The organism is Lentzea sp. CC55, assembly GCF_021056325.1.
GTDB lineage: Bacteria > Actinomycetota > Actinomycetes > Mycobacteriales > Pseudonocardiaceae > Lentzea > Lentzea jiangxiensis.
In genome coordinates, this window is the sequence record NZ_JAJCXE010000023.1 from 126,342 (window position 1) to 183,040 (window position 56,699).

General features: G+C 71.2%; 52 protein-coding genes and 1 riboswitch (2 of these 53 cut by a window edge). Of the genes, 31 read left to right on the forward strand and 21 right to left on the reverse strand.

All coding sequences use genetic code 11. The annotated features are described in order from the left end of the window. The 5 genes in view from L6E10_RS21175 to L6E10_RS21195 are tightly spaced (at most 6 nt apart) and all read left to right on the forward strand, a layout consistent with a single transcriptional unit that may run on beyond the window. Window positions 1-819 carry the 3' portion of an extracellular solute-binding protein gene (locus tag L6E10_RS21175; protein ID WP_236221255.1) on the forward strand. The gene continues 561 nt to the left of window position 1, outside the view, so 819 of the gene's 1,380 nt are visible here — the last part of the coding sequence; its start codon lies off the left edge, out of view; the stop codon is at window positions 817-819. Then, complete coding sequence (locus tag L6E10_RS21180; protein WP_236221256.1) at window positions 812-1,678, forward strand: carbohydrate ABC transporter permease; 867 nt, start codon at window positions 812-814, stop codon at window positions 1,676-1,678. Before L6E10_RS21175 ends, L6E10_RS21180 begins: the two co-directional genes overlap by 8 nt. Then, complete coding sequence (locus L6E10_RS21185) at window positions 1,675-2,496, forward strand: carbohydrate ABC transporter permease (protein ID WP_236221257.1); 822 nt, start codon at window positions 1,675-1,677, stop codon at window positions 2,494-2,496. The genes L6E10_RS21180 and L6E10_RS21185 overlap by 4 nt, the downstream gene beginning before the upstream one ends. After that, window positions 2,496-3,479, forward strand: coding sequence for an ABC transporter ATP-binding protein (locus L6E10_RS21190; protein WP_236221258.1), 984 nt, complete (start codon window positions 2,496-2,498; stop codon window positions 3,477-3,479). Before L6E10_RS21185 ends, L6E10_RS21190 begins: the two co-directional genes overlap by 1 nt. 6 nt (window positions 3,480-3,485) lie before the next feature. Further along, on the forward strand, window positions 3,486-4,178 hold the full coding sequence (locus tag L6E10_RS21195) for a phytanoyl-CoA dioxygenase family protein (protein WP_236221259.1): 693 nt from the start codon (window positions 3,486-3,488) through the stop codon (window positions 4,176-4,178). Window positions 4,179-4,237: 59 nt separating this feature from the next. Here L6E10_RS21195 and L6E10_RS21200 read toward each other — a convergent pair whose 3' ends face one another. Next, a complete protein-coding gene (locus L6E10_RS21200; RefSeq protein ID WP_236221260.1) occupies window positions 4,238-4,792 on the reverse strand; it encodes a DUF4232 domain-containing protein in 555 nt (184 codons plus the stop codon). 92 nt (window positions 4,793-4,884) lie between these two features. Then, on the reverse strand, window positions 4,885-6,060 hold the full coding sequence (locus L6E10_RS21205) for an SGNH/GDSL hydrolase family protein (protein WP_236221261.1): 1,176 nt from the start codon (window positions 6,058-6,060) through the stop codon (window positions 4,885-4,887). Window positions 6,061-6,127: 67 nt separating this feature from the next. Between L6E10_RS21205 and L6E10_RS21210 the strand changes: the two genes are divergently transcribed. Further along, a complete protein-coding gene (locus L6E10_RS21210; protein WP_236221262.1) occupies window positions 6,128-6,673 on the forward strand; it encodes a class I SAM-dependent methyltransferase in 546 nt (181 codons plus the stop codon). Window positions 6,674-6,743: 70 nt separating this feature from the next. On the opposite strand, the gene L6E10_RS40885 is transcribed toward L6E10_RS21210, so the two are convergent. After that, entirely contained in the window at window positions 6,744-7,070 is a 327-nt protein-coding gene (locus L6E10_RS40885) for a hypothetical protein (protein ID WP_308102839.1), read from the reverse strand. A 77-nt stretch (window positions 7,071-7,147) separates the two neighbouring features. Continuing rightward, the gene (locus L6E10_RS21220; protein ID WP_236221263.1) at window positions 7,148-7,675 is read right to left on the reverse strand and encodes a hypothetical protein; all 528 of its coding nucleotides are present in this window, start codon (window positions 7,673-7,675) and stop codon (window positions 7,148-7,150) included. A gap of 172 nt (window positions 7,676-7,847) precedes the next feature. On the opposite strand from L6E10_RS21220, the gene L6E10_RS21225 reads away from it, so the two are divergent. Both L6E10_RS21225 and L6E10_RS21230 read left to right on the forward strand, forming a co-directional pair. Beyond that, window positions 7,848-8,582 carry a carbonic anhydrase family protein gene (locus L6E10_RS21225; protein WP_236221264.1) on the forward strand — a complete coding sequence of 245 codons (735 nt, stop codon included), beginning with the start codon at window positions 7,848-7,850 and terminating at the stop codon, window positions 8,580-8,582. A gap of 456 nt (window positions 8,583-9,038) precedes the next feature. Continuing rightward, on the forward strand, window positions 9,039-10,247 hold the full coding sequence (locus L6E10_RS21230) for an MFS transporter (protein ID WP_236221265.1): 1,209 nt from the start codon (window positions 9,039-9,041) through the stop codon (window positions 10,245-10,247). Here L6E10_RS21230 and L6E10_RS21235 read toward each other — a convergent pair. After that, on the reverse strand, window positions 10,154-10,747 hold the full coding sequence (locus L6E10_RS21235) for a DedA family protein (protein WP_236221266.1): 594 nt from the start codon (window positions 10,745-10,747) through the stop codon (window positions 10,154-10,156). The genes L6E10_RS21230 and L6E10_RS21235 overlap by 94 nt on opposite strands. Before the next feature lie 130 nt (window positions 10,748-10,877). Between L6E10_RS21235 and L6E10_RS21240 the strand changes: the two genes are divergently transcribed. Then, a complete protein-coding gene (locus L6E10_RS21240) occupies window positions 10,878-12,230 on the forward strand; it encodes a gamma-glutamyltransferase (protein WP_236221267.1) in 1,353 nt (450 codons plus the stop codon). A 64-nt stretch (window positions 12,231-12,294) separates the two neighbouring features. Continuing rightward, the gene (locus L6E10_RS21245; RefSeq protein ID WP_236221268.1) at window positions 12,295-13,476 is read left to right on the forward strand and encodes an MFS transporter; all 1,182 of its coding nucleotides are present in this window, start codon (window positions 12,295-12,297) and stop codon (window positions 13,474-13,476) included. Here the strand turns inward: L6E10_RS21245 and L6E10_RS21250 are convergent. After that, window positions 13,454-14,566 (reverse strand): hypothetical protein, encoded by a 1,113-nt coding sequence (locus L6E10_RS21250; protein WP_236221269.1) that lies wholly within the window; start codon window positions 14,564-14,566, stop codon window positions 13,454-13,456. The genes L6E10_RS21245 and L6E10_RS21250 overlap by 23 nt on opposite strands. Window positions 14,567-14,816: 250 nt before the next feature. Between L6E10_RS21250 and L6E10_RS21255 the strand changes: the two genes are divergently transcribed. Beyond that, window positions 14,817-15,692: a hypothetical protein gene (locus tag L6E10_RS21255; RefSeq protein ID WP_236221270.1), complete on the forward strand. Its 876-nt coding sequence runs from the start codon at window positions 14,817-14,819 to the stop codon at window positions 15,690-15,692. Next, the gene (locus L6E10_RS21260) at window positions 15,689-16,219 is read left to right on the forward strand and encodes a histidine phosphatase family protein (protein WP_236221271.1); all 531 of its coding nucleotides are present in this window, start codon (window positions 15,689-15,691) and stop codon (window positions 16,217-16,219) included. Before L6E10_RS21255 ends, L6E10_RS21260 begins: the two co-directional genes overlap by 4 nt. Here the strand turns inward: L6E10_RS21260 and L6E10_RS21265 are convergent. After that, window positions 16,206-17,360 (reverse strand): metallophosphoesterase, encoded by a 1,155-nt coding sequence (locus L6E10_RS21265; RefSeq protein ID WP_236221272.1) that lies wholly within the window; start codon window positions 17,358-17,360, stop codon window positions 16,206-16,208. The genes L6E10_RS21260 and L6E10_RS21265 overlap by 14 nt on opposite strands. A gap of 175 nt (window positions 17,361-17,535) precedes the next feature. On the opposite strand from L6E10_RS21265, the gene L6E10_RS21270 reads away from it, so the two are divergent. The 3 genes from L6E10_RS21270 (at window position 17,536) to L6E10_RS21280 (ending at window position 22,141) form a co-directional block, all read left to right on the forward strand. After that, window positions 17,536-17,925, forward strand: a complete 390-nt coding sequence (locus tag L6E10_RS21270) for a hypothetical protein (RefSeq protein WP_236221273.1) — start codon at window positions 17,536-17,538, stop codon at window positions 17,923-17,925. Between the two features lie 140 nt (window positions 17,926-18,065). Continuing rightward, on the forward strand, window positions 18,066-21,071 hold the full coding sequence (locus tag L6E10_RS21275) for an amidohydrolase family protein (protein WP_236221274.1): 3,006 nt from the start codon (window positions 18,066-18,068) through the stop codon (window positions 21,069-21,071). Window positions 21,072-21,205: 134 nt separating this feature from the next. Further along, window positions 21,206-22,141 carry an aminoglycoside phosphotransferase family protein gene (locus L6E10_RS21280; protein ID WP_236221275.1) on the forward strand — a complete coding sequence of 312 codons (936 nt, stop codon included), beginning with the start codon at window positions 21,206-21,208 and terminating at the stop codon, window positions 22,139-22,141. Here L6E10_RS21280 and L6E10_RS21285 read toward each other — a convergent pair. The 3 genes from L6E10_RS21285 to metH form a co-directional block, all read right to left on the reverse strand. After that, window positions 22,132-24,054 (reverse strand): EAL domain-containing protein, encoded by a 1,923-nt coding sequence (locus tag L6E10_RS21285; protein WP_236221276.1) that lies wholly within the window; start codon window positions 24,052-24,054, stop codon window positions 22,132-22,134. The two genes, L6E10_RS21280 and L6E10_RS21285, sit on opposite strands and share 10 nt — an antisense overlap. Continuing rightward, the gene (locus L6E10_RS21290; RefSeq protein WP_236221277.1) at window positions 24,051-25,085 is read right to left on the reverse strand and encodes a sugar ABC transporter substrate-binding protein; all 1,035 of its coding nucleotides are present in this window, start codon (window positions 25,083-25,085) and stop codon (window positions 24,051-24,053) included. The genes L6E10_RS21285 and L6E10_RS21290 overlap by 4 nt, the downstream gene beginning before the upstream one ends. 123 nt (window positions 25,086-25,208) lie before the next feature. Then, the gene (gene metH / locus L6E10_RS21295) at window positions 25,209-28,781 is read right to left on the reverse strand and encodes a methionine synthase (RefSeq protein ID WP_236221278.1); all 3,573 of its coding nucleotides are present in this window, start codon (window positions 28,779-28,781) and stop codon (window positions 25,209-25,211) included. Between the two features lie 13 nt (window positions 28,782-28,794). Further along, window positions 28,795-28,876: riboswitch (S-adenosyl-L-homocysteine riboswitch) on the reverse strand. 64 nt (window positions 28,877-28,940) lie between these two features. Between metH and L6E10_RS21300 the strand changes: the two genes are divergently transcribed. From L6E10_RS21300 to L6E10_RS21310, 3 genes are all read left to right on the forward strand, one after another. Next, entirely contained in the window at window positions 28,941-29,774 is an 834-nt protein-coding gene (locus L6E10_RS21300; RefSeq protein WP_236221279.1) for a patatin-like phospholipase family protein, read from the forward strand. Between the two features lie 92 nt (window positions 29,775-29,866). After that, window positions 29,867-31,504, forward strand: coding sequence for a glycosyl hydrolase family 8 (locus L6E10_RS21305; protein WP_236221280.1), 1,638 nt, complete (start codon window positions 29,867-29,869; stop codon window positions 31,502-31,504). Window positions 31,505-31,938: 434 nt separating this feature from the next. After that, window positions 31,939-32,823 carry a DUF5829 family protein gene (locus L6E10_RS21310; RefSeq protein ID WP_236221281.1) on the forward strand — a complete coding sequence of 295 codons (885 nt, stop codon included), beginning with the start codon at window positions 31,939-31,941 and terminating at the stop codon, window positions 32,821-32,823. A 49-nt stretch (window positions 32,824-32,872) separates the two neighbouring features. On the opposite strand, the gene L6E10_RS21315 is transcribed toward L6E10_RS21310, so the two are convergent. Next, window positions 32,873-34,297, reverse strand: coding sequence for an amidohydrolase family protein (locus L6E10_RS21315; protein ID WP_236221282.1), 1,425 nt, complete (start codon window positions 34,295-34,297; stop codon window positions 32,873-32,875). An 87-nt stretch (window positions 34,298-34,384) separates the two neighbouring features. Further along, entirely contained in the window at window positions 34,385-35,440 is a 1,056-nt protein-coding gene (locus L6E10_RS21320; protein ID WP_236221283.1) for a sugar ABC transporter substrate-binding protein, read from the reverse strand. Between the two features lie 141 nt (window positions 35,441-35,581). Between L6E10_RS21320 and L6E10_RS21325 the strand changes: the two genes are divergently transcribed. Continuing rightward, on the forward strand, window positions 35,582-37,546 hold the full coding sequence (locus L6E10_RS21325) for a bifunctional diguanylate cyclase/phosphodiesterase (protein WP_236221284.1): 1,965 nt from the start codon (window positions 35,582-35,584) through the stop codon (window positions 37,544-37,546). Between the two features lie 38 nt (window positions 37,547-37,584). Here the strand turns inward: L6E10_RS21325 and L6E10_RS21330 are convergent, their stop codons facing one another. The 4 genes from L6E10_RS21330 to L6E10_RS21345 all read right to left on the reverse strand — a co-directional run bounded on the left by L6E10_RS21330 (window position 37,585) and on the right by L6E10_RS21345 (window position 42,019). Continuing rightward, window positions 37,585-38,904 carry a M28 family peptidase gene (locus L6E10_RS21330; RefSeq protein WP_236221285.1) on the reverse strand — a complete coding sequence of 440 codons (1,320 nt, stop codon included), beginning with the start codon at window positions 38,902-38,904 and terminating at the stop codon, window positions 37,585-37,587. A 64-nt stretch (window positions 38,905-38,968) separates the two neighbouring features. Next, window positions 38,969-39,985, reverse strand: coding sequence for a YbaB/EbfC family nucleoid-associated protein (locus tag L6E10_RS21335; protein WP_236221286.1), 1,017 nt, complete (start codon window positions 39,983-39,985; stop codon window positions 38,969-38,971). Between the two features lie 167 nt (window positions 39,986-40,152). After that, a complete protein-coding gene (locus L6E10_RS21340; RefSeq protein WP_236221287.1) occupies window positions 40,153-41,442 on the reverse strand; it encodes a PepSY domain-containing protein in 1,290 nt (429 codons plus the stop codon). Window positions 41,443-41,506: 64 nt separating this feature from the next. Next, on the reverse strand, window positions 41,507-42,019 hold the full coding sequence (locus tag L6E10_RS21345; protein WP_236221288.1) for a hypothetical protein: 513 nt from the start codon (window positions 42,017-42,019) through the stop codon (window positions 41,507-41,509). A gap of 72 nt (window positions 42,020-42,091) precedes the next feature. Here L6E10_RS21345 and L6E10_RS21350 point away from each other — a divergent pair, with 72 nt between their 5' ends. Then, a complete protein-coding gene (locus L6E10_RS21350) occupies window positions 42,092-42,490 on the forward strand; it encodes a GNAT family N-acetyltransferase (protein ID WP_236221289.1) in 399 nt (132 codons plus the stop codon). On the opposite strand, the gene L6E10_RS21355 is transcribed toward L6E10_RS21350, so the two are convergent. Together L6E10_RS21355 and L6E10_RS21360 are read right to left on the reverse strand one after the other, a co-directional pair. Continuing rightward, window positions 42,487-42,795 carry a hypothetical protein gene (locus L6E10_RS21355; RefSeq protein ID WP_236221290.1) on the reverse strand — a complete coding sequence of 103 codons (309 nt, stop codon included), beginning with the start codon at window positions 42,793-42,795 and terminating at the stop codon, window positions 42,487-42,489. The genes L6E10_RS21350 and L6E10_RS21355 overlap by 4 nt on opposite strands. 15 nt (window positions 42,796-42,810) lie before the next feature. Further along, window positions 42,811-43,383, reverse strand: coding sequence for a PadR family transcriptional regulator (locus L6E10_RS21360; RefSeq protein WP_236221291.1), 573 nt, complete (start codon window positions 43,381-43,383; stop codon window positions 42,811-42,813). Window positions 43,384-43,441: 58 nt separating this feature from the next. Here L6E10_RS21360 and L6E10_RS21365 point away from each other — a divergent pair, with 58 nt between their 5' ends. Beyond that, window positions 43,442-43,837, forward strand: coding sequence for a nuclear transport factor 2 family protein (locus L6E10_RS21365; RefSeq protein WP_236221292.1), 396 nt, complete (start codon window positions 43,442-43,444; stop codon window positions 43,835-43,837). Window positions 43,838-43,915: 78 nt separating this feature from the next. Here L6E10_RS21365 and L6E10_RS21370 read toward each other — a convergent pair whose 3' ends face one another. Next, window positions 43,916-44,638 carry a class I SAM-dependent methyltransferase gene (locus tag L6E10_RS21370; RefSeq protein WP_236221293.1) on the reverse strand — a complete coding sequence of 241 codons (723 nt, stop codon included), beginning with the start codon at window positions 44,636-44,638 and terminating at the stop codon, window positions 43,916-43,918. Continuing rightward, a complete protein-coding gene (locus L6E10_RS21375) occupies window positions 44,635-45,141 on the reverse strand; it encodes a nucleotidyltransferase domain-containing protein (RefSeq protein ID WP_236221294.1) in 507 nt (168 codons plus the stop codon). Before L6E10_RS21375 ends, L6E10_RS21370 begins: the two co-directional genes overlap by 4 nt. A 182-nt stretch (window positions 45,142-45,323) precedes the next feature. Here L6E10_RS21375 and add point away from each other — a divergent pair, with 182 nt between their 5' ends. The 5 genes from add (at window position 45,324) to L6E10_RS21400 (ending at window position 49,646) form a co-directional block, all read left to right on the forward strand. Continuing rightward, window positions 45,324-46,331, forward strand: a complete 1,008-nt coding sequence (gene add, locus L6E10_RS21380; RefSeq protein WP_236221295.1) for an adenosine deaminase — start codon at window positions 45,324-45,326, stop codon at window positions 46,329-46,331. A gap of 126 nt (window positions 46,332-46,457) precedes the next feature. Further along, complete coding sequence (locus L6E10_RS21385; RefSeq protein ID WP_236221296.1) at window positions 46,458-47,390, forward strand: helix-turn-helix transcriptional regulator; 933 nt, start codon at window positions 46,458-46,460, stop codon at window positions 47,388-47,390. A gap of 99 nt (window positions 47,391-47,489) precedes the next feature. Continuing rightward, complete coding sequence (locus L6E10_RS21390; protein WP_236221297.1) at window positions 47,490-47,858, forward strand: STAS domain-containing protein; 369 nt, start codon at window positions 47,490-47,492, stop codon at window positions 47,856-47,858. Between the two features lie 11 nt (window positions 47,859-47,869). After that, complete coding sequence (locus L6E10_RS21395) at window positions 47,870-49,135, forward strand: tannase/feruloyl esterase family alpha/beta hydrolase (RefSeq protein ID WP_236221298.1); 1,266 nt, start codon at window positions 47,870-47,872, stop codon at window positions 49,133-49,135. Between the two features lie 4 nt (window positions 49,136-49,139). Further along, entirely contained in the window at window positions 49,140-49,646 is a 507-nt protein-coding gene (locus tag L6E10_RS21400) for an O-acetyl-ADP-ribose deacetylase (RefSeq protein ID WP_236221317.1), read from the forward strand. A gap of 19 nt (window positions 49,647-49,665) precedes the next feature. Here L6E10_RS21400 and L6E10_RS21405 read toward each other — a convergent pair whose 3' ends face one another. Beyond that, on the reverse strand, window positions 49,666-50,658 hold the full coding sequence (locus L6E10_RS21405; RefSeq protein ID WP_236221299.1) for a LacI family DNA-binding transcriptional regulator: 993 nt from the start codon (window positions 50,656-50,658) through the stop codon (window positions 49,666-49,668). A 124-nt stretch (window positions 50,659-50,782) separates the two neighbouring features. On the opposite strand from L6E10_RS21405, the gene L6E10_RS21410 reads away from it, so the two are divergent. The 5 genes in view from L6E10_RS21410 to L6E10_RS21430 are tightly spaced (at most 7 nt apart) and all read left to right on the forward strand, a layout consistent with a single transcriptional unit that may run on beyond the window. Next, on the forward strand, window positions 50,783-51,823 hold the full coding sequence (locus L6E10_RS21410) for an ABC transporter substrate-binding protein (RefSeq protein WP_236221300.1): 1,041 nt from the start codon (window positions 50,783-50,785) through the stop codon (window positions 51,821-51,823). Further along, window positions 51,813-53,315 (forward strand): sugar ABC transporter ATP-binding protein, encoded by a 1,503-nt coding sequence (locus L6E10_RS21415; RefSeq protein WP_236221301.1) that lies wholly within the window; start codon window positions 51,813-51,815, stop codon window positions 53,313-53,315. Before L6E10_RS21410 ends, L6E10_RS21415 begins: the two co-directional genes overlap by 11 nt. Next, window positions 53,296-54,240 (forward strand): ABC transporter permease, encoded by a 945-nt coding sequence (locus L6E10_RS21420; protein WP_236221302.1) that lies wholly within the window; start codon window positions 53,296-53,298, stop codon window positions 54,238-54,240. The genes L6E10_RS21415 and L6E10_RS21420 overlap by 20 nt, the downstream gene beginning before the upstream one ends. After that, window positions 54,237-55,217, forward strand: a complete 981-nt coding sequence (locus L6E10_RS21425; protein WP_236221303.1) for an ABC transporter permease — start codon at window positions 54,237-54,239, stop codon at window positions 55,215-55,217. The genes L6E10_RS21420 and L6E10_RS21425 overlap by 4 nt, the downstream gene beginning before the upstream one ends. A gap of 7 nt (window positions 55,218-55,224) precedes the next feature. Beyond that, window positions 55,225-56,699 carry the 5' portion of an AbfB domain-containing protein gene (locus L6E10_RS21430; protein WP_236221304.1) on the forward strand. The gene runs 1,240 nt beyond the window's last position, so 1,475 of the gene's 2,715 nt are visible here — the first part of the coding sequence; its start codon is at window positions 55,225-55,227; its stop codon lies off the right edge, out of view.

The following is a 56,699-nucleotide window of genomic DNA, read 5'->3' on the forward strand; positions in this document are numbered from 1 at the left end:
TCGTGGCAGGACGTGCTCGACGCCGGGGCGAAGCTGAAGGGGCTGCCGGGGGTCACACCGATCCAGCTCAACGCCGGGACCGCGATGGGCGAGGCGACGACCATGCAGGGCGTGCTGCCCGCGCTGGCGGGCGCGGGGCGGCCGATCTACGAGAACGGCAAGTGGCAGGGGGACTCCGCCCAGCTCAAGGACGTGCTCGAGCTGTACCGGAAGGTGTACGGGGGCGGGCTCGGGGATCCCGTGCTGCAGCAGGAGGCCAAGGGGCGGGACCGGTCGTTCCAGCTGTTCAGCGAGAACAGGATCGGGATCCTGCTGGAGAGCGACTACTTCTGGCGGTCCGTGGTGGAGCCGCGCAACGGCGTGGCCAGGATGGCGGACCGCGACACCGCGGTCGGGTGGGCGCTCATCCCGGCCAGGCAGGCCGGGGCCGGTGTGGGTGGGCAGGACTTCGTGAGCATGTCCGGGGGCGGGGTGCGGGTGATCAACCCGAACACGAAGTACCCGAAGCAGGCCTGGGAGTTCCTGCGGTTCCTCAACTCCGCGGAGGCCGTGAAGGAGTCGCTGGCCGGTACGGCGCAGCTCACCCAGCGGCAGGACGTCAACGACGAGGTGCTCGGGGGCGACCCGATGCTGACGTTCGTCTCGGAGAAGGTCCTGCCCATCACGCGCTACCGGCCCGGGTTGGCGGACTACCCGAAGGTGTCCGCGGCGTTGCAGCAGGCCACGGCGGACGTGGTCGCCGGGAGGAGTCCCGATGAGGCGGCCGGTGCGTACCGGGCGGCGCTGGTGAAGGCCGTCGGCGAGGGCAACGTTGGATAGCTCCGGGCTGGGCGTCCGGCGCGCCGCCGCGTTCGTGGCGCCCGCGCTGCTGCTGATCGGGGTCTTCCTGGTCTTCCCGGCGCTGTGGACGTTGTACATCGGCATCACGGACTACCGGCTCACCGGGCCGGCCGCGGCGAACCCGCGGGTGGTCGGGGTGGACAACCTCGTCGAGGCCGTGCGGGACCCGCTGTTCACGAACTCGGTGTGGCTCACGGCGATGTTCGTGCTGGGGTCCGCGGTCGTCGGGCAGAACGTGCTCGGGTTCGGACTGGCCTGGCTGCTGCGGACCATGCGGCCCGGGGTGCGGCGGCTCGTCGAGGGGCTGGTGCTGCTGTCGTGGATCCTGCCGGGCACGGTGGTGGCGTACCTGTGGTTCGCGGTGCTGAGCCGCGACACCGGGACGCTCGGGGTGCTGCTCGGGTCGCCGGAGACGGCGTGGCTGGTGCAGTACCCGATGACCAGCCTGATCATCTTCAACGTGTGGCGCGGGACGGCGTTCTCGATGCTGCTCTACACCTCGGCGCTGGCCGCGGTGCCGCCGTCGCAGCTGGAGACCGCGCGGCTGGCGGGCGCGTCCGGGTGGCAGACCGTGCGGGACGTGGTGTTCCCGCACATCCGCGGGCACGTGCTGACGAACACGCTCCTGATCAGCCTGTGGACGGCCAACGACTTCACGCCGTTCCTGCTGACCGCGGGCGGGCCGAACCACCGGTCCGAGGTGCTGCCGGTGCTCATCTACCGGCAGGCGCTGGAGAGCGGCCAGCTCGGGTACGCGTCGGCGCTGTCGATCCTGCTGCTGGTGGGCAACCTGGCCATCGCGCTCGTGTACCTGCGGTTGCTGCGGAGGCGCACGTGAGTCCGCTGTGGATCATCCGCCGGATCGGTTTCTACGTGCTGGTCTCGGTGGTGCTGGCGTTCTTCGCGGTGCCGATGCTGTGGCTCGCCTCGGCGCCGTTCGACGCGAAGCCGGGGCTGGGGCTGCGCTGGCCGGACTGGACCTTCTCGAACGTCGTGGCGACCTTCGAGCACCCGTACGCGCTGACGTCGCTGGGGAACTCCCTGGTGTTGTGCGTCGTCGCGACCGTGGTGACGACGGTGCTCGCCGCGCTGGCGGCCTACGCGCTGTCGCGGGTGCGGATCCCCGGCCGGGACCTGCTGCTGTACCTGCTGTTGCTGCTGTCGAGCGTGGTGACGGGCACGGCGGCGATGGTGCCGATCTTCGTGATGATGCTGCAGCTCGGGCTGATCAACTCGCAGTTCGGCACGGCGCTCGTGATCGCGGGCGGCCTGCTGCCCGCGGCCATCTTCATCCTCAAGGACTTCGTGGACGCCGTGCCGCGCTCGTACGAGGAGTCGGCGCGGGTGTTCGGCGCCTCGCCGCGGCAGGTGCTGAGCCACGTGGTGCTGCCGGTGGCGCGGCCGGGGGTGGCGACGATCTTCGTGTGGGCGTTCGTCAACGCCTGGGGCAACTTCCTGCTGCCGTTCCTGCTGCTGCGCGACGTCGGCCGGCAGCCGGCGGCGGTGCTGTTGCGGACGCTCTACGACGAGGGCGGGAGCGCCGACCTGACGGTGATCCCGGTGTTCTCGCTGCTGTACTCGATCCCGGTGGTCGTGCTGTACCTGTTCGTGAACAAGCGGTACGGGTTCCGATTCCACGGAGGCATCAAGAGCTGATGGCGAGCATCACTGCCGAGGGCCTGTCGACCGTCTACCCCGGCGGGGTGCGGGCGGTGGACGACCTGGACCTCGAGATCGCCGACGGCGAGCTGTTCGCCCTGCTCGGACCCTCCGGCTGCGGCAAGACGACGCTGCTGCGCACCATCGCGGGACTGGAGGCGGCGACCGGCGGTGCCGTGGCGATCGGCTCGCGGGACGTCACCCGGCTGCAGCCCGGTGACCGCCGGGTGGCGATGGTGTTCCAGGACTACGCGCTGTTCCCGCACATGACGGTCGCCGAGAACATCGCCTACCCGTTGCGGGTGCGGGGCGCGGCGAAGTCCGCGCAGCGGGAGACGGCCGCCAGGACCGCCGCCGGGCTGAGCCTCGACGGGCTGCTCGGACGTCGGCCGGGCCAGCTGTCGGGCGGCCAGCAGCAACGGGCGGCGCTCGCCCGCGCGGTCGCCGGGTCGGCCGAGGTGCTGCTGCTCGACGAGCCGCTGTCCAACCTGGACGCCCGGCTGCGGCTGGAGGCGCGGACGTTCCTCAAGAAGCTGCAACGGGAGCTGGCGCTGACGACGGTGTTCGTCACGCACGACCAGGCCGAGGCACTGGCGCTGGCCGACCGGATCGCCGTGATGGACGCCGGGCGGATCCGCCAGCTCGGCACACCGCGCGAGGTGTTCCAGCGACCCGCGGACACGTTCGTGGCGAACTTCATCGGCTCCACGCCCATGAACCTCGTGCCGCGCGGCTCGGAGATCATCGGCGTGCGGCCGGAATACCTGGCACCGGCGGAGGAGGGGCTGTTCACCGGTGTCGTGTCCATTGTGGAGAACCTCGGCGTGACGTCGCTGGTGACGCTGGACTGCGGCGACGACCAGATCGGGTACGTCGTGCCGGAGGACGGCGAACCGCCGGTCGGCACCACGGTGACGGTGGACGCCCCGCCCGCACGTGTTCTGAGCTACGACAGGGAGACCGGCCTACTCGTGAGGTGACGCCCGATGTTCCAGACCGACGGCTACGAGACGTACGAGAGCGTGCTCGCCCCAGACCGGTTCGAGGCGCTGGCGGCGCACTTCGAGGCCAAGCTGGCGGCCCTGCCGCGAGGACGGCGTCCCGAGCACATGGACGTGCCGCACCTGACCGATCCGGCGCTGTTCGAGTGGCTGCTGGACCCGGACGTGCTGGACCTCGTCGAGTCGCTCATCGGGCCCGACATCGCGCTGTTCTCGTCGCACTTCATCTGCAAGCCCGCCGGCGACGGCCGGCCCGTGCCGTGGCACCAGGACGCGCACTTCTGGCGCGGCAGCCTGGACCCGGCCGGTGACGCCATCACCGTCTGGCTCGCGATCGACCCGTCGACCACCGAGAACGGCTGCCTGCGGGTGATCCCCGGCAGCCACCTCGCCGCCGCCGAGCACACGGGCAGCGCCGACCCGTTCTTCAACCGGGAGACGGTGGTCGACGAGTCGCTCGCCGTCGACGTGGAACTGGAGCGCGGGGCGTGCAGCGTCCACTCGGCGATGCTCGTGCACGGGAGCCCGCCGAACCGCAGCACTTCCAGGCGGTGCGGCTACACGATGCGGTACGTGCCGACGACCGTGCGCTTCCTGCGGGCGGACGGCCACCGGATCTACCTCGCCCGCGGGCGCGACCACGCCGGCAACACCTACAGCTCGCCCGGGAGCCCTTGAGCACAGTCGAGCCGGAGCTCGTCGCCTTCGGGCGCGGCACCGCCTGACGACCGGCAGGGTCAGCCGAAGGTGAGAACGCCCTGGGCGGCCGGCTGCAGCGTCCCGACCTCGGCCTCGCTGACCTTGAGCGAGCTGGTGTCGGCGATCGGCCGGCCGTCCGTGCCGATGAAGGTGACCTCGGCCGGTGTCGCCCCGGGCAGCTCGGCGGTCATCGACCCGATGGCGACCGAGCCGGCCTCGTCGCCGACGTCGAGCTGCACGCCGGCGAACGCGGTCCTGCCCGGCTCCAGGGTGATCGACGGGCCCTCGCCGGGCACGAGCTTCTGCTCGACCGGGATGGCGGCGAGCTCGTCCGCGGGGGTGGTGAACGAGAGCTTCGGCCAGCCCTGGAACGTGAGCGGCGTCGTGCCCTCGTTCGTCACGGTGAGCAGGCCCAGGCCGGGCTTGCCCTGCAGGGTCAGCTCGGCCTTGAGCGTCGGTTCGCGCTTGTCGGACGCCGTCGCGGACGTCGACGCGGGGGACCGCGAGGTCTGCTGGGCCGCCGGGCCGGGCGTCGGCGTCGCGCAGGCCGTGGCGGCGATCGCGAGAACAACGGCGAGAACGGTGACACGCATTGGCTTACCCCTTGGCCGGCCGGTGACTGATGTTGATCATCGCCGAGTAACCGGCCCGTCACCGGGCAAACCGCCGTCGCCCGATCGTGTGGTCAGAGGGTGGCGGTCCGCACCGCCTTCGCCATGGCCTCGAAACCCTTGTCACCGGGGTGCAGGTGGTCGCCCTCGTCGTAGTCCGGCCTGATCCGCTGCGGGTCCGCCGGGTCGCGGACGACCTGGTCGAAGTCGGCGACCGCGTCGAAGTCGGGACTGGTGCGGATGAACGCGTTCACGGCCTGCCGCACCGACTCGAGCTCCTCGGTGTAGCTGTTCCAGCCCTTGAACGGTGTGATGGTCGCGCCGACGACCCGCAGGCCGCGGTCGTGCGAGCGCTGGGCGATCTGCTTCAGCGCCGCGATGATCCGGGCCGGATCGGTCTGGTGCGGCGTCTGCTGGATGTCGTTGATGCCCTCGAACACGATCACCGAGCGGACGCCGGACTGGGTGAGCACGTCGCGGTTCAGCCTCGCCTGTGCGTTGGGACCGGACGAGCCGCCGTCGAGCAGGAGCCGGTTGCCGCTGATGCCCGCGTTCAGCACGCCCAGCCGGGTGTGGACGCGGTCGGCGAGCTGGTCGGGCCAGCGCAGGTTCGCGCCCCACGTCGAGTTCGCGCCGTCGGTGATCGAGTCGCCGAGGGCCACCACGCTGCCCTTCAACGTCGACGAGCGCACGTCCACGCCCGAGACGTAGTGCCAGCTCGTCGTGCGTTCGCGGTAGGCGGCCGCGGACTCGTCGGCCGTGTGGTTGCCCTCGCGGGTGAAGTACGAGTTCTGCATGGCCAGCTGGTGGTGCGTGACGGGGCCGCCGGGCTCGGGCGTGTGGACGCTCACGAGCAGGTCGGAGTCCGCCGGGACGGTCAGCGCCACGCCGTCGCTCACCACGTCGGCACCGGGTGGAGCCGTGACGGACCGGGAGCCGCCGAACGTGAGCGTGCGCATCGTGCCGGGCAGCGCCAGCGGCGTGTCCGGGCCTGCCGCACGCGCCACCGTGACCTGGCCGAACACGACGGGCGTGCGGCCGTAGGCGTTGGAGAGGCGGACGCGGATCTCCTTGCCGCCCGCGCTGACGTGCACGATGTTGCGGATGGAGTGGTCGACGTAGCCGTTGTCGGTCCCCGGCACGGCCGAGGACGGCGCCGCCGCCCAGGTGCCGACCCATCGGGGCGGTGCGGCCTGGGCGGGAGAGGCCGCGGCCACGAGCAACGCCACCGCCAGCAGGAAACGCGTCATGTCCTCGACCTTGGCAGCGCTTTCACGCGTCCGGTAGCCGCCGATCTCCGGATCTATGCTGTGCTGCGTGTGGAACGGGGCGGAGTACCAGCGGAGGTTCGACTCGCTCGCCGAGTCGGGGATGGACGTGCACGGCGAGGCGACGTTCGTGCGCGCGTACGAACCGAAGACCGTGCTGGACGCGGGCTGCGGCACCGGGCGCGTCGGGATCGAGCTCGCGCGGCACGGCATCGAGGTCGTCGGCGCGGACCTCGACGCCTCGATGCTCGACTACGCGCGCGAGCAGGCACCGCACATCACCTGGGTGCGGTCCGACCTGGCCGAGCTCGACCTCGGGCGCACGTTCGACGTGGTCGTCATGGCGGGCAACGTGCCGCTGTTCACCGCACCCGGCACGCAGGACGCGCTCGTCGCGGGCGTCGCGCGGCACGTGGGCGGCGTGCTGGTCGCCGGGTTCAGCCTGGACCGCGGGTACACCGCCGAGCAGTACGACGAGCACTGCGCGCGAGCGGGCCTGCGGCTGGTCGAGCGGTTCGCGACGTGGGACCGCACACCGTTCGGGGGCAACGACTACGCGGTGTCCGTCCACCGTCCCGACAGGACAGAGGGCTAGGGGAGCGCGTACGCCTGCGTTGCCGCTTCGGCGAAGTCCCCGGTGAGCGGGTCGTCCTCGCGCCACGCGATCAGGACGGGCTGGGCGGCAGGCCGGCCAGCGGGACGACGACCAGCTCGTCGCCGAGGTCGTGACCGAGCGGCGCGAGACCGACGGATCCGTTCCACAGCACGGATTGCACGCACTCCTGCACGGCGCGGACGGTCGGGCCACCGCGGGGCGCGCCACCGTTCCAGTAGTCGCGCCAGACCGGGTCCGTGCCCTCCGGGGGTCTCGCGGTGCTGGAGGACGTCCGGGACCACCTGCGGGAGCTGCGCGGCGAGACGTGGCGGCGGCGCTCCGCCCCGGCCTCGCCGAGGTCGTGGCGGAGGTGCGGGTCGTGCTGGTCGAGCGGCACCCGGAGTGGGCGGGGCGGGAGTGGATCGAGCCAGGGGTGGGCTGCCTCTGCTCGAATAATTTGTCCGCTTGATGACTTCAGTGTTGACTAAAAAAAAGATTCTCGCCGAGGCGGGCGCGGATGACCTTCTTGGGCGCGCACAACGTCCAAGCGCCTATGACGAGCTCCGTCATCTCCTCGACCTCCGGCTCGGCCATGCGGGCGTGCACCCGCTGGAAGCGCATGTCGGACCGGCTCGGGAACGCGAACTTGACCGGATCGCTCGCGACGAGCGCCTCCCGTTCCTCGCGCGGGTGGCCGAAGCCGAGCACCGTCTCGTCGCGGGACAGCGCCGCGAGGACGATCTGGCCGCCGCGGAACTTCACACGATCGCGGATCAGGTGCTTGGTGGTGCGGGGCAGGGTCAGCGCGACGGCGCGGATCTTGGCGGTGGTGACCGGAATCCTCCTCGTGGCGCTGTCCCGTGTCTCGTCACTCTGGGTGGCAGGTGCAATTGCAAGCCGTTGGCAATTCCGAATTCGGCAACGGGAACGAATCGGACAATAGCGATCTGGAACTTCGCAGTTCATCATTTCTCTGTCCGGCTCCAGTTGTTGTGGTGACAACTTCTGTCGCTTGTCCCCGCGCTGTGAGCTGCTCTGATGTTTCGGATTGCCCCTTTTGGCCCACTACTGTCGAAGGTGTTATTCCAATCAAGACAGGGGAATGAAATCCCGGTGTGAGAGTGCGAACACACTCCACTTCCCCATTTCACTCGATCGGGTGAAAAGTGGTGCGATGAACCTCAAGCGTTCCCTTCCGGGGCTTCTTCCGCTCGTGCTCACCGCCTCGTTCTTCGCCGTCGGCTCCGCCGAGTCGGCCACCCCGACGCAGAGCCCGATCAACGTCACGCCCCACGCGATCCGGCTCGACCCGCACGCGGCGAAGCTCGACGTGACCTACGGCCACTCCGCCCTGGAGTTGAAGTACGTCCGCAAGGACGCGGCCAAGGCTGACGGCTGCACCACCCGCGACCACGAGGAGACGGAGGAAGCGGAGGTCGAGCCGGGCGCGGGCCACGTCACCGTGGCCGGCACCCGCTACGACCTGGTGCAGTTCCACTTCCACACGCCGTCCGAGCACCAGTTCGGCGGCCGCGGCACCCCGCTCGAGATGCACCTCGTGCACCGCAGTGCCGCCGGCAAGCTGCTGGTGGTCGGCGTCCCGCTCGTCGTCGGCTCCCACTCGGTCGTGGACGACGTGCTGGCGACGCTGTCACCTGAGTGCGGCGAGCCGGTCGAGATCGAGCCCGTCGACCTCAACCGCCTGCTGCCCCCGGGACACCACACGCTGCACTACACGGGCTCGCTGACCACGGCGCCGTTCACCGAGGGCGTCGAGTGGTACCTGACCGGCCCGCAGCACGTGACGGCGGCGGCGATCGCCCGCTTCCAGGGGCTGTTCACCACCGGCAACGCCCGTGAGCCGCAGCCGCTCAACGGCCGGACGATCGTCGAGGTGCCGCGGATCTGACGACTGGGTGCTCGGTGGGCCGGTCCCGGGGTCGGGGCCGGCCCTTCGGCTTGTGGGGCTCGGGGTGAGGAGTGGGGGAGCCGGCGGTGAGGTCCGGCCGGGGCTGCTCGGGGTGGGGCTGCGCGGGTGGTGGTGGTGGTGGTGGCGCGACCAGGGTGGCGCGACCGGGATGTCGCGCGAGGATGGGCCGGGCGCGAGGGGGTGGCGCGACCGGGGTGGCGCGCGAGGATGGGCCGGGTGCGAGAGGGTGGCGCGACGGTGGGCTGGGCGTGAGAGCGGGCCGGGCCCTGGGGCGGGTTCACAGTGGCGCCGGTGCCGGTATTCCTCGACCGCCGTGTGAGCATCGGCACCGCTCCGGAGCCTTCTGAAGCGCGTCAGAAGGACCGTAGGATCGATGCAGTAGCTAACTAATCTGCCCGCCACCTGTCTGGGGAAGCCTTGAACACCACCCGCGCCATGACCGCGCTCGCGCTCGGCGGGTTCGGCATCGGGACGACCGAGTTCGCGACGATGGGTCTGCTGCCGCAGATCGCGGAGACGTTCGGCATCCCCGACTACGAGGCGGGCCACGCGATCAGCCTGTACGCCGCGGGTGTCGTCGTCGGTGCGCCGTTGATCGCGGTCTTGGGCGCCAAGTTGCCGCGCAAGGGCATGCTGATCGGTCTGATGATCGCGGTCGCGCTCGGCAACGGGCTCTCGGCGGCCGCCCAGGACAAGACGCTTCTGCTCATCGCGCGGTTTGTCGCGGGGCTGCCGCACGGTGCGTTCTTCGGCATCGCGGCGGTCGTCGCCGCGGCGCTCGTTGCTCCCGAACGGCGTGGTACGGCTGTTGCGCGCGTAATGGTCGGTCTCACCGTGGCGAACCTTGTCGGCGTACCGCTTGCCACTGCGGCGGGGCAGCAGATCGGCTGGCGCACGGCCTACCTCGCGGTCGCGGTGATCGCCGTGATCACCGCGCTGGCGATCGCGGCCTGGGTGCCGCGGGTGCCGAAGGTCGAGGGCGCGTCGATGAAGGCCGAGGTGCGGGCGTTCGGCCGGCCGACGGTGTGGTTCGCGATCTTCACCGGCATGATCGGCTTCGGCGGCATGTTCGCCGTCTACTCCTACGTCGCGCCGCTCACGACCGAGGTCGGCGGGCTGCCGGCGGGCGCGGTGCCGTGGGTGCTCGCGGTGTTCGGCCTCGGCATGACGCTCGGCGCGACGTTCGGCGGCCGGTTCGTGGACCGGTCGGTGACGGGCTCGGTGTTCGGCGGGCTGGTCGCGGTCTGCGTGATCCTCGTGCTGTTCGGGCTCACCGCGACCGTTCCGGTGCTGCTGTTCGCGTTCCTGTTCCTGCTGGGCTTCACCATCCAGATCCTCGCGGCGGCGCTGCAGATCAGGCTGATGGACGCCTCACCCGACGCGCCGTCGCTCGCGGCCTCGTCGAACCACTCGTCGCTCAACGTCGCGAACGGCGCGGGCGCGTGGCTCGGCGGCCTGGCCATCGCGGCGGGCTGGGGCTACACCTCGACGGCGTGGGTCGGCGTGGCCCTGTCGCTGGCGGGTCTCGCGATCGCGGTGGTGTCGGTGTTCTACGAGCGGCGGGCCTTGGACCGCGAGACGGCGAACCAGACGATGGCGATGGCCAGCCCGGCGAGCACGGCCATGGAGACCCAGCCCAGGTAGCGGTCGACGAGCTCGTAGTTCTCGCCGAGCGCGTACCCGGCCAGGATCAGCGCGGTGTTCCACACGAGGCTGCCGGCCGCGGTGTAGATCGTGAACTTCAGGATCGGCATCCCGGACACCCCGGCGGGGATGGAGATCAGGCTCCGCACCACCGGCACCATGCGCCCGAAGAACACGGCTTTGTTGCCGTGCTTGTCGAACCACTCGTCGGCCTTGTCCACATCGGACGCCGTGACGAACGGGATCTTGTCCGCCGCCTTGCGCAGGCGGTCGACCCCGAGCCACGCGCCGAGCCCGTACAGCAGCAGGGCGCCGACGACGGAGCCCGCTGTCGTCCACAGGATCGCGGCGACCAGCGAGATCTTGCCCTGACCGGCGGTGAACCCGGCGAGCGGCAGGATCACCTCGCTCGGCACCGGGGGGAACACGTTCTCCAACGCGACGGCGATGCCCGCGCCGGGCGAGCCCAGCGCCTCCATCAAGCGGGTGATCCAGTCCATGGTCGTCGAATTACCCGTTTCGCCCGGTGATCCAACCTCCGGCAGGTCGCGCGACCCCGACGAGGCCCCGCTGGCCCGCTGATCGGGCACGGGTCTACCGTTGTTCGCCTTCCCTTCCTGGAGGTAGACCGTGCGAGGCGCGATCGCGGCGGGCCACCCGCTCACCGCACAGGCGGGCGCGGCGATGCTGCGCGCCGGCGGGAACGCAGTGGACGCCGCCGTCGCGGCGATGCTGACGTCGTGCGTCACCGAACCGCTGCTGACCGGCCTCGGCGCCGCCGGGTACATGATGATCGCGCCGGCCGGTGGGACCCCGGTGCTGCTCGACTTCTCCGCCGAGGCACCGGGCCGCGGGAAGGCGGGGGACAGGGCGCCGCTCGATCCCATCACCGTCCACTTCGGCGACGCGCAGCAGGAGTTCCACGTCGGGCCGTCCTCGGTCGCCGCGTACGGCATGCCGGCGGGTGCCGCGAAAGCCGCCACGTACGGGCGGGCGCCGTTGCACGAACTCGTCGCCACGGCGGCGATGCACGCCCGCGAAGGCCACCGGGTGAACCGGTACCAGGCCTACGTGACGTCGTTGCTGCTGCCGCTCGCCCGCAGTGCAGGCCTGAACGCCTTCGAGGAGGGCGAACTGCTCGTGCAGCCCGAACTCGCCGAAGCCCTCGACCGGCTCGGCGGCGACGGCGCCGCGCCGTTCTACACCGGCGACGTCGCGGCCGCGATCGCCGACTGGATCACCTCGCAGGGCGGTGACCTCACGCGCGCCGACCTCGCGGCGTACGAGGCCGTTGAGCGCGAACCGTTGCACGTGCGGCACCGCGGCCGTGACATCCACACGAACCCGCCACCCGCGGCGGGCGGTGCGCTGCTCACGCAGATGCTGGAGGCGTTGCCGGACAACCCCGCGCAGCAGGACCTCCTGCGCGCGCTCGCCACCCCGAAGGCGCACCTGAACCGCCTCGGCTCCACCACGCACATCTCCGTGCTCGACGCCGACGGCACCGCCTGCAGCGTCACGACCACGAACGGCGCAGGCTCGGGCATCTCGATCGCGGGCGTGCACCTGAACAACATGATGGGCGAGGAGGACCTGTCCCCGGACGGGTTCTTCAGCCACGCGCCCGGCGACCGCCTGCCGTCGATGATGGCGCCGACCGTCGTCACGCACCGCGGCGGCGCCGAGCTCGTGCTCGGCAGCGCGGGTTCGAGCCGGATCTGCGGCGCGATCCTGCAGGTGCTCGTGAACGTGCTCGACCGCGGCATGCCCGCCCAGGAGGCCGTCGACGCGCCCCGGATGCACCTGAGCGGGGACCACCTCCACGTCGAACCGGGAATCCGGCCGGAAAGCGAGCTGCCGGTGACGCGCTTCCGCGCCCCGAACATGTTCTTCGGCGGTTGCCAGGTGGTCGAAATGACCGAATCGGGCCAGCTCAGGGGTGGTGCAGATCACCGCAGGGACGGCGCGATCGTCGTTGTGTGAGATTTTGCCCGCATAATGGGATATATGGTTTCCTGATTCACCGCTCGACGCGCACGATGGGCGGGTGCCGGCACTCAGCGAGAGAAGATCCTCGCCGCTCCTGTCCCGTACGTTCCTCCAACTCTCCGTCATCAGCGTCGTGTCCGGCGTGTCGATGGCGTTCGCCCTGCCGTTCAACTCGCTCTTCCTCACGAGCGAGATCAAGGTGACGCCGTTCCAGCTCGGCTTCTTCCTGATCGCGAGCCCGCTCGCGTCGGTCGTCGCCAGCACGGTCATGGGCAAGCTGTCCGACGGCCGCGTGCAGCGCCGGTACATGCTCGCCGCGGGCGGTGTCGCCGGTGCGGTCGGCTACGGCCTGTTCGCCGTCCTGCGCGACTACTGGTTCCTGCTCGGCACGTCCGTCGTCTTCATCGCGATCACCGGGTCGTTGCTGCCGCAGCTCTTCGCGTACGGCCGCCAGGTCTCCCGGGGACCGTCGATGGTCGTCAGCGTCCTGCGCACACTGCTGTCGGTCGCCTGGGTCGCCGGACCGCCGGTGGCCGCGCTGCTCGTCGCGAAGACCGGGTGGGTCGGCCTGTTCGCCTCCACGGCCCTGCTGCAGCTCGGCGTCGCGGTCCTCGCGCTCACCCTCCCCGTGCCGCCCGCTCGGGACGAGGAGGCGGAAGCGGTCGAGGAGGCTGCGGGACCGACACGCGGCAACATGACCGTCGTGTCCGCCGCGTTCCTGTTCCTGCAGGGCGCCGTGGCGCTCGCGGTGAGCGGCCTGCCGTTGTTCGTCACGACCGAGCTGAACGGCACGGCCGGCGACGCCGGGCTCGCGATGGGGCTGTGCGCGGCGCTCGAAATCCCGATGATGCTGTGGTTCGGCTCGCTGGCGAACCGGATGTCGCAGCACAAGCTCGTGCTCATCGGCGCAGTGATCGCGTTGGGCTACCACGGACTGATGGTGTTCACCGACGCCATCTGGCAGGTGATGGCCGCGCAGCTGCTGCACGCCACCGTCATCTCGTTGATCATGGGTGTGGGCATCACGTACTTCCAGAGCCTCGACCCCGGCCGCCCCGGCCACGCCACGACGATGTTCAGCAACACCCAGATCGTCGGCAGCATGGTCGCGGGCGCGTTGCTCGGCGTCTCCCAGGGGCTGGGCTTCCGCTGGGTCTACGGCTTCAGCCTCGCGATGAGCGTGCTCGGACTGGCGCTGCTGCTGGTCGCGGGCAGGTTCACCGCACCGTCGAGGCGGTGACCCGCGGCTCCTCGCCGACGCCGAGGTAGAAGATCCCCTTGATCGTCTCGAAGCCGAGGCTGGGGTTGCGGCGCAACGTCGAGCCGCCCTCCACCGACAGGGAGCCCGTCCTGTCGTTGCTGACGAAGAAGATCGCGCCGCCGCCCTCGTCGGCCTGGTTGTCCTCGATCAGCGTGCCGGCGATCCGCAGCGTGAACGTGTTGCCGTCGTTGTAGATCGCGCCACCGCTGCCGCCACCCGGCGTGCCCGCGCGCGCCGGGTTGGCGCCGCGGCCGATGGCCTTGTTGCCCTTCATCAGGCTGTTGAGCACGACCCACGACGCGCCGATGCTGCTGAGCGCGCCGCCGTTGGAGCACACGCCGCCCTCGAACGTGCTGCCGGTGATGTGGACCGGTTTCTTCTCGGCCCGGTCGATCACGCGGATCGCGGCGCCGCCGAGGTCGGGACCGGCCGCGTCGCAGCGGTTGTTCGCGAAGCGCGAGTTCACGACCTTGAGCTGGCCGCCGAGCACCATGATGGCGCCGCCGCCCCCGCCGTCGGCCGTGTCCCCGGTCGAGTTGCCGTCGGCGAGGGTGATGTTCTGGACGACCAGCCGGGGACCGTTCTGCTCGAGCAGCCGGCGCTGTCCCCGGCCGCTCAGCGTGATCCGGCCGCCGCCGTCGAGCACCGTCCTCGCGCGGACCTTCGCGGTCGCGGTCATCGGGATGGTGTGCGCCTGCGGACCGCAGTCGAACGTGACGACCCCGCCCGCGGCGACCGCGGCGACCACGGCCTGCGACGTGCAGCTCGCGGGCGTGCCGGTGCCGATCACGCGGGTGGGCTTCGAGGTGTCCTCGGCGGCGGCCTCGGCCGGGACGGCGGCGGTGCCGGCGGGGTTGCCGAACTTCGCGGCGGGAGCGGGAGGAGCCGGGGACGGAGCGGACGAGGGAGAGGCGCCGCTCGGCGGTGGTGTCGTCGGCACGACCGTCACGGTCTGCGAGGTCGACGTCAGGGGTGATCGCGGTCCTGCGACGGGGGAACCGGGGATCGCCGTGCCGCACCCCGCCACGAGGGCGGCGAGCAGCACGACGGCCCGTCTACCTGAGGGCATGGCGGGCACCCTGAACGGGCTGCGAGGGCTTGGCCAGCACCTCGCCGGCCGAGGCGGGACCGGGGCGTTCCGCGGGGTGTTCCCCGGCCGTGATCGGCCTTGCCGGAACCCGCTCCGGTCCGGTCGTCGTGACGGTGCGCAGACGAACATCGCGACGACCGGCACGGCGTGCGGTGCGATGAGCACAAACGACCATTCGTGAAAGAACCACACGTTCGGGTGGTTCTGCCTCCCTGGCACACTGCGCTCCGTGCCGACCCAGTTCCCCGACGAACCACCGACCGAGCGCCACGTGGCGCCCGACCCGGCGTTGATGGAGGCTGCCCGCGCCAGGGGAGCCGCTCGCTGGGCCGCGGCCGGTGACCGGGCGGCGCGGGAGCGGAAGCCGCCGGCCGACGGCCCGTTCAAGCCGCGTGCCGCCGCGATCGCCGCCATCGTCGCGCTGCTCGTGCTCGGCGGGATCGCGGTCGCGACGTTCGACGGTGACCCCGGTGACGGCGGGACCGACCTCGCGCAGCCCTCGCACAGCTACCTCCCCGGCCTGATCACCCCGCCGGAGGAGCTGCCGGAGGAGTCCGCGCCGAGCCTGGTGCCGACGCAGAACGCCGTGCCGCCGCCCGCCCCGGACACGGGCAGGGCACCCGCGGGCGTCAGGTCGTTCACCACCGGCCCCGGCTGCGGCGGGTTCAGCGGCGTCGGCTCGTACCGCGACGGCCGCAAGGGCTGGGTCGACCACGGCGACGGCCGGTGCGGCTCGACGTTCGTGTCGATCCCGATGTCCGGGGACGCCCGCCGCGACGACAGCTCCGCGTACGGCATGTGGACGTTCGCGGCCTCCGGCACGTGCGAGCTCTCCGTGCACATCCCGAACGGCAACCTCGACCAGGTCGGGGGTAACCCGACCGTGTACTACGTGTTCGACCGCAACGGCGTCGGCGGCGCCCCGATGGCGTCGTTCGCGATCAAGCAGGTCGACAAGCGCGGCCAGTGGGTCGTCGCCGGGAAGTTCAAGGCCAGCGGAAACCTGACCGTGCAGCTGCTCACCCGAGGTCAGGACTGGAACGGCTCCGGACCCACCCACGCCCATCACGCCGCCGGTGCCGTCAGGGCAGACTGCACGGCGTGACAAGAGATCTGCACCTGGTCCGGCACGGCGAAGCGACGAAGGACGGGTCCCGGCTGACGGCGCGGGGCCGCAAGCAGGCCGAGGCGCTCGCGGAACGGTTGCGGGGCACGGGTTTCGCCGCCGTGCACCACGGTCCTGCCGCCCGCACGGCGGAGACCGCGTCGATCGTCGCCGGTGTGCTGCGCGTGCCTTGCCGCGTCGAGGCGGCCGCCGACGAGTACGTGCCGCACTTCGTCCCGGACCACGACGAGTTCTTCGACCGGTTCCCCGAGTCCGAGCGCACCCGCGGCCCCGCCCTGGCGCACGAGGCCGAGACCCGGTTCGCACGCCCCGGCGACGGCCCCGTGCTGGTCGTGACGCACGCGTTCCTGATCGGCTGGCTCGTGCGGGACGCCCTGGACGCCCCGCCCGAGCGGTGGCTGACACTGGACCACGACCACGCCGCGCTGACCGTCATCCGCTACACGACCGGTGAGTCACCCCGCCTGGTGCGGTTCAACGACGGCGGGCACCTCAGCTCGCCTTGAGCGTGAGCAGCGTGATCTCGCTGGGCGCGAAGACGCGCATCGGCGGGCCCCAGAAGCCGGAGCCGCGGCTGGTGTAGAGCTGGGTGCGGTCGCCGTGCCTGCTCAGGCCGGCGACCACCGGCTGCTGCAGCCGCACCAGGTAGTGGAACGGCCAGATCTGACCGCCGTGCGTGTGCCCGGACAGCTGCAGGTCCACGCCCGCCGCGACGGACTTCCCGACCTCCGACGGCTGGTGCGCCAGCAGCACGACCGGTGCGCCGGGGTCGGCACCGCGCAGCGCCGTGGCGAGGTCGGCGGCGTGGCCGGGCTCGCCGGAGTGGCTCGCCGTGACGTCGTCGATCCCGGCGAACACGAGCTTGGCGCCGCCGCGCTCCAGCACCACGTGCTCGTTGCGCAGCGCCTTCCAGCCCAGGCGGGTCATGAGGTCGACCCAGCCCTGGCCGTTCGAGTAGTACTCGTGGTTGCCGGTGATGTAGAAGCGGTGCCCGGTGTTGACGTCGCCGAGCGGTGTGGCCTGCTCCAGGCGCTGCTCGGCGGTGCCGTCCGCGATGTCGCCGACGTGCACGGCGACGTCCGCGCCGAGGCCGTTGACCGCGTCGACCATGCCCCGGGACCACTTCGCGCGGTTGATGGCGCCGTAGTGCGTGTCGGTGATGACCGCGACGGTCAGGCCGTCGAACGCGGGGTCGAGCCGGGGAATCGTCACGGCTTGCCGCTTGATCCGGGGTACGCGCATCGCCTCGTACACGCCGTACACCGTCACGGTGACGATGAGGACGGCCAGCAGCACCGCGACGAACCGGGAGCGGAACGGGTTCTCGACCCCCGCCACCGCCAGGCCGATCCGCACCACGTCGGAGATCAGCGTCCAGACGAACGCGATCCAGACGAAGCCGAGCAGGAACTGCGAGATGCGCGCCGCCCGGTCACTGCCGCGCCGCGTGAACAGCACGATCATCGTGATGGCCGCCGCGACGAACAGCACCGCGGCGATCGGGCGGACCGGGTCCGGCCACTCCGCGCTCGCCGCGAACAGCCCCTCGAAGGGCACCCAGAACAGCAGCGTCGTCACGGCGAAGAGGACGAGCGTGAACACCACCCGACGAACCGTGACGCGGGGCCGGGCAGCGGTGGTCGTCATGCTTCCATCCTCCTGGAAAGGGCCTGGAACTCGTTCAACGCACAACGGCCGCCGTTTGTTCGCTCCCATCGGCGTAGACGTCCGTCACAGGCGTTCGCGCTGTTCGCCACGCAACCGGCGGGAGCTTCGGGAGTCTTGTAATCGACACCGGAACAACAACCTCGAAGTGGGTCACATGATCTTCTACACCGACGAGGAGAGCCGCACCCTGCGCACCGCGGTGTACGGCGCGATGCTGCTGGTCTCGCACGCCGACCCCGGTCCCGTGCTGGAGGAGCGCTTCGCCGGCCTGCGTGCCCTGCGCAACCTCTCGCCGGACCTGCGCACCGTCCTGGGCGGCGCGCGCCCGTCGGTGCCGGCGGGGACCGACGAGGAGATCGAGCCGATCATCCTCGAGGCGCTGCGCTCGTCGATGAAGACGCTGGCCGCCAAGTCGCCGGAGGACGCCGCCGGCTTCCCCCGCGGTGTGCTCGCGATCTGCCGTGAGGTCGCCGAGGCGGATGGTGTCGTGGTGGACGCCGAGGACGCGATGGTGGCGCGGATCGAGGGCGCGCTGGCGCTGTGAGCCCTGGGCCGTTCCGGTGAACGGCCCAGCCGCGGAGTCCGCGTCCCACCTGGTGGGCGCTGCTCCGAAAGGTCGATGGCGCGGTGGCGGTGCGGTGCCAGGGTGGATCTCCAAGGGGATCGACACCGGGGAGTGCCGCCATGGAACTGTCGCGTCGCGAACTGCTGACCCGCACCGGCCAGGCCGCCGCCGTCGCCACCGCCGCCTCCGCGCTCACGACCGGCGCCGCGCGGGCGGAACCGGGGTCGCGGGTGAAGCTGACACAGGGCACCAACATCTCGGTCGCGCGCTCGCGGGACGGCCGGTGGCTCGCCATCGACCTCGTCACCGCCATCTGGGTGCTGCCGGCTTCGGGCGGGGAGGCGCGCAAGCTCACCGACGAGCTGCAGGACGCCACGCTGCCCTCTTTCGGGCCCGGCAACCGGATCGCGTTCCAGTCCTACCGGGACGGCAACTACCACCTGTACGTCATCGGGTTCGACGGCCGCGGGTTGGAGCAGCTCACGTCCGGCCGGTACGACCACCGCGAGCCCGCCTTCTCGCCCGACGGCAAGCGCATCGCGTTCGTCAGCGACCGGGCCGGCAGCTACGGCGTGCACGTGCTCGACGTGGCCACGAACCAGATCACGCAGCTCACCGGTGTGCCGGACGAGGCAGCGGCACCGCAGTGGTCCGCCGACGGCACGCGGATCATCTTCACCGTCGGCAACGCGGCGGTCGACACCGTGACGCTCGACGGCAAGCGTGAACGGCTCGTCACGGCGCCCGCGGGCACGCAGCTGTTCGGTGCGGCGTTCGGGCCTGGCGATCAGCCCTGCTACACGCGGATGCGGCCCGGTCAGGCAGACCTCGTGCTCGGCACGACCGCGGTCGTGAGCGGGCAGGACGTCTTCGGGTTCGCGCCGGTCTGGGACGGTGACAGCGTTCTCTACACGGCGGACGGCAAGATCCGCAGCCTCACCCGCGGGTCCACGGAGGACATCCCGTTCGAGGCGACGGTTCCGGTGCGGGAGAACCGCGGGCAGCACCGGGCCCGGAACCTCACCGGTGGCGCGGTGAAGGGCATCGCGAGCCCGGTCGTGTCGAGCGACGGGAAGATCGCGTTCCGGGCGTTGAACGCGCTGTACCTGCTCAGCGACGGCAAGGCCGTGAAGCTGACCGACGGCCGGTACTTCGACTCGGACCCGGACTTCTCGCCCGACGGCGGGAAGCTCGTCTACGCGAGCGACCGGACCGGCGTTGCGCAGCTCCGGATCCGCGACCTGGCCTCGGGCGAGGACGAGCTGTTCGCGCCCGCACCGCACGCGCAGACCACGCCCCGGTTCTCGCCGGACGGGACGCGGGTCGCGTACCTCGACCAGGACGGCCAGGTGTGGATCACGGACCGGCAGGCGCGCAGGCAGGTCACGCCCGCGTTGTTCCAGCCTGGCCGGCCGACCTGGTCGAAGGACGGCGGCACGGTCGCGCTGGCGGCGGTGAAGCCGTTCTCGCGGCGGTTCCGCGAGGGCACCAGCCAGGTCCTGAGCGTCGACCTCGCGAGCGGTGAGCTGACGTACACCGAGCCGATGCCCTTCCGCTCCATCGCGACCCGCGGCGACGACGGCCCCGTGTGGTCGCCGGACGGCAGGCACCTCGCGTTCGTCGTGGAGAGCGTCGCGTGGGTCGTGCCGGTCGACGCCAGGGGCACGTTCCGGGGCGAGCCGCGCAGGGTGACGAACGAGGTCACCGACTCGTTGGCGTGGCACGGCAACGATGCGCTGGTGTACCTGAACAACGGCTGGCTTCGGAAGTCCACTTTGGACGGCAGGGTCACGACGATCCGCCACGGCCTGACGTGGCGCAGGCCGAAGCCCCCTGAGCGCAGGGTGATCCGCGTCGGCGCCTGCTGGGACGGCGAGGCGCACCGGCTCCGGCGCGACGTCGACATCGTCGTGGCGAACGGCAGGGTCGAGGAGGTCCGGCCGCAGCGGGGACGGGCCGACGTCGACGCGTCGGGCCTGACCGCCATCCCCGGGCTGATCGACGCCCACAACCACTGGCACCTGCGCGGCCGCCAGTGGGGCGCGCGGCAGGGCAACGTCTGGCTCGCGTACGGCGTCACGACCGTCCGCTCACCCGGAGACCCGGTCTACCAGATGGTCGAGACCAGGGAGGCGCTCGCCGCGGGAACCCTGACGGGGCCGCGGTTCTACGCGACCGGCGAGGCGGTCGACGGCTCCCGCGTCTACTACAACTTCATGCGGCCGACGCTCAGCAGGGCGCAGCTCGACCTCGAACTGCGCCGCGCCCACGAGCTCGGCTACGACCTGCTCAAGACCTACGTCCGCCTGCCGGTGGAGCTGCAACGCGCCGCCGTGCAGCGGTCACGGGTGCCGCTCTCCAGCCACTACCTCTACCCGGCCGCGAACATCGGCATGCACGGCATGGAGCACGTCGGCGCCACCAACCGCCTCGGCTACTCCCACACGATCACCCGCCAGGGCAGGGCGTACCAGGACGTGGTGGCCCTGTTCACCCGCTCCGGCATGTCCATCACGCCCACGCTCTTCCAGTCGCGCGCCCTCTACGACACCGACAAGTCGCTCGTCACCGACGAACGCACCCGCGTGCTCTACCCGCCGTGGGAGTACGAGCGCTACGTCGCCGACGCCAACGGCCAGGGCACCCCGTCCGGCACGTCGTCGCGCGCGATCCTGCGCGGCTGGGTCGAGCTGGCGCTCGAGGTCCACCGCGGCGGCGGGTTCGTCATCACCGGCACCGACGCACCGCTCGACAGCCCCGCCACCGCGACGCACATGAACCTGCGCGCCCTCGTCGAATACGGCTTCACACCACGGGAAGCGCTCATCACCGCGACCCGCAACCCGGCGAGGTGGCTGGGCCTGCCGCTCGGCGCGATCAAGCCCGGCGCGCCCGCCGACATCGCTTTCGTCGAGGGGGATCCGCTGGCGGACATCAAGGCCGCGGCCGCCGTGCGGCAGGTGATGGTGGGTGGGCGGCTCCACAGCGTGCCCGACCTGCTCGAGCCGTACCGGCAGACGCCGGCTCTCGCGATGTCGGCGGCGCTCGAGCCGTTGCGTTCGGCGGAGAAGAAGCACTGGTGGCACGAGCCGGAGTGGGCCGAGCGGGTCTGCTGCGACCACTGAGCCGGCACGACGTCGAAGCGGGAGCGGCCCGTCCGAGATGAGCCGTGGTCAGGCGCACGCCACGAAGCCGTCGCCGGTGCGGGCCGCCGTAAATGATCTGCGGCCACCCGCGCCGTCGTGACACGATCCCGGCCATGACAGCCTTCGCGACCCCCGAAGACATCGCCCACCGCACCGCCGCGGCCCGCGACGCCGCCGTGGCCGCGGGTCGCGAACTCGGCCTGGAGATCACCGAGGGCAAGGTGCTCTACGAGCTGTTCTCCGTCGTCGTCCACCTCGCCCCGTCCCCCGTCGTGGCACGCGTCCCGACCGTCCTGCCGCACACCACGACGCCCGAGAGCCTCGCGCAGCGTCAGCAGCAGGAGCTCGACGTGGCGCAGTGGCTGCACGACCGGGGCACGCCGGTGATCCCGCCGAGCCCGCTGGTCGAGCGCAAGCCCGTGCGGCGCGACGGGTTCTCCATCACGTTCTGGCCGTTCACCGACGAGGACAGGTCGTCCGAACCCGACTACGTCAAGAACTCCGAGCTCAGCGCCGACCTGCACAGGGCGCTGCGGGACTACCCCGGCGAACTGGAGTTCCTGTCGTCGGCGGAACCGCGGTTCGTCCGGGAAGGCCTGCGGCGGCTCGAGGGCGGGGACCTCGTCACGGAGGCCGACCTGCGGCGCGCCTGGGCCGAGTGGGAGGTGCTGGAGCCCCTCGCCAGCGACGAGGCGGCGTTCCGGGCGAAGTTCCCGCAGGTGGACCTGCAGCCGATCCACGGAGACTCGCCGCCCGCGAACATCTTCGCGAGCACGGACGGGCCGCTGTTCTCCGACTTCGAGCTCATCACGTACGGGCCGGTCGAGTGGGACCTCGCCGGCCTCGGGCCGGAGCTCACCGCCGCCTACGACCGGGGCGCGCGGAAGAACGGGCTGCGCGAGCTCGACCCGGAGGTGCTCCGGTTCGTCAACGCCGTCGGCGCGATCCGGGTGCTCGCCTACCTGTCGTGCGCGGACCAGCTGCCCGCCATGGTCGAGTTCATGCGGCCGTTCCTCGACCAGTGGCGGGGCACCGACCCCTACGCGTGAGCCGCCGCCCGGTCACCGAGCCAGGACACGACCTCCTCGGCGGGCAGCGGCTCGCTGAGGAAGTACCCCTGCACCACGTCGCAGCCGGCCTCGGCCAGCGCGGTCCAGGTGTCCTGGTCCTCCACGCCCTCCGCGACGGCCTGCAACCCGAAGTTGCGGGCGAGAGCCACCAGGGCGTGCACGATCGCCGAGTCACCCGCGTCGGTGCACATGTGCGTCACGAACGACCGGTCGAGCTTCATCTCGTGCACCCGCATGCTGCGCAGGTACGAGATCGACGAGTAGCCGGTGCCGAAGTCGTCGATCGAGAGCCGCACGCCGAGCTCGGTCAGGCCGCGCAGCACCTCCACCGCGCGGTCCGGGTCGGAGATGATGGCCGACTCGGTGATCTCCAGGGTCAGCAGGCGCGCGGGCAGGCCGTGGCGCTTGATCAGGTCGGCCACGTCGCCGGGGAACTCGGTGTGGTGCAGGCAGGCGGCGCCCACGTTCACCGACACCGGCACCTCCCAGCCCGCGTCGGACCAGGCGCGGCACTGGCGCAGCGCCGCGTCGATCACGTAGCGGGTCAGCGGCTCGATGAGGCCGTTCTCCTCGGCGACCGGGATGAACTCGTCCGGGCGCACCAGGCCGCGCGTCGGGTGCTGCCAGCGGGCCAGGGCCTCGACACCGCACACCACGCCCGTGTTGGCCAGGGCCTTCGGCTGGTACTGCAGGAACAGCTCGCCGCGGTCGATGGCGTGCCGCAGCTCCGTCACGGCGGTCAGGTGGGCGGCGCCGCGTTCGTGCAGGCGTGCGTCGTACACGGCGACGCCGGACTTTTCGCGCTTGGCCGCGTACATCGCTATGTCCGCGTGCCGCAGCAGTTCGTGGCCGTCACCGGAGTCCGCCGGGCACAGCGCCACGCCGACGCTGCCCGCTATCTCGAGCTCCAGGCCCTCCAGCGTCACCGGCATGGCCAGCGCCTGCAGGATCTTCTCCGCGACCATGCCGGCGTTCTCGGCCGAGCCGACGCCCGGCAGCAGGACGGCGAACTCGTCGCCGCCCAGGCGCGCCACCAGGTCCGTGTCGCGCACCGCCCACGAGAGGCGGTTCGCCACCTGGCGCAGCAGCAGGTCGCCGATGTGGTGGCCGAGCGAGTCGTTGACCTCCTTGAACCTGTCGAGGTCCACGATCAGCAACGCCAGCGGCTCGTCCTTCCTGCGCGCCTTGTCGACGGCGGTCTCCATCCGGCGCGCGAGCAGCGTGCGGTTCGCGAGACCGGTCAGGGCGTCGTGGTGGGCCTCGTGCTCGTTCTTGGCGGCCTGGCGCAGGATCTTGCGGCGGTGCCCGAGCAGCACCATGCCGAACAGCGCCACCAGGAGCCCGTCGACCACGAACGCCGCGATCTGCGCGATCCGCAGCCGCGCGTTCTTCTCGTCGGCCGCGCGCAGGTACTCGGTGGTGTCGAGGCGCTTCGCCCCGATCTGCGCGGAGATCTGGCGCCGCAGCGACAAGTGCGCGAGCCCGGCCTGGTCGGCCTGCAGCGGGTCGTCCCCGGCGACGACCTTGCGCAGGATCTCCGTCGTCTGGTCGTAGAACGGCAGCAGCCGTGCGGCGACACCGGCATCGGACGGCATGCCGCTGGTGCGCAACCACTCCAGCTCGCCGCGCGCCGAACCCGCCGAGCTCCGCACCGGCTCGATCGTCTGCGGCGTCCGCTTGAGCCGCAGGTCGCGCAGCGCGTCGTCGGCGACGTTGACGTGTTCCAGCACGCGGGCCCACCGCTCGCTGGTCTCGTTGAGCTGCCGCACGTGCGCGGTCGTGGTCTGCGCGCTGACGCTGCTCCACAGCGCCAGCCCCGCGAGGGCCAGCAGCCCGACCGTCAGCCCCGCCGTCGCCACCCGTGCGGTGGCGCGGCCCTCCCCAAAGCTCACCGTGCCTGCTCCAACGGTCGCACCCAGCTCGCCGGATCCTCGACGAAGCTGTCGATCTGAGGCTGGAAGGACTCCCTGCGCGCCTTCTCGGACTCCTGCCTGTGCAGCACCGTGCCGAGGTTCGCGGTGGTCACCGTGAGCCCCGGGGTCTCGATCCAGCCCTGCGGCAGCACCTCTCCGCCTTTCGCGTGCCTGGCGAGCAACCAGCCTGCCACAGCGCCCTTGAGGTAGTGCTCGGGTGAGATCGTCGCCACCATGGCGCCGTCCCGCACCGCCTGCAACGTTCTCGGGTCGACCCCGAACCCGCCCACCAGCCACCTCGCCGACTTCTCGGTCTTCAGTGCGGCGAGGCTCACCCCGTCGCAGTCGCCCGTTCCCACGAACGCGAGCGCGTCCGGGTTCGCCGAGACCAGTCTTCGCCACGCGTCGCGGTTCGCCTCGTCGTCACGTTGCGTGTCGAACGGCCCCAGCACCACTACCCCCGGTAGCTTTTCGGCGAAACGGCCCCGGATCCCGTCGGCCCGGTCGTCGAAACCGGCGAGTCCGGGAGCGGTGTTGCCGACCACCACGGTTCCGGTCGCGTCCGCGGGCAATCGGCGCATCAGCTCGTCAGCCAGCTTTTCGCCGAGTTCGTGGTTGTCGTTACCGATGTGCAGCCTGACCCCGGAGCTCGCGGTGAGGCGCATGTCCACGCCGATGACGGACACGTGCTGGGCCAGCGCCTCACCGATCGACGGCGCCATCAGCGCCGGTTCGGACGTGGCGACCGCGATTCCGCCTTTCGCCGCCATCATCACATCGCGGAACAACTCGACTTCCTTGTGCCCGTCCTGCCCGGGAGGACCCGTCACGGTCGCGCTCACCCCGCCGACCCGCCCGACACCCTCGTGGAAACCGCTGGTCATCTCCTGGGCGAACGAACCACCCGTGCGCTTGACGACGAAACCGACGTGCGGCAACGCCTCGGAGCGGGCGGCGCCACCGCAGCCCGCCAGCAGCACCAGACCCAGCACCAGTGCCGCAGCTCGCATGGATGACCTCGGGCTCGCTCGACTCTCAGGTGATTGATCTCCGGAGCGGCCGATGCTACATCGCTTGGTGCCAATCGGGACAACGCCTCCCATACCGGGAAGCGCTTTCACGTTCCGCGGGTGTCAGGCGGGTTCATATCCCAGGTTGGGGCGCAGCCACTGCTCGACTTCCGCGAGAGGCTTGCCGTATCGGCGTGCGTAGTCCTCGACCTGGTCGCGGCCAAGGCGTCCCACGGTGAAGTACTTCGAGTCCGGGTGCTGGAAGATCAGCCCGCTCACACTCGCCGCCGGCGTCATCGCAAACGATTCAGTCAGCCCCACCCCGATTTCCTCGGCACCGAGGAGGTCGAACAGTTCGCGCTTCACCGCGTGGTCCGGGCAGGCCGGGTAACCGAGAGCGGGACGGATGCCGCGGAACTTCTCGGCGTGCAGGTCGGCGAGCCGCGGCTGCGCGTCCGGCTCGAACCAGTCGCGGCGGGCCCGCAGGTGGATCCACTCGGCGAACGCCTCGGCGAGCCGGTCTGCCAGCGCCTTCACCATGATGGCGCGGTAGTCGTCCTGCTCGGCCTCGTAGTGCGCGGCCAGCTTCTCGGCGCCGAGGATCGTCACCGCGAAACCGCCGATGTGGTCGCCTTCCGGTGCCACGTAGTCCGCGAGGCACCGGTTCGGGCGCGAGAGCGGCTTTTTCGTCTGCTGGCGCAGCATCGGAATGAGCACGCCGTTGTCGAGGCGGATGTCGTCACCGTCGGAATGCGCGGGCCAGTAGCCGTAGACGCCCTTTGCGGTGAACAGGTCTCCCTTGACGATTTCGTCGAGCAACGCCGTCGCGTCGTCGTACAGTTCGCGCGCCACGGGCTGTTCGAGGATCGCGGGGAACTTGCCTTTGAGTTCCCACGCGAGGAACAGGAACGTCCAGTCGATGAACTCGCGCAGTTCCGCGAGCGACGGCGTGATCGTGCGGGTTCCGGTGAACGCCGGGGTGGGCAGTTCGGAGAAATCGACCTTTTCCCGATTCGCGCGCGCGGCCTCGAGTTCGAGCAGCGCGACCTGCTTGCGGTTCTCGTGCTGTTCGCGCAGCCGTGCCTGTTCCGCGCGGTTCGCGAGGTTGAGCTCGTGGGCGCGGCGGTCGTCGAGCAGGTCGGAGACGACGCCGACGACCCGTGAGGCGTCGAGGACGTGCACGACCGGCTCGTCGTAGACGGGGGCGATCTTCACGGCCGTGTGCTGGCGGGACGTGGTGGCGCCACCGATCAGCAGCGGCAGCTTCATGCCGCGCCGCTGCATCTCCTCGGCGACCGAGACCATCTCGTCCAGCGACGGCGTGATCAGCCCGGACAGGCCGATGACGTCGGCGTGCTCCTTGATCGCCGTGTCGAGGATCTTCGCGGCGGGGACCATCACGCCGAGGTCGACCACCTCGTAGTTGTTGCAGCCCAGCACGACGCCGACGATGTTCTTGCCGATGTCGTGGACGTCGCCCTTGACCGTGGCGAGCACGACCTTGCCGTTGCCGCCGGCCGTCGCCTTCGGCTCGGCGTCCATGAACGGCTCCAGGTACGCGACCGCGCGCTTCATCACGCGGGCGCTCTTCACGACCTGGGGCAGGAACATCTTGCCCGCGCCGAACAGGTCGCCGACGACCTTCATGCCGTCCATCAGCGGGCCCTCGATGACGTCGAGGGGCCGGGGGAGCTGCTGACGCGCCTCCTCGGCGTCGGACTCGATGAAGTCGACGACGCCGTGCAGGATCGCGTGCTCGAGCCGCTTCGCGACCGGGGCCTCGCGCCACGACAGGTCGACGACGCGCTTCTGGCCGGGCCCCTTGACGGTCTCGGCGTGCGCGACGAGGCGGTCCGTCGCGTCCTCGCGCCGGTTGAAGATGACGTCCTCGACCAGCTCCAGCAGCTCCGGCTGGATGTCCTGGTAGACGACGAGCTGGCCCGCGTTGACGATGCCCATGTCCAGGCCGGCCTTGACGGCGTGGAACAGGAACGCCGAGTGCATGGCCTCGCGGACGACGTCGTTGCCGCGGAACGAGAACGAGAGGTTCGAGATGCCGCCGCTGGTGCGCGCGCCCGGACACCGCTGCTTGATCAGCGGCAAGGCGTCGATGAACGCCTTGGCGTAGCCGTTGTGCTCCTCGATGCCGGTCGCCACCGCGAGCACGTTCGGGTCGAAGATGATGTCCTCGGCCGGGAACCCCGCCTGCTGGGTGAGCAGGTCGTACGCGCGGGCGCAGATCTCGACCTTGCGCTCGGTCGTGTCCGCCTGGCCCTGCTCGTCGAACGCCATCACGACGACACCGGCGCCGTAGTCGCGGATCGTGCGGGCCTGCCGCAGGAACGGCTCCTCGCCCTCCTTGAGGCTGATCGAGTTGACCACGCCCTTGCCCTGCACGCAGCGCAGGCCGGCCTCCAGCACGCCCCAGCGCGAGCTGTCGACCATCACCGGGATGCGGGCGATCTCCGGCTCGGTCGCGATCAGGTTCAGGAACGTCGTCATCGCCTGCTCGCCGTCGAGCAGGTCGGCGTCCATGTTGACGTCCAGCAGGTTCGCGCCCCCGCGCACCTGCTCCAGCGCCACGTCGAGCGCCGCCTGGTGGTCGTCGGCCTCGATGAGCCTGCGGAACTTGGCCGAGCCGGTGACGTTGGTGCGCTCGCCGATCATGACGAACCCGGTGTCGGGGCCGATCTCGAACGTCTCCAGGCCGCTGAACCGGGTGGCGCGGCGGGAGGCCGCGACCTCGCGCGGCGCCCTTCCGCGCACGGCGTCGGCGATGGCCCTGATGTGCGCGGGGGAGGTGCCGCAGCAGCCGCCGACGACGTTGACGATGCCGTTGCCCGCGAAGTCCTCCAGCAGAGCGGCCGTCTCGTCCGGTGTCTGGTCGTAGCCGCCGAACGCGTTGGGCAGGCCCGCGTTCGGGTGGCAGGCGACGTAGGTGTTCGCGAGACGCGCCAGTTCCGTGACGTGCGGGCGCATCTCCTCGGCGCCCAGCGAGCAGTTCACGCCGACGACGAGCGGTTCGGCGTGCGCGATCGAGTCCCAGAACGCCTCGACGGTCTGGCCGGAGAGGGTGCGGCCGGACAGGTCGACGATCGTCACCGAGATCCACAGCGGCAGGTCGGGCGCGACCTCGCGGGCCGCGGCGATGGCGGCCTTGCAGTTCAGGGTGTCGAAGATCGTCTCGATCAGCAGCAGGTCGACGCCGCCCTCGCGCAGCGCCGAGATCTGCTCCGCGTAGGAGGCCTTCACCTGGTCGAACGTCACGGCGCGGAACGCCGGGTCCTCGACCTTGGGCGACAGCGACAGCGTGACGTTGAGCGGCCCGACCGACCCGGCCACGAACCGGCCGCCGAACTCGTCCGCGGCCTGGCGGGCGAGCCGCGCGCCGGCGATGTTCATGTCGCGGACGCGGTGCTCCAGCCCGTAGTCGGCCTGGCCGATCGAGGTGGCGGTGAACGTGTTGGTCGTCGTGATGTCCGCGCCCGCCGCGAGGTACTGCCGGTGCACGTCGAGCACCAGGTCCGGCCGGGTGAGGTTCAGCAGGTCCGGGTCGCCCGCGACGTCGAGGTGGTGGTCGCCGAACTCGGTGCCGTAGTAGTCGGCCGGGGACAGTCCCGCCTGCTGGAACATCGTGCCCCAGGCGCCGTCGAGCACGGCGATCCGCTGGTTCAGCAAGGACTTCAAACCGGCCACGCGCGCTCCCGAAAAGTCGGAAGCGCCCTTGTTCCTTGGTGGTGCAAAGCCGAGCGTGGCAGGCCCGCGGGCCCGTTGCAGCGCTTCTCGGCTTCGCCGCCAAGGCTACCAACACCGACCATGGACCAGGAACCCGTCCCACTCCATAGGATGGTGGGCGTGACCGGACAACGCGCAGTGGTGCTGGGTGGCGGTGGTGTCACCGGAATCGCCTGGGAGACAGGGCTTTTGCACGGACTCGCCGAACAGGGCGTCGACCTGGCGGAGGCCGACCTGTTCGTGGGCACGTCGGCGGGGTCGGTGGTGGCCACCGAGCTGGCGGGCGGCTCGGCGCTCGCCGACCTCTACGCGGGCCAGCTGCTGCCGCCGGACGGGGAGCTCCCGGCCCGGCTGACCCCGTGGATGCTGGCGAGGTACGCGCTCTCCTACGTGATGCCCGGCAAGCCCGCGGCGAAGCGCGCCCGGCTGGGCCGTGCCGCGCTGAAGGCCCGCACGCCGTCCGAGGAGTCGCGGCTCGCGGTGTTCGACAGCCGGCTGTCCACCAGGGACTGGCCGGACCGCGCGCTCAAGGTGACCGCCGTGGACGCCACGACCGGGAAGTTCGTCGCGTTCGACCGGGGCAGCGGGGTGCCGCTCGTGAAGGCGGTGGCGTCGAGCTGCGCCGTGCCGCTGGTGTGGCCGCCGGTCACCATCGGCGGCAGCCGGTACATGGACGGCGGCATGCGGTCGGTCGCGAACGTCGACCTGGCGGCGGGCTACGAGCGCGTGGTGGTCGTGGCGCCGTTGACGCGCGCCGCCAGTGCCGCCGCGACGCCGCAGGCGCAGGCCGCGAAGCTCGGGGTGCCGTCGATCGTGATCAGCCCCGACGAGCAGGCGCTGGCCGCCATCGGCACGAACCTGCTGGACCCGGCCCGGCGCAAGCCCGCGGCCGAGGCCGGCCGGGCCCAGGCCGCCTCGATCGCCGACGCCGTTCGGAAGGTCTGGGACAGGTAATCGGACAAGTGGGGCACACCTCTTGTCCGGAGGTGGCGAACCGGCCTACTGTCGCGCCGACCGCGATCAGGCAGGTTTGTTAACCAATAGGCATGAGGTGGTTCGTGGCCAGGAAGTGGCTGTTGGGGACGCTCGTGCTCGGGCTCCTCGCGACAGGGACGACCAGCGCGACGGCGGCGGATCCGCTGGTCTCCCGCGGCAAGGCGGTGACGGCCTCCTCGGTCGAGGCCGCCGGGCTCGAGGCGGGCAAGGCGGTCGACGGCAGCACGTCGACCCGCTGGGCCTCGGTGGAGGGACGCGATCCCGAGTGGATCCGGGTCGACCTGGGCTCGGCGCACTCGGTGAGCCGGGTGCGCCTGCACTGGGAGACCGCGCACGCCAGGGCGTACCAGGTGCAGACGTCGGCGGACGGTGCCGTGTGGACGGACGTCTACTCGACCGGCAGCGGTGACGGCGGCGTCGACGACCTGACCGTTTCCGGCACCGGCCGGTACGTGCGGGTGCACGGCACGGCCCGTGCCACGGAGTGGGGCTACTCGCTCTGGGAGTTCGAGGTCTACGGCACCCCGCCGCCCACCGGGGTCGCGGTGCCGTTCGGCAGCAGGCAGCAGCCGTACGCGGCGGGGATCCTCCGCCCGTCCGGCGGCACGGCCACCCTGGACGCGCAGGTGGTGGACTACTACCGGCGCTGGAAGTCCGCGTTCGTGCGGCAGAACTGCGGCAACGGCTGGTACCAGGTGATCTCGCCCGACGCGGACCACCCGTACGTCGCCGAGGCCCAGGGCTACGGCATGGTCGTCGTCGCCACGATGGCGGGCGCGGACCCGGACGCCCGCAGGATCTTCGACGGCCTGGTGAAGTGGAAGATCGACCACCCGTCGTCAATCAACCCGGACCTGCTCGCGGCCGAACAGGACGTGAACTGCCGCAGCGTCAACGGCGGTGACGCCGCCACGGACGGCGACCTCGACGTGGCCTACGGGTTGCTGCTCGCCGACCGGCAGTGGGGCAGTTCCGGTACCCATGACTACAGGCAGCTGGCGATCCGGCACATCAACGCGATCAAGGCCAGCGAGGTCAACCCGTCGACGAACCTGCTCAAGCTCGGCGACTGGGCGAGTGCGGGCAGCCAGTACCACTACCTCTCGCGGTCGTCGGACTGGATGGCCGACCACTTCCGGGCGTTCCGCAAGGCGACCGGTGACCCGGCGTGGGACACGATCCGCACCGCGCACCAGAACCTGATGGCGCGGCTCCAGCGGGACTACGCGCCGAACACCGGGCTGCTACCGGACTTCGTGGAGAACACGAACTCCGCGCCGCGCCCTCCGGCCGGGCAGGTGCTCGAGAGCGCCAACGACGGCAGGTACTACTGGAACGCGTGCCGCGTGCCGTGGCGGATCGGCGCGGACGCGGTGACCAGTGGTGACCCGGCGTCGCTGGCGGCGGCCCGCAAGCTCAACACGTGGGTGAGGGCGAAGACCGGCGGCGACCCGAACGGCATCGCCACGGGCTACCACCTCGACGGCACGCAGCTCTCCGGCGGCAGCGCGGCGGCGTTCTTCGCACCGTTCGCCGTCGTGGCCGCGACCGACCCCGGTAGCCAGGCGTGGCTGGACGCGTTGTGGGGCAAGATGCTCCAGACGCCGATCGACTCCAGCAGCTACTTCTCGGCGAGCATCCAGCTCCAGGTGATGATCACGGTGACCGGCAACCACTGGGTGCCGTAGGTGGTTGCGTTGGAGCGGCTTTCCGCGTGGCCGGGGCTCGCCCCGGACCCGCCAACCTGATCCAAAGCCGGGCCGGCGCCGTTCGCGGGTTGACGGCACGCCTGGTGAGTCGGGCGGCTGCCGGTTGCTCGGTTCGGTTGCGTTGGTGGGGTGGCTTCGCCACGACTCGTGACGAAGCCACCCCACCCGGAGTGTCTTGGAAACACTGCTCGGCTTCGCCTTCGCTCGGGCTGGCCTTCGGCATCGCGGCGCCTCGCCCAGGTCAGGTCGAGGCGGAGGTCGTGGTGGTCGCCGATCTCCCGCAGGAGCAGGTCCCGGCCTGCCGTCGCTGCCTGCCGCAACGGGGCCAGAACCGTCCACCGGGCGGTGTCGGCACGGGTTCCCTTCACCTGACTTGAGTCTGGCTTGAGCGGGTGCGTCCTACGATCGGATCCATGGGCCTCCGACGGGTGATGTGCATGATCTTGGCCGGTCTGCTGGTCGTGTCCGGCGCGGGTCCCGTGTGGGCCGCGGAGCGGCAGTTGCTGTTCTACAACCACGTCTGGGGCACTTTCGACCGCGCCACCGCGGACGCCGTGGAGCGGTCGGCGTACCTCAGGGGCTTCGCCGACTTCGAGGTGCGCACCACCACGGGAGCCGACGGCAAGGTGTGGACGGGGCGCTACCTCCGCGGCCGGGAGACGTACCTCGAGGTCTTCGGGCGCGGCGACGTTCCCGGGAAGGACGGTGAGCCCGGGGCCGCGGGGCTGGGGCTCTCGACCGAGCGGGACGGCGACGTCGAGGCGCTCGAGGCCCGGTTGCGCGAGGCCGGGGCCGAGCCGATCGACTTCACGCAGACCCGCGACTTCGGGGACGGCAAGCCCGTGCCGTGGTTCGACTCCGTGTACCTCGTCCACGAGTACCAGCGGTTCGGGGCGTGGGCGATGGAGTACCGGCAGGAGTACCTCGACGACCCGCGCAGCGAGGTCGAGCCCGCTCGGTTCCCCGGTGACGTGACCCGCGAGCGGTACCTGCCGGACGTGTACCGGGACAGGCTGATGCGGGACGTCACGTTCATCCGCCTCGCCGTCACCGGGCGGGACCTGGCCGACACCGTGCCGCTGCTGCGCGCGGGCGGGTTCGCACTTCGGGTCGGGCCCGAGTTCGTCGTCGCCACGCGCGGGGGGACGACGATGCGGTTCGACGAGGCGCCGCCCGGGAGGACGGGGCTCAAGCGGGTCGACTTCGAGCTGAACCGCGCGGTGGCGCGGCACGTCGAACAGCTGGGCACGTCCACGCTGGTCGTCGGTCCGGGCAAGCGCGCGGTCTGGACGTTCTGACACGCCCGTCCGGAGCTCGGCTCCCACGGCGCCGGAGACCGCGAGCGGGTCAGCTCGGCGGTGTGAGGATGCCGCCGGCGGACGTGCGGATGCGCAGCGAGGACGTGCGCGCGTCCCGCACGATCCGGTCGACGTCGTAGGCCACCAGCCGCCCGCCGCGCTTGACGATCCGGCCGTCCGAGAAGACGGTGTCGACGTTGGCGGGGTTCGCCGCCTGCACCAGTGTCGTCTCGACCAGCCCGCCCGGAGCGAGGTTGACGTCGTTCGTGCGCACGAGGACGACGTCCGCCCGCTTGCCGGCGGTGATCGACCCGGTGACGTCGCCGAGGCCGAGCGCGCGGGCGCCGTCCAGCGTCGCCATCCGCAGGACCTCCCGGAAGCCGAGCTCCGGCAGGCCCGCGGACGGCGTGCCCTGCCAAGGGATCCCGGTGTTCCAGACGAGCCGCATCGCCTCGAACATGTCCGACGGCGCGATGGACGTGGCGTCCGAGGACAGCGACACCGCCACCCCGGCCCTGCGGAACCGCAGCAGCGCGTCACGCGGGTCGCCCGCCGTGCCGAGCCGGAACTCCGAGTGCGGGGACCAGCTCAGCGGCGTGCCGGTGCGGGCCATGACCTCCATGTCGCTGTCCAGCGCCGTCACGTAGTGCGTCAGCAACGTCCGCGGGCCCAGCCAGCCGCGTCGCTCGTAGTCCGCGGCGTCCACGATCCGCGGCGGCGCCTGCCCGGCGTGGATCGCGATCGGAAGACCTCGCTGCACGGCGGCGTCCATGTCCGCGAAGAACGCCGGTTCCGCGCTCTGGGAGAGCCCGCGGACCGCGACGCCCAGGTGCACCATCCCGTCGAAAGCGCTGCCCGCGGAGAAGTACTGCTGCCGCACGCGGTCCACGTCCGTGAAGTCCATCGGCACGTCACGCGGCATCTGGTCCACGTGTCCATACGAGAAGCGTGCGCGCAGCAGACCGTCTCGGTGCGCCCGCAGCTCTGCGTCGGCGTGCGCGGGGGAGCGGGTGTTGTTGGACCAGTTGTGCACGGTCGTCACGCCCGCGTTCGCCAGTTCGGCCAGTCCGAGCAGGACGCTGCGGTGGACGTCTTCGGCGTCGTACAACGTGGACGTCGCCCGCTTCGCCGCGAAGTAGGGGAACCCGTCGGCCACGAAGTTGCGGCCGAGCGCGCTCCACATGTGGAAGTGGGTGTTGACGAAGCCGGGCAGGACGATCATGTCGGTGGCGTCCACGACCTTCGCGCCACGGGCGTCCAGGTTGTGACCGACTCCGGCGATCACGCCGTCGTCGATCAGGACGTCCGCGCGCGGGAGCACTCCCAGCGCGGGGTCGACGGTGACGACGGCGCCACCGCGGACGAGGTAGCGGCGGCGCAGCGGGTCCTCGCCGTCCTCGCTCGCGACGCCGGTCGTGGCGGTCGCGGCCAGTGCCACGCCGAGTGTCTTGGTGAGGGTCCGGCGGTTGATCATGCGGCCTCCAAAGGCAGGGATCGCCGCCATGCTCGCCGACGCCTCCGCCGCCTGTCACCGCGTGGACGTGCCGCTGCGCCGCCTGGCTCAGCGAGCCTGGTCCAGTGGGCGGAGGTGCTCGAGCGGGTTCGCGGTCAGCTCGTCGATCCGCGGCCGCGCCGCCTCCATCCGGGTCGCCTCGCTGGACTGGCGGTGGATGATCTCGTCCACGTTGGACGCCCGCACCAGCAGGCCCGGCGCGACGAACCAGCCCTCCGGCAGCTTGCGGCCGCTCTTGGCGTGCTGGGCGAGCATCCAGCCGGACACCGCGCCCTTGAGGAAGTGCTCGGCGGAGATCGTCGCGAACAGATGACCGTCCTTGACGCCCTGCAACGCCTTCGCGTCGATGCTGAACGCCGCGGCCAGCCACTTCGCGTTCTTCTCCGCGTGCACGGCCGCGAGGTTGATCGCGTCCACGTCCCCCGCGCCCAGCAGCACGAGGGCGTCGGGGTTCGCGTCGGCCAGCCGCCGCCACGTGGCGAGGTTCGTCGTCAGGTCGCGCCCGGTGTCGAGCGGGCCGAGCACCTGCAGCCTCGGCAACCGTTCGGCCAGCCGGGACCTCATCCCGAGCGCCCGCTGGTCGAGTGCGGGCATGCCGGGGGAGTTGCTGCCGATCACGACCTTGCCGGCGGCGTCGGGCGGCAGCCGGTCGGCCGTGGCGTCCGCGAGCATCGCGCCCAGCTCGAAGCTGTCGTTCTCGATCATGAGCTTGATCCCGCTGCCGGGCGCGACCTGCCCGCCCGCGACCGCCATCACCGGAATGCCCTGCTCCACGACCTGCGCCACCGGCTCGGCGACCAGCTCCGGCGCCACCGCGGACACGCCGATGCCGCCCTTGGCGCGCGCGGCCAGGCCTGCGAGCAGCTCGACCTGCTCGAGGCCGTCGTGCGTGTCCGGCCCGGTGACCTCCGCGTTGACGCCGCCCGCGATCCGCACGCCCGCCCGGAAGCCCTCGCTCATCTCCCGGGAGAAGTCGCGGCTGTTGTTCTGCGCCAGGAACCCGATCGTGGGCGGGTCATCGGACGTCTGTGTGGGACCGCACCCGCCCACCCCCGCCACCGCGAACAAAACCGCAGGCAGGACGACGTGGGCGACGCGGGTCATCAAGAAGGCCCCATCAGTTGATCCTGGAAAGCCGTTGAGGTTAGTGCACGGCCGACGGCTGTGTCGGCTTGCGTGCACTCCTTTGGCTGCGTACCAATAGCACCTTCGCCGGAAAGCGATGTCCGAGTGAGGCGCCGATAGATGCTGTCCAACTGGGTCGAGTCCCGCACCACCGTGCAGACGACCGTCATCAGCCTGACGATCGGTCTCGCCGCGCTGGCGGGTCTCGCGCTGTGGACGAGCCTGAGCATGCAGCGCGCCGCCGGACACCTGCACGAGCTCAACGAGATCAGCGACCGGTGGGGTCTGGTGGTGCAGAACGTCGACGTCGCCGACCACGCCCTCGTCGACTACCTGCGCTCCGGCACACCCGTGATGCGCCAGCCCGTGGCGAACGCCGCCGGCGCCGCGCAGGAGAGCCTGCGGTGGATCGAGGACCACGGCGGCACAGCCGACGTGCGGGCCGCGGCGATCGTCGGCGACCTCTACGGCGACTACTCGGCGCTGCTGCGCGAGACGGTCGCCGCGGGCGACCGCGGGGACACGACCACCGCGTCCCAGAAGGCCGACCAGGCCGAGCTCACGCTCGTGTCGTTGCGCAAGCAGCTCTCCGCGGTCGTGCAGCTCAAACGCCTGGAGACCACCGACTACCTGCGGTCCGCGGAAGGTGAGAACGGGCGGCTGCGGTTCGCCGCGGTCATCGCGTTCATCGTCGACCTCGGCCTGGTGGGGCTGTGCGGGGTGGTGCTGCTCGGGCACCGGCGGCAGATCCTGCGGCAGGCGGCCAAGAGCGAGCACGAGGCGATGCACGACGCGCTGACCGGCCTCGCGAACCGCACGCTGCTCGTGCAGCGCGCCCGGCAGGCCATCGGGCGCTCCGACCGGACGGGCGACCCGCTCGGCCTGTTCCTCATCGACCTCAACCGCTTCAAGCCGATCAACGACACCCTCGGCCACGCGTTCGGCGACCGGCTGCTCCAGCACGTCGCGAACCGCCTGACCGCGGCCGTCCGGGACGTCGACACGGTGGCGCGCCTGGGCGGGGACGAGTTCGCGGTGCTGCTGCCGATGGTGAGCTCACCGGCGAACGCCCTGGTGGTCGCCGAACGCGTGCACCGGGTGCTGGAGGACGCCTTCGACCTCGACGGGCTGTCGGTCGACGTCGGCTGCAGCATCGGCGTCGCGATGTACCCGGCCGACTCGGCGGACGTCCACGAGCTGCTCAAGCACGCCGACATCGCCATGTACGCGGCCAAGCGCGCCCGGCTCGGCACGTCGGTCTACGAACCGGGCCTCGACGTGGACGGCACCGCCCAGCTCACCGTGATCAGCGACCTGCGCCGCGCCCTCGACCAGGCCGAGCTCGTCCTGCACTACCAGCCCAAGGCCGACGCGCGTACCGGCGCGGTCCGCGGAGCCGAGGTCCTGTGCCGCTGGCAGCACCCGCGCCTCGGCCTGCTCGGCCCCGACCGGTTCATCCCCGCCGCCGAGGAGACCGGCCTGATCGAGCCGCTCACCCGGTACGTGCTCGACCACGCGCTCGCGCAGTGCCACGCCTGGCACCTCACCGGCTGGGACGTGCCCGTCTCGGTCAACGTCGGGGCCCAGTGCCTGCACGACACGACGTTCCCCGACCAGGTCGCGGGCCTGCTCGCCCGCCACGGCCGCCCCGCCTCCGCGCTGACCCTGGAGATCACCGAAAGCGCGATCATCGCCGACCCGATCCGCGCGAGCGACGTGCTGACGAGGCTGCGGGAGCTGGGGGTGCGGCTGTCGATCGACGACTTCGGCACCGGCTACTCGTCCATCGCCTACCTCCGCACGATGCCCGTGCACGAGATGAAGATCGACCGGTCGTTCACCACGAACATGCGCACGGACCCGTCCAGCGGCGCGATCACCCGCTCGTTGCTCGGGCTCGCGCGGAACCTCGAGCTGGAGGTCGTGGCCGAGGGCGTCGAGGACGAGGAGACGTGGAGCGCCCTCGCCGCCCTGGGCTGCGACATCGTGCAGGGGTACTGCCTGAGCAGGCCCCTGCCGCCCGGCGAGTTCGCCGCGTGGCTGCGGGACCGCGTGCTCGACGAGCTGCCGGCCTCGACCTCCTAGGCCGCGGCGGTCGCGGACGAGACCTGCGGGACGCGGGCCTACCGCCGGCTGGCCAGCCGGTAGGCCGCCGCGCCGATCAGCTCCAGCGACACCTGCAGCCGCTCCAGGCTGATGTTGTCGCGGATCGTGTCCTCCGGCGTGTGGTAGATCGGTTCGAGCTGCGCCGGCCCGCCCTCACCGCGCCAGCTGAAGTTCGCCGACGCCAGCCCCTTCTCGTGGAACGGCACGTGGTCGCTCGACCCGCGCGCCACCGGCCCGTGCACCCGCGGGTCGTAGCCGAGGCGTTGAGCCGCGGCGCGCACCGCCGCCGTGGTCGCGTTGTCGGCGCCGTCGACGGACAGCAACCAGTACGCCGTCGCCGGGTCGTGGCTGGTGGCGACCATGTCGTTCTGGAACACGCCCTTGATCCGTGCGATCTCCTCTGGCGGCAGCTGCGAGACGTAGTGCCGCGACCCGAGCAGGCCCTGTTCCTCCGAGCCCCACAACGCGAACCGCAACGCCTTGTTCGTCGGCAGATGACGCAGCACGCGCGCGAGTTCCAGGCACAGCACGGTGCCGCTGCCGTCGTCGTTGGCGCCCGGTGAGCCCGGCACGCTGTCGTAGTGCGCCGTCACCATCACGACCCCGTTGTCCCGCCACGGGAACGTCGGCGGCCGGTCGGCGATCACGTTGTAGGAGGTCAGGTTCGGGTGGTGCGTCGTGGTGATCGTCAGCTCGCCGGAACCCTGGGCGCGCAGCTTCTCCGTGTGCACTTGGGCGAGCCCGATCACCGGAACCGCGACGGTGCGGTCGAGGGTGGGGGAGAAGGCGCCGGCCTTGATCGCGGTGGCGGAGATCCGGCCGAGGACCACCGCCACGGCACCGCGTTCGATCGCCGCGTGCGTGGGGCCGGAGCCGGCGGGGGCGTTGACGTAGAAGGCGATCTTGCCGGTCAGGTCCGGCAGCTGACCGTCCACCACCTCGACGAACGGGGCCTTGACGGTCACCCCGAGCGCGCCGAACCGCGAGGCGCCCGACTGCCACCGGCCGTTGATCTCGGCGAGGTACTTGTCCGGCACGGTGAACGGCTGCGTCGTCACCTGGTAGCGCAACGCCTTGAGCTCGCGGACGAGGTAGTCGCGGGCCCGGTGCTCGGACTCGGTGCCACCGATGCGCGGCCCGATCCGGTCGCTCAGCACCTCGAGGTGTTCGAGCGCCCTGCGCGCCCGCACCCTCGCCACGACCGGGAAGTCGCCGAGGTCGAGGTCCGGCGCCTGCGAGGCGCCCGGTCGTCGTTCCGTCGCCGCGAGCGCGCTCGCGGGGCTGGCCACGACAGCGGCGACCCCGGCCGCCGCGGTGAAGAAGTCACGTCTGCGCAAGTCGTTCCCCCATCTCCGAAGGTCCAGCAGAACGTAGGCAGGCGGACCGGGACGGGACAACCGACTAGTGGCTGGCTTTCGACATCTCGGCGTCGGCGTGGTCGAGCACCAGGTCCTGGACCTGCCTGCGCGCGTCGGCCCGTGCCTTCTGCACGCACGCCATGAGTTGCGCCGAGAGCACCTGCGGGTCGAGGTCGCGGACGGCGGGGCTCAGTTCGATGCCGGTGGTGAGGCCGTTCGAGTCGACGGTCACGCTGATGCCGCCCCGTGCCGCGGCACCGCTGACGGCCGCGAGCGACTGCACCAGGTCGAGGTAGCGGCGCTGCTCGCGCTCGGCGGCGTCGCGGCGCTCCTCCCACCACGCGATCCGGCGGCGCAGCAACGCCTGCGCGGTCAGCGGGTCGGACACGGGAACCGTCCACGAACCGGAGGCGGTGTGCAGCACGATCGCGTGCGAGTGTGCCGTCACGCGCTGGACGCGGGCGAACGAGACCCCGGCGTCGACCCGGCCGCCGTGGCGCGTGGTCCAGTCGGCGCGGTCGGTGCCGATCACGAGCCGCGTGCCGTTCCCCGCCAGCACGAGCGGGAACGCCGTCGAGCCCAGTTCGAGCACCGGCGCCGAGAGCAACGAGCGGTGGGCCAGCCGGGCCAGCGCGCTCGCGGATCCCGCGCCGAGCACCCCTGCCGCGCACAGCGCCTTCACCGCGATCGCCGCACCGGGGCTCAGCCGCAACGCGATGCCGGAACCGGGCAGGACGCCGAGCACGAGCTGCGCCGACGTCATCAGGGTCGTGGCGGGCAGCCACGAGTGCGGGTCGCTCAACCCGTTGCGGCGCAACCACGAGAGCAACGCGCACGCGCACGCCGCCGCGGCGACGGCCGGGATGGCCGACCACCACGGCATGATCTGCTGCCCTGCCGACGTCATGCCGGCCAGCACGATGCAGACGATGCCGATCGCGACGGGCAGCACGCCGGCGGAGAGCAGCAGCAACGTCCTGGTGCGGCGCCAGCGCGCGGCCAGCGCGTGCACGACCACGGGATCGTTGATCGCGGGGATGGCGCGGGGAATGAGAGTCATCAGGACACCCCTCGTCGGCTCTCCGCCGCCACCTGCGCGTGACGTGCGGGCCGACCAGGCTTCCCGGCTCACCTGCCCAACACTATGCCGCAAATGTCCAGTTCAGGCAAGGTCGGTCCACTGTGGACGGTGGTGGCGCGGGGCCGCGCCACCACCGATGCGCTGTGTCAGGCCGTTTTCGCCCGTCGGCCGAGCAGGACGTCGACGACGAGGAAGACGACGAGGCTGATCCCGAGCAGCGGCGCGAACCACCCGACGAGCAGCGCGCCGAGGCCCAGGCCGGCCAGCGCGCCGCGCGGGGCCCTGCGCCACTGGCCGCGCGGGGCCGGGCGGCCGAAGCCGCTCGTCGGCCTGCGCTTCCACCACATCCGGTAGCCGAGCACGACCAGGGCCACCAGGCCGCCGCCGATGAGCAGCAACAGCAGCTGGTTGGGCCAGCCGAACAGCACACCCATGTGCGCGTCGATCCCCCACTTGGTGAGCTTCGCGCCGAGCGGGAAGTCGTCGAACTCCACCGACGCCACGACCGCGTCGCCCTGGACGGCCACGGAGTCGCCCTGGGTGGGCAGGCCCTTCTCGACCTCGACGACCTTCCAGGCGCCGTCGGGCGTGGCGGGCAGGCTGATCTCGACCAGCTCCGCGTCGACACCCCACGACCGCGCCGAGCCCAGCACGGCGTCGATGTCGCCGTGCCCACCTCCGGTCGAGGTGTGCTCGGTGTGGTCACCGTGACCCCCGCTGCCGCCGGGGATCTGCAGCGTCGGCGTGGACCACCCCACGGCCTCGCGGAGCACGCCGACGTTCTCGCCCGCGTAGGCCGACCACGTGAGACCGGTGGCGGACAGGAACAACGCTCCGGCGAGCACCCACACGCCGATCAGGCCGTGCGTCCGGACGCGTTTGCTGTTGCGCGCCCGGGAGATCCACAGGACGAGACCGCCCAGCGCGACGACCCACAGCCACGACGCGGCGAGCTCGCTGTAGAGACGACCGGGTTCGCCGAGCATCAGGTTGCGGTGCAGCTGGTCGAGCGTCGTGCGCAGCGGCAGGACGCCGCTGGTCCCGTAGACGACGAGATCACCGGTGACGCGGCCGGTGCCGGGGTCGACGAAGACCGCACGGCGTTCGGACTCGCCGAGGCCCTCCTCGGCGAACAGGACCCGCGTGGTGGCACCGGGTTCGGGCGCGGGGCGCACCGCGACGAGCGAGCCCCGCGGTGCCGTCGCCACCGCGGCGTCGACCTGCTGGGCCAGCGGGAGCTGCTGGGAGGTGGCGGGAACGCGGAGCTGGTCGGAGTAGACCCACGACTCCAGCTGCGGGGTCAGGGCGTACAGGACGCCGGTCAGCGAGGCGATCAGGATGAACGGTCCGACGAGCACACCGGCGTAGAAGTGCAGGCGCAGGAAGAGTCCCCGCCACGCGAACGACGCGCGCGGCGGAGTGGACGTGGTGGTCATGGAACTCCAAAAGGCGTGAACAGGGGCAGGACCGCTGCGTGAGCGGCCCTGTGCGAGGGAGGTTTCAGGCCTGTTCAGCCGGAGGACCGCGCCACGACAGCACGGCGGGCAGGACGGTCGTGGCCGGCACGCGCGCGGGCGTGGCGACGACCAGGGGAGCGCTGGCGGGCAGCGGGACGGGCCTGCGCGGCAGCACGGAGGCGACCGCTCGGGCCAGTGCGAGCACGGTGCGTTCCGCGAAGGCCAGCAGGACCACGGCGACAGCGGTGGCCAGGACGTGCGACGCGATCATGTGCGCCGGGTTCGCGGGGTGCTCGTGCCGCGACACGGCGAGGGACACCAGGACGTGCATCGCGGCCTGCCCGCCGCCGATCAGCAGGAGCAGCCCCGTCCACGTCAGCTCGTGCCTCGCGAACCCGCTCGTCGCCCACGCGAGCAGCCCGACGAGCGAGAACACGAGCCCGGCGTCGGGCAGCTCGCCGTCCGCGTTCGAGTGGGCGAGCACGGCCAGAGTTCCGTTGACCACGCCGACAGCCGCACAGCGCGCACGGCGCAATGGAGCGGTCGGCAGGGCCATGACCAGGAGCCTAGCGTCGAACGCCGGCGAAACCAGCCCACGTGAGTTCGACGAAGTCGGTTCAATTCGACGGTGATCACTTACGCCACCGATGTCAGCGACCTCACCGAGGACGACCTCACCGGGTTCTTCGCCGGCTGGCCCCGGCCTCCGTCACCCGCCCAGCACCTCGCCGTCCTGCGCGGGAGCTACCGCGTGGTGGTCGCACGCTCCGGCGGCACCGTCGTCGGTTTCGTCACCATGATCAGCGACGGCGTGCTGACGGCGTTCGTCCCGTGGCTCGAGGTGCTGCCGGAGTTCCAGGGGCAGGGCGTCGGCACCGAGCTGATGCGCCGGGTGGTGGCCGAGGCGGCGCACCTGTACTCGGTGGACCTCGTGTGCGACGACGATCTGCGGCCGTACTACGAGCGGCTCGGCATGACCGCGGTGACCGGCATGATCCTGCGCAACCGCGACGCCTGCGGGGGTTAGATGCCTTCGAGGTCCAGCGTCTGCTGGTGCGGGCCCCCGGTGAACGAGCTGGCGAGCAGTCCGGCGCTGCGGCACCGGCCGCACGTCACCGGTGAGGTCGTGGCCTTGAACCGGGTGAAGTCCCAGCTGCCCGTGCCGACGTGGCAGCCGGGGCCGGGCACCTCGAGGCCGAGCCAGCCCTGCAACCGCACGGCGTGCACGACGTCCGACCCTTCCAGGTAGCCGTTGAGCCGCCCCGCGAACCGTTCGCGCGCCTCCGCCGCGGGCGCGCTGAGTGCCTCCTGCAACACCGAAATGCCGTTCATGGGCCCGATTCAACCTCACGTCGCCGCGTCGAGCCGGGCACCACGCCGCTCCAGCACGGTGAGGCTCCGGGCACACCACCGCACGGTGTCCCGCTCGAACGACAGGCCGCGCAACAACGTCAGGTAGGGCCCGACCCGCTCGGCCGTGGCCAGGAACTCCTCCTCGGTCCGGCCGCCGAGCAGCTTGGCTCGCAGCCGTTCGTACCGCTCGACCTTCGCCTCCGCCCACCGCCGGCGTCGCGTGATCGACGCCTTCACCGCCTCGACGTCGCCGCGGTCCGCCGCCATCACGGCGACCAGCAGCTCGTCGCGGATCGCGGTGGGCTTGTGCTGTGCGGCCGTGAACCTCGTCAGCTCCTCGGCCCCTTCGCCGGTGAGGGAGAACAGGCGCTTGTTCGGCCGGCGCTCCTGCTCGACCACGCGGGCGGCGATGAGCCCGTCCGCCTCCATGCGGTCGAGCTCCCGGTAGAGCTGCTGCGGCGTGCACATCCAGAAGTTCGCCACGGACGCGTCGAACGCCTTCGCCAGGTCGTAGCCGGACGACTCCCCGTCGAGCAGGGCGGCCATCACGGCGTTGCGCAGTGACATACCCGCAGGTTACGGTGCCTCGACCTAGTCAACAAGTTGAGCATGCGAGGAACCAGGCGTGGACGCATTCCGCACAGCGGTCGAAGCACGCGACACCGACGCGATGGCGGCCTGCCTGGCCGACGACGTCGTGTTCACCAGCCCCGTCGCGTTCAAGCCGTACCCCGGCAAGCCCATCACCGCGGCGATCCTGCGCGGCGTCATGCGGGTCTTCGAGAACTTCCGCTACGAGCGCGTGATCACCGACGGCCCGAACCACGCGCTGGTGTTCCGGACCGAGGTCGGCGGCAAGGAGGTCCAGGGCTGCGACTTCCTGCACCTGAACGCCGACGGGCTGATCGACGAGTTCACCGTGATGGTGCGGCCGTTGTCCGGCGCTCAGGCGCTGTCGGAGGCGATGGCGGCCCAGTTCGAGCAGATCCAGGCCGAAGCTCTGGAAGCGTTCAACTCCTAGGGCTGTCAAGGCCCGCGAACGGAGAAGCTGACCTCGTTCGACGCGGCCCGCGAGTAACTCGCTTGCCGCACAAGGACGTTACGCGGCTCTTTCGTAAACGCTCACGTGCCGCTTGCTGTCGGCCGTGAACGGCTCGCCGTTCCACCCGCCCCACCGGTCGCGCAGCCGCAGCCCCGCGATCCTCGCCATGAGGTCGAACTCGCCGGGGTAGGTCAGGCGTTGCCGGATCGGGCCGAACCGGATGCCGTCCACGCCGATGTGCACGTGGTTCTCGTCCAGCACCTGGGTGACGGGGTCGTAGCGGTTGACGTCCAGGCGCACGTGGTCGACCTCGACGGCCTCCACGTCGACGAACTGGTGGCGGTGCCGCGCGGCCCAGCTGGGCAGGCCGCACTCGACCACGAACACGCCGTCCGGCGTGAGGTGGCGTGCCGCGTTCTCGAAGCAGCGGACCTGGTCGTCCTGGGTGAGGAGGTTCGTGATGGTGTTGAAGACCAGGTACACCAGCGGGTACGTGCGGCCGGTACTGGCGGTGGACATGTCGCCCAGGACGACCTCGACCGCCTCGCCGCCGGGTTTCTCCCGCATCCGGGCGACCATGTCCGGCGAGAGCTCGACGCCGTCCACCTCGACGCCGCTTTTCCGCAGCGGCAACGCGATGCGGCCGGTGCCGATCGCGAACTCCAGCGCTCTGCCGCCGAACCCCGCGAGGAAGCGGACGGTCTCCGCCTCGTCGCCGCGCGGCGAGTTGTCGTAGTTCCTGGCCGTTTCGGGACCGAAGCTCGGGTTGAAACCCTTCACGACTGCCACGGTAGACCCGTCCGCCACCGAGTTTTCCGGCCGAGCGCCCGCAGCAGCGCGAGGTCGTGCAGATCCCGCTCGCGCGGCTCGTAGCCCTGGTGGAAGTACAACTGCTGCTCGACGGACAGGCACGGCACGGTGGTGCCGAGGATCGTGCCGGTGACGAAGCACCCGGCCGGGTACCGGAACGGCTCACCGGGCGTGAGCGAGGACTGCTCGGCGCCGCCGTCCTGCGCGAACCGCAACGGGTGCAGGTCGATCTCGCGTCCCCGGCCGTCGGTGACCACGAACCGCACCGGCCGCCACGACAGCGTTTCGGTGAACCCCAGCGCGGCCAGGGCCGCCACGACCCGCGGCTCCTGCTCCTCGCGGTGCATCAGGTCCAGGTCGTCGTGCCGGCGCGTCTGCTCGCCTGCCAGGGCGTCGACACCCCAGCCACCTCCGACGTGGACGTCGAAGGCCCGCAGCGCGGCCAGGACCTCGAGCACGTCGTCGCCGGTCACGTGCCACAGCGTGCAACCGGGGCGCGAACGCCGCCACCGCTTTTCGCCCGGCGCTGCTACGTTGGGGCCCGTGACGGACTTCAAGCTGCCGCTCTACGGCGCTGACACCGAACGCGGCGACCTCGCTCCCTGAGCGCCCCGTTCCTCCGCCACCTCACCTCCGCCCCCCAGGGAGCTTCGCCATGCGTTCGTTCGTCCACGCCCTGCCCAAAGTCGAGCTGCACGTCCACCTCGTCGGCTCCGCGGGCCTCGACACCGTCCTGGAACTCGCCCGGCGCCACCCGGAGGCCGGGGTGCCGGCGGACCGCGCCGAGCTGGAGCGCTTCTACGCGTTCCGGGACTTCGACCACTTCCTGCGGGTGTTCTGGGCCGTCCAGTCGATGCTGAAGGGCCGCGACGACGTCCACACGCTCGTCGTCGGCCTCGCCCGTGAGCTGGCCGGGCAGAACGTGCGGTACGCCGAGGTCACCGTGACGCCGTACAACCACCTGGTGGACGGCCTGTCCGGTGACGAGGTGCTGGCGGGCCTGCAGACGGGTCGCGCCGAGGCGTCGGCGCTCGGGGTCGAGCTGGCGTGGTGCTTCGACATCCCGGGCGAGAAGGGCCTGGCCGCCGGACGGGAGACGCTCGCGTTCGCGCTGTCCGAACGTCCGGAGGGCCTGGTCTCCTTCGGGCTCGGCGGACCGGAGGCCGGTGTCGGCCGAGCCCGGTTCGCGCCCTTCTTCGACGCGGCACGGGAAGCCGGTCTGCACAGCGTGCCGCACGCGGGGGAGACCACCGGTCCGGAGACCATCTGGTCGGCGGTGCGGGACCTGCGGGCCGAGCGGATCGGCCACGGCACGAGCTGCGTCGAGGATCCCGCGCTGGTGGAACACCTGGTGCACAAGGGGATCGCGCTGGAGGTGTGCCCGACGTCGAACGTCCGGACGCGGCAGGTGGCGTCGATCGAGGCGCACCCCGTGCGGCGGATGCTCGACGCCGGAGTGGTGGTCACGCTGAACACCGACGACCCGCCGTTCTTCGGCGCCACGCTGGAAGGCGAGTACGTCGCCGTGGCGGAGGCGTTCGGACTCGGCCACGCGGACGTCGCCCGGCTGGCCGAGAACGCGGTGCTGGCCTCGTTCCTGCCGAACAGCCGCAAGACCGTGCTGCTGGAGGAGATCGCGGGCGTGCTCGCCTCGGTCCGGTAGCACCCGCCGGGAGTCCACTCCGGATGGAACTCGGCGCGCCGGCCGGATCTGAGGGCCCAGACGGCGCCGGCGGCGTGTCACCGTCCGTACCGGTGGAACCGTCCGTCTTGGCGATGGACACCGCCGGTGCGGGCGAGGATCGTGCTGGGCGTGGAGCAGGTCGTCGAGGTGACGGACTTGGACGCGGCCAACGAGGTGCTGAACGCCGCTTACGGCCAGATGCGGCTCAACCGCGGCATCGAGCACCCGCACATGTGGATGTCGTCGCGGATACACGGGCAGATGAGGTTCGACGAGCTGCACGGGAGCATCAGCCTCGAGGTCAGCGTCGACCCGATGCAGAACTACGTCTTCGGGCACACGGGCGCGGGGATGGTCTACTACGGCTCGGGTGGCGAGGACCGCTACTGGCTGCCCGGTGAGTCGTTCCTGACGGCACCACCCGACAGCGGGTTCATCGGGGCGGTCTTCGACCCGCGGCTGTCGACGGTCACGCTGCCCCGGCCGGTCGTCGACGAGGTGGCCGACGACGTCCGGTTCGCGGGCTTCCGGCCCCTCTCGCCCGAGGCCGGTGCCGCGTGGTGGTCCACCTGCGTGCACCTGCGCGACGAGGTGCTGCCGCTGTTCGGGGACCACCCGCTGGTGTCGGCCAACGCGACCCGCCTGCTGGTGTCGGCGACGCTCGCCGCGTTCCCGAACAACTCGCTCGGCGGCCCGGCGCCGTCCGATCGGCGCGACGCGCACCCTCGGACCGTGCGTCGCGCCATCGCGTTCATCGAGGCCAACGCCGCGAATGAGATCACCGCCGCCGACATCGCCCGCGCCGCACAGGTGTCGATCCGGGCGACCCAGCTCGCGTTCCGCCGCCACCTCGACATGACACCGATGGCCTACCTCCGGCGCGTGCGCCTCTCCTGCGCGCACGCCGACCTGCGTGCGGCGAACGGCACCGTCACCGCGATCGCCGCTCGCTGGGGCTACGCCCGTCCGAGCGTCTTCGCGGCCCACTACCGCGCCGCGTACGGGGTTGCGCCGTCGAAGACGCTGCGGTCGGGCTGAGGCACTTCGTTTTCCCGGTCGCCGCTTCGTTCCCGCTGCTATCGGCCGGGCGCCCGGTGCGGTGAAGTGGTGGTGTCCCGTCCAGGGAGGCGAGGTCCGATGACCACCTGTGACACCACCCCGTTCGCCGTGCGGACGCAACGCTCCGGCACCCGTTTCGTGGTCACGTGCCAAGGCGAGATGGACATGACGACCTGCGAGGTGTTCTTCGCCGCGGTGCTGCCCGGCATCACGGACACCGCGACCGACCGCGTGCAGGTCGACCTCGCCGAGGTGACGTTCCTGTCCGCGAGCGGCCTGCGCACCCTCCTGCTCCTGCTGTGCGCCGCACACCGCAACGGCAAGTCGTTCGACCTGCACCACCTGCGGCCCCCGGTGCGCCGGGTGCTCGACCTGTTCGGCTACACCACTTTCAAGGCGGGGCTTGTGTGGGAGGCAACCATGTCGCCGGGAAGTCACCGCCACTAGCTTGACCAGCTATGTTGCTGCCCCTGGTCCTGGTGCTCGCGCTGACCCCGCCGACGTCCGCGATGACGGTGCCCGGCGCCGAGCACCAGCAGCTCACCCACCTCGCCGACCTCACGACCACGGGCCTGGTCGCCACCGGCCACACCGACCCGGCCGACTGGGCGGGCCTCACGAGCGCCGCCCTTCCCGTGCCCGGCGCCGTCCCGGGGATCCAGATCGACGGCTACTTCCCGGACACCTCCCGCACCAACACCAACCACGGCTGGCACGACTCCCAGTTCGTGGTCAGGCTCCCGGACCGCTGGAACGGCGGCCTGGTCGTCACCGGCGCGCCGGGCGTCCGCGAGCAGTACGCCAACGACCGCGCCATCTCCGACTGGGTCCTCTCCCGCGGTTACGCCTTCGCCTCCACCGACAAGGGCAACACCGGCGCCCAGTTCTACCGCGACGGCCGGGCGATCGAAGAGTGGAACCACCGCTTCACCCAACTGACCCTCGCCGCGAAGAAGGTCGTGTCCCAGCGCTACGGCCGCGCCCCGCGCCGCACCATCGCCACCGGCATCTCCAACGGCGGCTACCTCGTCCGCTGGCAGCTGGAGAACCGCCCGCACCTCTACGACGGCGGCGTGGACTGGGAAGGGACGCTGTGGACGGTCGCGGGCCCGAACCCGCTGACGTTCCTGCCTCCCGTGCTCCGCGCCTACCCGGCCTACCTGGCGGGCGAACCGGGCGCGCACGAGGCGATGGTGGCGGCGGGCTTCCCGGCCGGCACGGAATTCCTGTGGGACTACCACCACCGCTACTACTGGGACCTGACGCAACGCATCTACCGCGAGGAGTTCGACCCCGACTTCGACGGGGCCCTGGAGGCGGGGGTGCCGTTCTGCGCTTCCGGGACGCCCGCCTGCGACGCGGACTACTCGTACTCGGACCGCCGCCGGGTCGCGGGGCCGGCGGTGTCGCGGGTCGCGTTGACGGGGAAGGTGAAGCGGCCTCTGCTGACCGTGCACGGGACCTATGACGTGCTGCTGCCGATCAGCCAGGACTCGGACGTGTACGCGGAGATGACGCCCGACCGGTTGCACCGGTACTACCGGGTCGAGCAGGGGACTCACGTCGACGGTCTCGTGGACGCCCACCCGGATCGCTTGAGGCCGCTGGCGCCCTGCCACCGGGCGGCTTTCGTGGCGTTGGAGCGGTGGCTGGACGGGGTGCGGCCGCCGGCTTCAGCGACGCTGCCCAGGCCCGCTGACGTGGCCACCTGCCCGTTGTCGTGATCCAATCGGGGACGTGGCCACCATCGAGTACGTCCTCGGCGACATCACCGAGCAGGAAGTCGACGTGATCGTCAACGCCGCCAACTCCTCCCTCCTGGGAGGCGGCGGCGTGGACGGTGCGATCCACCGCAAGGGCGGCCCGGAGATCCTCGCCGAGTGCCGCGAGCTCCGGGCGGGGCACTACGGCGGCGGGCTCGAGACCGGTCAAGCCGTCGCCACCACCGCGGGCAGGCTCCGGGCGCGCTGGGTCGTGCACACCGTGGGTCCCGTGTACTCGCCCACCGAGGACCGCTCCGCCCTCCTGGCCGCCTGCCACCGCAACTCCCTGCGGGTGGCGGCAGACCTCGGCGCGCACACCATCGCGTTCCCCGCCATCTCCACCGGCATCTACCGGTGGCCGGTCGAACACGCCGCCGAAATCGCCCACGAGGCAACGAAAGACGCCCCGCTGGACCTGATCAGGTTCGTGCTGTTCGACCAGACCGCCTACGACGCCTACGCGCGCCGGTAGTCGTGGTCCGGGCCGGACGTCATCGGGCCACGGTGCTTTCCCTCACCAACAAGGAAAACGGGGTCTGGACGTCCTCCAGGGCGTCGTCGCGGGCCTCGACGCGGCGGTGCAGCAGGTCGACCGCGGCGCGGGCGATGGCGGTCTTGTCGGGGGCCACGGACGTCAGGGACGGGGAGCTGTAGGCGCTTTCCTCGTTGTTGTCGAAGCCGACGACGGCGAGGTCCGAGGGCACCCGGACGGAACGTTCGGCGGCGGCTCGCATGGCGCCGATGGCGAGGAGGTCGTTGAAGCAGAACACGGCGTCCGGTGGGGTGCGGAGGTCCAGCAACGACTTCATCGCGGCGGCGCCGTCGGCGCGGTGGTAGTTCAGGGCCGGCACGACGAGCTCGTCGACGAACGGCAGGGAGGCCTCCTCGAGGGCGGTGCGGTAGCCCTCCAGGCGCAGGGCGGCGGTGCCTCGGTGGGGGTGGGCGCCGATCGCGGCGATGCGCGTGCGGCCCAGGGAGATCAGGTGCTTCACGGCGGCCTGGGCGGCGGCCACGTTGTCGATGCCGACCCGGTCGATCGGGACGTCGACGGCGTGCTCGCCGAGCAGGACGGCGGGGACCGACAGCTGGAAGTCGTCGTCCTGCAACGCCTCCGGGCTGAGGATCGCGGCGTCCACGAGGTGCGGGCCCAGGGACGCTAGGGCCGAGCGTTCGCCCGCCAGGGTGCCGAAGGTCTGCTCGATGAGCACGTTCCACTCGTGCTCCTGGGCCGCGGCGATGACGAGGCCGGCCAGCTCCGCGAAGTAGGGGATCGAGAGCTCGGGCAGGACCAGGGCGATGAAGCCGGTGCGGCCGCGGCGCAGGTTGCGGGCGCCGAGGTTGGGGCGGTAGCCGGTCGCCTCCAGCGCCTCCTCGACGCGGCGGCGGTTGTCCGGTTTCACGAACGAGTAGCCGTTGACCACGTTCGACACGGTCTTCACCGAGACGCCCGCCAGGCGAGCGACGTCCTTCAGCGTGGCCAACACAGCCTCCTGGAAAAAGGTACCGGGAAAAGTACCGGGAAGTCCTCAGTCTTTACATCGTTGGAACAACGATGCAAATCTAGCGCCTGAGAGCGCGTCCACGCATAGCCCGGTGTAGGAGCCAAAGATGTCTCGCTTACTGCTCGTCGCTGTCGCCGCCCTGCTCGTGACCGGTTGCACCGCGAGGGAGAACCCGCAGACCACGACCAGTGGCGGGCCCGCCGCCAGTGCCGCGGAGAACCAGTCGTCCGGTCCGGGCTGCTCGCGCGCCGGGTCCGGGTACCCGCAGGTGGACCTCAAGGGCGCCGTCGTCGGCTTCTCCCAGTCGGAGAAGGAGGCCAACCCGTTCCGCACGGCCGAGACGCAGTCGATCAGGGACGAGGCCGCCAAGCGCGGAGCCGAGCTCCTCTACACCAACGCGCAGAGCGACCTGAACAAGCAGATCAGCGACATCAAGTCGTTGATCGACCGCGGCGCGAAGCTGCTGATCGTGGCGCCGCTCAACTCCGACGGCCTGCAGCCCGCGTTCGACGCGGCCAGGGCCAAGCAGGTGCCGGTCGTGACGATCGACCGCAAGGTGACCGCGCAGCCCTGCACGGACTACCTGACGTTCATCGGCTCGGACTTCGTCGAGCAGGGCAAGCGCGCCGCCCAGCAGATGATCAAGGCGACCGGCGGCACCGGCAAGGTCGCGATCCTGCTCGGCGCGTCGGGCAACAACGTCACGGTCGATCGCACCAAGGGCTTCAAGGACGGCATCGCGGGCACTCCCGGCCTGACCGTGGTCGCCGAGCAGACCGGTGAGTTCGACCGGTCGAAGGGCCAGGCCGTGATGGAGCAGCTCATCCAGAGCAACCCGGACATCACCGCCGTCTACGCCGAGAACGACGAGATGGGCGTCGGCGCCGTCACCGCCCTCAAGGCCGCGGGCAAGCAGCCCGGCAAGGACGTCAAGATCGTTTCCGTCGACGGCACGCGCAACGCCGTGCAGCTCGTCGCGGACGGCAGCTACACCGCGGTCGTCGAGTCCAACCCGCGCTTCGGCCCGCTCGCGTTCGACACGCTGGAGAAGTTCGGCAAGGGCGACGAGATCCCGAACACGATCGTGATCTCCGACGACGAGTACGACACCACCAACGCCGCGCAGAAGCTCGCCAATGCCTACTGACACGTCCACCGGCCCCGTCATCGAGGTCGCCGGCGTCACGAAGACCTTCGCCGGCGTCCGCGCCCTCGGCGACGTGGACTTCACCCTCGCGCGGGGTGAGATCCACGCGCTGGTGGGGGAGAACGGCGCCGGCAAGTCGACGCTGATCAAGGTCCTGACCGGCATCCACACCCCGGATGCCGGCCGGGTCACCCGCAACGGGCGGATCTCCACGATCTACCAGGAGGTCAACCTCGTCCCGCTGATGAGCGTGTCCGCCAACCTGTTCCTCGGCAGGGAGCCGCGCACCCGGTTCGGCCTGATCGACCGCGCCCGCCGGGACGCCGACGCCGCGGAGCTGTTGCGGGGCTACGGCATCACGGCGGACGTGAGCAGCCCGCTCGGGACGCTCGCGGTCGGTGAGCAGCAGATGGTCGCGCTCGCCAGGGCGGTCGAGGCCGACGCGGACGTCGTGATCATGGACGAGCCCACGTCGTCGCTGGAACCGCGCGAGGTGGAGACGCTGCTCGGTGTCGTGCGCACGCTGCACGAGGCCGGCATCGCGATCATCTACGTGAGCCACCGGATGGACGAGCTGTACCGGATCTGCGACACGGTCACGGTCCTGCGCGACGGGCGGAACGTGCACAGCGGTCCGTTGCGGGACCTCCCGCGCATCGAGCTGGTCTCGCTGATGCTCGGCAGGTCGGTGAAGGAGATCGAGAGCCACGGCACCACGGCGTTCGGCGAGAGCCACCACGCCGACGCGCACCCGGTGCTCGAGGCGCGGAACCTCACCAGCAAGCCGCGCATCAACGGGGTCAGCGTCTCGATCCGGCCCGGTGAGGTCGTCGGCCTCGCCGGCCTGCTCGGATCCGGCCGCACGGAGACCGCGAAGGCGATCCTCGGCGCGCTTCCGATCGACGGCGGCACCGTCGTCGTCGCGGGCGCACCGGTGGCGCGCGGCGTCAAGGCGGCCACCAGGGCGGGCATCAGCATGCTCGCCGAGGACCGCAAGACGGAGGGGATCATCCCGAACCTGTCCGTGCGCGAGAACATCGTTCTCGCGGCGCTGCCGAGGCTCAGCCGGTTCGGCGTGGTCAGCAGGGCGAAGCAGGACAGGATCGTCGACACCTTCGTGCGGCGCCTGCGCATCAAGGTGTCGAGCCCCGAGCAGAAGGTCTCGGAGCTCTCCGGCGGCAACCAGCAGAAGGTGCTGCTGGCCCGGTGGCTGTGCACCGAACCGAAGATCCTGCTCCTCGACGAGCCGACGCGCGGCATCGACGTCGGCGCCAAGGCCGAGGTGCAGGCCCTGGTCGACGAGCTCGCCCGGGAGGGCCTGGCGGTGCTGCTGATCAGCTCCGAGCTCGACGAGCTGCTCGACGGCGCGGACCGGCTCGTCGTGCTGAGGGACGGCACCGTCGCCGGGGAACTGGAAGGGGACCGGCTCACCCGTGAGCACGTGCTCGAGGCCATCGCGGCGGAGGTGACCGATGACGCTGACAGCCACTAGAACGGCCGCGCGAACGCGGTGGTTGCAGGACAACGGTGTCTACGTCGCCGTTGGCGTGCTGCTGCTGTTCAACGCCCTGTTCACGGCCAACTTCCTGACGACGGGCAACTTCACCACCCAGCTCGTGCAGGCGGCACCCGTGCTGATCGTCGCGCTCGGCATGGCGCTGGTGATCGGCACCGAGGGCGTCGACCTGAGCGTCGGCGCGGTCATGGCGCTGGCCGCCGCGATCATCCCGCTGTACCTGGGCGCCGGACCGCTCGTCGCGATCACGATGGCCCTGGTGGCGGGTGTGCTCGCCGGGGTGGTGAACGGCGTCCTCGTCGCCAGGGTCGGCATCCAGCCGATCGTCGCGACCCTGGCGCTCCTGGTGGGCGGGCGCGGCCTGGCGCTGGTCATCGCGGACGGCCAGCTCGTCCAGCTGCACGACCCGGCGTTCCTCGCGCTCGGCACCGGCGACGTGCTCGGCGTCCCGATCAGCGTGCTGGTCGCGGGCGTGCTGGCGGTCGCGGTGGCGGCGCTGACGAACCGCACCACGTTCGGCCGCCAGCTCGTCGCGATCGGCGGCAACCGCAAGGCGGCCACCCTGGCGGGGCTCCCGGTCAACCGGGTGCTGATCGGCGTCTACGCGATCTGCGGCGTGCTCGCCGCGGTCGCGGGCGTGCTGGCCACGTCGAGGCTGTCCGCCGGCGACCCGGCCGACATGGGCCTGCTGATGGAGCTGTCCGCGATCACCGCGGTGGTCGTCGGGGGAACCCCGCTCACCGGGGGCAGGGTCCGGGTTCTCGGCACGGTGTTCGGCGTGGTCCTGATGCAGCTCGTCAGGGCGACGCTGATCAAGCACGACCTGCCGGACTCGATCGCGCAGATGATCCAGGCCGCGATCATCATCGCCGCCGTCTACGTGGCACGGGAGCGCCGATGACCACCACCGCCACACCGGCCGGCACCGCCGCGGTCCCGGCCGGGGCGTCACGGGCGAAGGTCCTGCAACGCCAAGGCGCCGCCGTCGCGCTCGCGCTGGTGGTCGCGGTGTCCTGGCTGGTCTTCCCGCGCTTCGGCAGCCTCGACAACCTGCGCGACCTCGCGCTGCAGGGCGCGTTCCTCGCGGTGATCGCGCTCGGCATGACGTTCGTGATCATCACCGGCGGCATCGACCTGTCCGTGGGCTCGGTCTACGCCCTGGGCGGTGTGCTCGCGGCCTGGGGCTCGCAGCACGGGTTCCTCGTCGCGTTGCTGCTGCCGCTGGTGGTGTGCGGGCTCATCGGGCTGGTCAACGGGCTGCTGATCGCCCGCACGAACATGGCGCCGTTCATCGTCACGCTGGCGTCCCTGCTGTTCGCGCGCGGCCTGCTGCTCGTCATCACCGACGAGGGCGCCACCACCTACCGGATCCCGCCGGACAGCGCGTTCGTCGAACTGGGGCGCGGCACCGTCTTCGGCTTCGGCTACCCGATCTTCGTCGCGGCCGTGCTGTGCCTGCTGGGCGGGGTCGTGCTGCACCGCACCAGCTTCGGGCAGAACGTGTTCGCCACCGGGGGAGCCGAGCAGTCGGCCGTCCTCATGGGCGTGCCGATCGCCAGGACGAAGGTCCTCGTCTACACGACGAGCGGCACGCTGGCAGGCCTCGCCGGCGCCCTGACCGCCGCTTACCTGCAGTCCGGCGTCACGGTCATCGGCGTCGGCCTCGAACTCGACGCGATCGCCGTCGTCGTCATCGGCGGCACCCTGCTGACCGGCGGCATGGGCACGGTGCTCGGCACCGTGATCGGCGTCGGCCTGATCAAGGTCATCCAGAACGTCATCAACCAGATCGGCACGCTCGACAGCAACTACCAGTCGGTGGTCAGCGGCGCGTTCCTCCTCATCGTCGTCGTCCTGCAACGAATACTCCGGAGATAGGAGCACCATGACCAGACGCGTCCTGGGCGTGTTGGTCGGCATCCTGATCACGTCCACCTCCCTCACCCCCACAGCGCACGCGGTGGAGTGGGTCCCCAAGACCCCTCCGCTGTCGACGCCCTGGACCTCCCAGGTGTCGCCGGCGAATGCGCTGCCCGAGTACCCGCGTCCGCAGCTCCAGCGCCCCGAGTGGCAGAACCTCAACGGTGTGTGGGAGTTCGCGGGCGCACCGGACCTCGGCAACCCGCCGATCGGCAGGCCACTGGCCGAGGGCGTCCTCGTGCCGTACCCGATCGAGTCCGCTCTGTCGGGCATCAAGCGGCACGAGGACAACATGTTCTACCGCCGCACCTTCACCATTCCGTCCACTTGGAACGGTCGCAACGTCAAGCTCAACTTCGGCGCGGTGACCTGGGAGACGCGCGTCTGGGTCAACGGCCGGCAGGTCGGCACGCACACCGGCGGCTTCGACGCGTTCTCGTTCGACATCACCTCCGCGCTCCAGGCGGGCACGAACGAGATCGTCGTCGGCGTGCACTCGCCGGTCGACGGCAGCCGGTACCCGGTCGGCAAGCAGCGCCGCAGCCCGAGCGGCATCTTCTACACCGCCGCGTCGGGGATCTGGCAGACGGTGTGGCTCGAACCGGTGCGCAGCGCGCACATCACGCGGCTCGACACCACGCCGAACGTCGCCGCGGGCGCTCTCGACCTCGTCGTGCAGGGCACCGCGGGGCAGTCCGTCACCGCCGAGGTGCTCAGCGGCGGGCAGGTCGTCGGCAGGCAGACCGGCACGACCGGCACCTCGCTGCGGGTCCCGGTGCCGAACGCCCGGCTGTGGTCGCCCGACGACCCGTTCCTCTACGACCTGCGCGTGACCCTGGGCAGCGGTGACTCCGCCACCGGCTACTTCGGCATGCGCTCGCTCGGCAAGGCGGTGGTCGGCGGCGTCATGCGGCCGTTGCTCAACGGGAAGTTCGTCTTCCAGAGCGGCACCCTCGACCAGGGCTACTGGCCGGACGGCATCTACACCGCGCCGACCGACGCGGCCCTGCGGTGGGACCTCGAACGCCAGAAGGCGCTGGGGTTCAACATGGTCCGCAAGCACATCAAGGTCGAACCGGCGCGCTGGTTCTACCACGCCGACCGGCTGGGCCTGCTGGTGTGGCAGGACATGCCGTCGCTCGACGCGGTCGACGAGGTGCCGAACGGGCGCGCGAACTTCGAGTCCGAGTTGCGCCGGATGATCGACCAGCTCAAGGGCATCACGTCGATCGTGCAGTGGGTGCCGTTCAACGAGGGCTGGGGCGAGTACGACGCCGGCCGGATCGTCGACCTGGTCCGCTCGATCGACAACACCCGCCTGGTCAACCACAACTCGGGGTCCAACTGCTGCGTCTCGGACCCCGATCCCGGCAACGGCGACGTCGTCGACGACCACCACTACCAGATCTCGGCGAACACCCGGCAGCCCGACGCCAACCG

Excerpts from the sequence above, each read along its gene's own strand:
- L6E10_RS21190 (WP_236221258.1), top strand. The coding sequence starts at position 2,496 with ATGGCGAGCATCACTGCCGAGGGCCTGTCGACCGTCTACCCCGGCGGG.
- L6E10_RS21195 (WP_236221259.1), top strand. The coding sequence starts at position 3,486 with ATGTTCCAGACCGACGGCTACGAGACGTACGAGAGCGTGCTCGCCCCA.
- L6E10_RS21200 (WP_236221260.1), bottom strand. The coding sequence starts at position 4,792 with ATGCGTGTCACCGTTCTCGCCGTTGTTCTCGCGATCGCCGCCACGGCC.
- L6E10_RS21205 (WP_236221261.1), bottom strand. The coding sequence starts at position 6,060 with ATGACGCGTTTCCTGCTGGCGGTGGCGTTGCTCGTGGCCGCGGCCTCT.
- L6E10_RS21225 (WP_236221264.1), top strand. The coding sequence starts at position 7,848 with ATGAACCTCAAGCGTTCCCTTCCGGGGCTTCTTCCGCTCGTGCTCACC.
- L6E10_RS21230 (WP_236221265.1), top strand. The coding sequence starts at position 9,039 with ATGACCGCGCTCGCGCTCGGCGGGTTCGGCATCGGGACGACCGAGTTC.
- L6E10_RS21235 (WP_236221266.1), bottom strand. The coding sequence starts at position 10,747 with ATGGACTGGATCACCCGCTTGATGGAGGCGCTGGGCTCGCCCGGCGCG.
- L6E10_RS21250 (WP_236221269.1), bottom strand. The coding sequence starts at position 14,566 with ATGCCCTCAGGTAGACGGGCCGTCGTGCTGCTCGCCGCCCTCGTGGCG.
- L6E10_RS21265 (WP_236221272.1), bottom strand. The coding sequence starts at position 17,360 with ATGACGACCACCGCTGCCCGGCCCCGCGTCACGGTTCGTCGGGTGGTG.
- L6E10_RS21270 (WP_236221273.1), top strand. The coding sequence starts at position 17,536 with ATGATCTTCTACACCGACGAGGAGAGCCGCACCCTGCGCACCGCGGTG.
- L6E10_RS21275 (WP_236221274.1), top strand. The coding sequence starts at position 18,066 with ATGGAACTGTCGCGTCGCGAACTGCTGACCCGCACCGGCCAGGCCGCC.
- L6E10_RS21280 (WP_236221275.1), top strand. The coding sequence starts at position 21,206 with ATGACAGCCTTCGCGACCCCCGAAGACATCGCCCACCGCACCGCCGCG.
- L6E10_RS21290 (WP_236221277.1), bottom strand. The coding sequence starts at position 25,085 with ATGCGAGCTGCGGCACTGGTGCTGGGTCTGGTGCTGCTGGCGGGCTGC.
- L6E10_RS21305 (WP_236221280.1), top strand. The coding sequence starts at position 29,867 with ATGAGGTGGTTCGTGGCCAGGAAGTGGCTGTTGGGGACGCTCGTGCTC.
- L6E10_RS21310 (WP_236221281.1), top strand. The coding sequence starts at position 31,939 with ATGGGCCTCCGACGGGTGATGTGCATGATCTTGGCCGGTCTGCTGGTC.
- L6E10_RS21315 (WP_236221282.1), bottom strand. The coding sequence starts at position 34,297 with ATGATCAACCGCCGGACCCTCACCAAGACACTCGGCGTGGCACTGGCC.
- L6E10_RS21320 (WP_236221283.1), bottom strand. The coding sequence starts at position 35,440 with ATGACCCGCGTCGCCCACGTCGTCCTGCCTGCGGTTTTGTTCGCGGTG.
- L6E10_RS21325 (WP_236221284.1), top strand. The coding sequence starts at position 35,582 with ATGCTGTCCAACTGGGTCGAGTCCCGCACCACCGTGCAGACGACCGTC.
- L6E10_RS21335 (WP_236221286.1), bottom strand. The coding sequence starts at position 39,985 with ATGACTCTCATTCCCCGCGCCATCCCCGCGATCAACGATCCCGTGGTC.
- L6E10_RS21340 (WP_236221287.1), bottom strand. The coding sequence starts at position 41,442 with ATGACCACCACGTCCACTCCGCCGCGCGCGTCGTTCGCGTGGCGGGGA.
- L6E10_RS21345 (WP_236221288.1), bottom strand. The coding sequence starts at position 42,019 with ATGGCCCTGCCGACCGCTCCATTGCGCCGTGCGCGCTGTGCGGCTGTC.
- L6E10_RS21355 (WP_236221290.1), bottom strand. The coding sequence starts at position 42,795 with ATGAACGGCATTTCGGTGTTGCAGGAGGCACTCAGCGCGCCCGCGGCG.
- L6E10_RS21360 (WP_236221291.1), bottom strand. The coding sequence starts at position 43,383 with ATGTCACTGCGCAACGCCGTGATGGCCGCCCTGCTCGACGGGGAGTCG.
- add (WP_236221295.1), top strand. The coding sequence starts at position 45,324 with ATGCGTTCGTTCGTCCACGCCCTGCCCAAAGTCGAGCTGCACGTCCAC.
- L6E10_RS21390 (WP_236221297.1), top strand. The coding sequence starts at position 47,490 with ATGACCACCTGTGACACCACCCCGTTCGCCGTGCGGACGCAACGCTCC.
- L6E10_RS21395 (WP_236221298.1), top strand. The coding sequence starts at position 47,870 with ATGTTGCTGCCCCTGGTCCTGGTGCTCGCGCTGACCCCGCCGACGTCC.
- L6E10_RS21410 (WP_236221300.1), top strand. The coding sequence starts at position 50,783 with ATGTCTCGCTTACTGCTCGTCGCTGTCGCCGCCCTGCTCGTGACCGGT.
- L6E10_RS21415 (WP_236221301.1), top strand. The coding sequence starts at position 51,813 with ATGCCTACTGACACGTCCACCGGCCCCGTCATCGAGGTCGCCGGCGTC.
- L6E10_RS21420 (WP_236221302.1), top strand. The coding sequence starts at position 53,296 with ATGACGCTGACAGCCACTAGAACGGCCGCGCGAACGCGGTGGTTGCAG.
- L6E10_RS21425 (WP_236221303.1), top strand. The coding sequence starts at position 54,237 with ATGACCACCACCGCCACACCGGCCGGCACCGCCGCGGTCCCGGCCGGG.